The sequence below is a fragment of the Paenibacillus ilasis genome (assembly GCF_043195395.1).
Lineage (GTDB): Bacteria > Bacillota > Bacilli > Paenibacillales > Paenibacillaceae > Paenibacillus_AQ > Paenibacillus_AQ lautus.
The window spans coordinates 966,192-1,023,862 of the sequence record NZ_JBHDJG010000001.1 but is presented as its reverse complement, the minus strand read 5'-3'; the positions used below and the strand labels follow the sequence as shown (position 1 = coordinate 1,023,862).

50 protein-coding genes, 1 tRNA gene and 1 other RNA gene (1 of these 52 only partly in view) are annotated in these 57,671 nt (G+C 52.7%); 13 read left to right on the top strand and 39 right to left on the bottom strand.

Annotation, left to right across the window (positions count from 1 at the left end; all coding sequences use genetic code 11):
- Window positions 1-105 precede the first annotated feature (105 nt).
- Entirely contained in the window at window positions 106-2,346 is a 2,241-nt protein-coding gene (locus ACETK5_RS04905) for a methyl-accepting chemotaxis protein (protein WP_326113850.1), read from the top strand.
- A 182-nt stretch (window positions 2,347-2,528) separates the two neighbouring features.
- Here the strand turns inward: ACETK5_RS04905 and ACETK5_RS04900 are convergent, their stop codons facing one another.
- The 3 genes from ACETK5_RS04900 to ACETK5_RS04890 all read right to left on the bottom strand — a co-directional run bounded on the left by ACETK5_RS04900 (window position 2,529) and on the right by ACETK5_RS04890 (window position 4,193).
- The gene (locus ACETK5_RS04900) at window positions 2,529-3,416 is read right to left on the bottom strand and encodes a divergent polysaccharide deacetylase family protein (RefSeq protein WP_326113849.1); all 888 of its coding nucleotides are present in this window, start codon (window positions 3,414-3,416) and stop codon (window positions 2,529-2,531) included.
- A gap of 219 nt (window positions 3,417-3,635) precedes the next feature.
- Window positions 3,636-3,950: a DUF6944 family repetitive protein gene (locus ACETK5_RS04895; RefSeq protein ID WP_394054402.1), complete on the bottom strand. Its 315-nt coding sequence runs from the start codon at window positions 3,948-3,950 to the stop codon at window positions 3,636-3,638.
- A gap of 159 nt (window positions 3,951-4,109) precedes the next feature.
- A tRNA-Leu gene (locus ACETK5_RS04890) sits at window positions 4,110-4,193 on the bottom strand.
- Window positions 4,194-4,374: 181 nt separating this feature from the next.
- On the opposite strand from ACETK5_RS04890, the gene ACETK5_RS04885 reads away from it, so the two are divergent.
- Window positions 4,375-4,794 (top strand): hypothetical protein, encoded by a 420-nt coding sequence (locus ACETK5_RS04885; RefSeq protein ID WP_100538450.1) that lies wholly within the window; start codon window positions 4,375-4,377, stop codon window positions 4,792-4,794.
- Between the two features lie 80 nt (window positions 4,795-4,874).
- On the opposite strand, the gene ACETK5_RS04880 is transcribed toward ACETK5_RS04885, so the two are convergent.
- The 4 genes from ACETK5_RS04880 to ACETK5_RS04865 form a co-directional block, all read right to left on the bottom strand.
- A complete protein-coding gene (locus tag ACETK5_RS04880; RefSeq protein WP_100538451.1) occupies window positions 4,875-5,204 on the bottom strand; it encodes a carboxymuconolactone decarboxylase family protein in 330 nt (109 codons plus the stop codon).
- Window positions 5,205-5,273: 69 nt separating this feature from the next.
- Window positions 5,274-5,492, bottom strand: coding sequence for a hypothetical protein (locus tag ACETK5_RS04875; protein WP_076325776.1), 219 nt, complete (start codon window positions 5,490-5,492; stop codon window positions 5,274-5,276).
- Between the two features lie 119 nt (window positions 5,493-5,611).
- Window positions 5,612-5,941, bottom strand: coding sequence for a hypothetical protein (locus ACETK5_RS04870; protein ID WP_071221736.1), 330 nt, complete (start codon window positions 5,939-5,941; stop codon window positions 5,612-5,614).
- A 216-nt stretch (window positions 5,942-6,157) separates the two neighbouring features.
- Complete coding sequence (locus ACETK5_RS04865; RefSeq protein ID WP_127591468.1) at window positions 6,158-6,727, bottom strand: xanthine phosphoribosyltransferase; 570 nt, start codon at window positions 6,725-6,727, stop codon at window positions 6,158-6,160.
- A gap of 251 nt (window positions 6,728-6,978) precedes the next feature.
- On the opposite strand from ACETK5_RS04865, the gene ACETK5_RS04860 reads away from it, so the two are divergent.
- Window positions 6,979-8,025 (top strand): YkvI family membrane protein, encoded by a 1,047-nt coding sequence (locus ACETK5_RS04860; RefSeq protein ID WP_326119009.1) that lies wholly within the window; start codon window positions 6,979-6,981, stop codon window positions 8,023-8,025.
- Between the two features lie 48 nt (window positions 8,026-8,073).
- On the opposite strand, the gene ACETK5_RS04855 is transcribed toward ACETK5_RS04860, so the two are convergent.
- Genes ACETK5_RS04855 through ACETK5_RS04845 form a run of 3 tightly spaced genes read right to left on the bottom strand, consistent with a single transcriptional unit; the run spans window position 8,074 to window position 13,735 of the window.
- Entirely contained in the window at window positions 8,074-11,271 is a 3,198-nt protein-coding gene (locus ACETK5_RS04855) for an AAA family ATPase (protein WP_394054401.1), read from the bottom strand.
- A gap of 11 nt (window positions 11,272-11,282) precedes the next feature.
- On the bottom strand, window positions 11,283-12,572 hold the full coding sequence (locus ACETK5_RS04850; RefSeq protein WP_394054400.1) for a metallophosphoesterase family protein: 1,290 nt from the start codon (window positions 12,570-12,572) through the stop codon (window positions 11,283-11,285).
- 26 nt (window positions 12,573-12,598) lie between these two features.
- The gene (locus ACETK5_RS04845) at window positions 12,599-13,735 is read right to left on the bottom strand and encodes a glycosyltransferase family 4 protein (protein ID WP_326113842.1); all 1,137 of its coding nucleotides are present in this window, start codon (window positions 13,733-13,735) and stop codon (window positions 12,599-12,601) included.
- 108 nt (window positions 13,736-13,843) lie between these two features.
- Here ACETK5_RS04845 and ACETK5_RS04840 point away from each other — a divergent pair, with 108 nt between their 5' ends.
- Both ACETK5_RS04840 and ACETK5_RS04835 read left to right on the top strand, forming a co-directional pair.
- Window positions 13,844-15,007 (top strand): GGDEF domain-containing protein, encoded by a 1,164-nt coding sequence (locus ACETK5_RS04840; RefSeq protein WP_394054399.1) that lies wholly within the window; start codon window positions 13,844-13,846, stop codon window positions 15,005-15,007.
- Window positions 15,008-15,197: 190 nt separating this feature from the next.
- A complete protein-coding gene (locus tag ACETK5_RS04835) occupies window positions 15,198-16,586 on the top strand; it encodes an RsmF rRNA methyltransferase first C-terminal domain-containing protein (protein WP_394054398.1) in 1,389 nt (462 codons plus the stop codon).
- Window positions 16,587-16,863: 277 nt separating this feature from the next.
- Here the strand turns inward: ACETK5_RS04835 and ACETK5_RS04830 are convergent, their stop codons facing one another.
- The 13 genes from ACETK5_RS04830 to ACETK5_RS04770 all read right to left on the bottom strand — a co-directional run bounded on the left by ACETK5_RS04830 (window position 16,864) and on the right by ACETK5_RS04770 (window position 37,192).
- On the bottom strand, window positions 16,864-18,315 hold the full coding sequence (locus ACETK5_RS04830; RefSeq protein ID WP_326113839.1) for an MDR family MFS transporter: 1,452 nt from the start codon (window positions 18,313-18,315) through the stop codon (window positions 16,864-16,866).
- Window positions 18,312-18,539 carry an MbtH family protein gene (locus ACETK5_RS04825; protein WP_394054397.1) on the bottom strand — a complete coding sequence of 76 codons (228 nt, stop codon included), beginning with the start codon at window positions 18,537-18,539 and terminating at the stop codon, window positions 18,312-18,314. The genes ACETK5_RS04830 and ACETK5_RS04825 overlap by 4 nt, the downstream gene beginning before the upstream one ends.
- A complete protein-coding gene (locus ACETK5_RS04820; protein ID WP_394054396.1) occupies window positions 18,523-25,755 on the bottom strand; it encodes an amino acid adenylation domain-containing protein in 7,233 nt (2,410 codons plus the stop codon). Before ACETK5_RS04820 ends, ACETK5_RS04825 begins: the two co-directional genes overlap by 17 nt.
- 15 nt (window positions 25,756-25,770) lie before the next feature.
- Window positions 25,771-26,757, bottom strand: coding sequence for an isochorismatase family protein (locus ACETK5_RS04815; protein ID WP_100538462.1), 987 nt, complete (start codon window positions 26,755-26,757; stop codon window positions 25,771-25,773).
- Between the two features lie 21 nt (window positions 26,758-26,778).
- Window positions 26,779-28,431, bottom strand: a complete 1,653-nt coding sequence (locus ACETK5_RS04810; protein ID WP_394054395.1) for a (2,3-dihydroxybenzoyl)adenylate synthase — start codon at window positions 28,429-28,431, stop codon at window positions 26,779-26,781.
- A gap of 3 nt (window positions 28,432-28,434) precedes the next feature.
- Window positions 28,435-29,679, bottom strand: a complete 1,245-nt coding sequence (dhbC, locus tag ACETK5_RS04805; protein ID WP_394054394.1) for an isochorismate synthase DhbC — start codon at window positions 29,677-29,679, stop codon at window positions 28,435-28,437.
- Window positions 29,680-29,749: 70 nt separating this feature from the next.
- Window positions 29,750-30,535: a 2,3-dihydro-2,3-dihydroxybenzoate dehydrogenase gene (locus ACETK5_RS04800; protein WP_394054393.1), complete on the bottom strand. Its 786-nt coding sequence runs from the start codon at window positions 30,533-30,535 to the stop codon at window positions 29,750-29,752.
- Between the two features lie 13 nt (window positions 30,536-30,548).
- Window positions 30,549-31,391: an alpha/beta hydrolase gene (locus ACETK5_RS04795; RefSeq protein ID WP_100538466.1), complete on the bottom strand. Its 843-nt coding sequence runs from the start codon at window positions 31,389-31,391 to the stop codon at window positions 30,549-30,551.
- Window positions 31,392-31,402: 11 nt separating this feature from the next.
- On the bottom strand, window positions 31,403-32,473 hold the full coding sequence (locus ACETK5_RS04790) for an ABC transporter substrate-binding protein (RefSeq protein WP_394054392.1): 1,071 nt from the start codon (window positions 32,471-32,473) through the stop codon (window positions 31,403-31,405).
- 48 nt (window positions 32,474-32,521) lie between these two features.
- Complete coding sequence (locus ACETK5_RS04785) at window positions 32,522-33,736, bottom strand: helix-turn-helix domain-containing protein (protein WP_100538468.1); 1,215 nt, start codon at window positions 33,734-33,736, stop codon at window positions 32,522-32,524.
- A 260-nt stretch (window positions 33,737-33,996) separates the two neighbouring features.
- Complete coding sequence (locus ACETK5_RS04780) at window positions 33,997-34,797, bottom strand: Cof-type HAD-IIB family hydrolase (protein ID WP_394054391.1); 801 nt, start codon at window positions 34,795-34,797, stop codon at window positions 33,997-33,999.
- A gap of 38 nt (window positions 34,798-34,835) precedes the next feature.
- Window positions 34,836-35,591 carry a pseudouridine synthase gene (locus ACETK5_RS04775; RefSeq protein WP_326113829.1) on the bottom strand — a complete coding sequence of 252 codons (756 nt, stop codon included), beginning with the start codon at window positions 35,589-35,591 and terminating at the stop codon, window positions 34,836-34,838.
- A complete protein-coding gene (locus ACETK5_RS04770) occupies window positions 35,588-37,192 on the bottom strand; it encodes an RsmB/NOP family class I SAM-dependent RNA methyltransferase (RefSeq protein WP_394054390.1) in 1,605 nt (534 codons plus the stop codon). The genes ACETK5_RS04775 and ACETK5_RS04770 overlap by 4 nt, the downstream gene beginning before the upstream one ends.
- A 159-nt stretch (window positions 37,193-37,351) precedes the next feature.
- Here ACETK5_RS04770 and ACETK5_RS04765 point away from each other — a divergent pair, with 159 nt between their 5' ends.
- Both ACETK5_RS04765 and ACETK5_RS04760 read left to right on the top strand, forming a co-directional pair.
- Window positions 37,352-37,879 carry a thioredoxin family protein gene (locus ACETK5_RS04765; protein WP_326119024.1) on the top strand — a complete coding sequence of 176 codons (528 nt, stop codon included), beginning with the start codon at window positions 37,352-37,354 and terminating at the stop codon, window positions 37,877-37,879.
- Window positions 37,876-38,331, top strand: a complete 456-nt coding sequence (locus ACETK5_RS04760) for a PCYCGC motif-containing (lipo)protein (protein WP_127591497.1) — start codon at window positions 37,876-37,878, stop codon at window positions 38,329-38,331. The genes ACETK5_RS04765 and ACETK5_RS04760 overlap by 4 nt, the downstream gene beginning before the upstream one ends.
- Before the next feature lie 83 nt (window positions 38,332-38,414).
- On the opposite strand, the gene ACETK5_RS04755 is transcribed toward ACETK5_RS04760, so the two are convergent.
- The 3 genes from ACETK5_RS04755 to ACETK5_RS04745 are packed head-to-tail and all read right to left on the bottom strand — an operon-like array spanning window position 38,415 to window position 40,780.
- Window positions 38,415-38,858: a DUF309 domain-containing protein gene (locus tag ACETK5_RS04755; RefSeq protein WP_326113827.1), complete on the bottom strand. Its 444-nt coding sequence runs from the start codon at window positions 38,856-38,858 to the stop codon at window positions 38,415-38,417.
- Complete coding sequence (gene yjbM / locus ACETK5_RS04750) at window positions 38,848-39,660, bottom strand: GTP diphosphokinase (RefSeq protein ID WP_076325749.1); 813 nt, start codon at window positions 39,658-39,660, stop codon at window positions 38,848-38,850. Before yjbM ends, ACETK5_RS04755 begins: the two co-directional genes overlap by 11 nt.
- A gap of 25 nt (window positions 39,661-39,685) precedes the next feature.
- Window positions 39,686-40,780, bottom strand: coding sequence for a quinone-dependent dihydroorotate dehydrogenase (locus ACETK5_RS04745; protein ID WP_207797508.1), 1,095 nt, complete (start codon window positions 40,778-40,780; stop codon window positions 39,686-39,688).
- 198 nt (window positions 40,781-40,978) lie between these two features.
- On the opposite strand from ACETK5_RS04745, the gene ACETK5_RS04740 reads away from it, so the two are divergent.
- Window positions 40,979-41,116, top strand: coding sequence for a hypothetical protein (locus ACETK5_RS04740; protein ID WP_015736685.1), 138 nt, complete (start codon window positions 40,979-40,981; stop codon window positions 41,114-41,116).
- Here ACETK5_RS04740 and ACETK5_RS04735 read toward each other — a convergent pair.
- From ACETK5_RS04735 to ACETK5_RS04720, 4 genes are all read right to left on the bottom strand, one after another.
- The gene (locus tag ACETK5_RS04735; protein ID WP_394054389.1) at window positions 41,113-42,525 is read right to left on the bottom strand and encodes a L,D-transpeptidase; all 1,413 of its coding nucleotides are present in this window, start codon (window positions 42,523-42,525) and stop codon (window positions 41,113-41,115) included. The genes ACETK5_RS04740 and ACETK5_RS04735 overlap by 4 nt on opposite strands.
- Window positions 42,526-42,694: 169 nt before the next feature.
- Window positions 42,695-42,934, bottom strand: coding sequence for a ferredoxin (locus tag ACETK5_RS04730; RefSeq protein WP_009594795.1), 240 nt, complete (start codon window positions 42,932-42,934; stop codon window positions 42,695-42,697).
- 185 nt (window positions 42,935-43,119) lie between these two features.
- A complete protein-coding gene (locus tag ACETK5_RS04725) occupies window positions 43,120-44,451 on the bottom strand; it encodes a DNA polymerase IV (RefSeq protein ID WP_326113825.1) in 1,332 nt (443 codons plus the stop codon).
- 34 nt (window positions 44,452-44,485) lie between these two features.
- Window positions 44,486-45,322: an MBL fold metallo-hydrolase gene (locus tag ACETK5_RS04720; protein WP_326113823.1), complete on the bottom strand. Its 837-nt coding sequence runs from the start codon at window positions 45,320-45,322 to the stop codon at window positions 44,486-44,488.
- A gap of 253 nt (window positions 45,323-45,575) precedes the next feature.
- Here ACETK5_RS04720 and cimA point away from each other — a divergent pair, with 253 nt between their 5' ends.
- On the top strand, window positions 45,576-47,192 hold the full coding sequence (gene cimA / locus ACETK5_RS04715; RefSeq protein WP_100538479.1) for a citramalate synthase: 1,617 nt from the start codon (window positions 45,576-45,578) through the stop codon (window positions 47,190-47,192).
- 102 nt (window positions 47,193-47,294) lie between these two features.
- Here cimA and ACETK5_RS04710 read toward each other — a convergent pair whose 3' ends face one another.
- Window positions 47,295-47,846 (bottom strand): TlpA family protein disulfide reductase, encoded by a 552-nt coding sequence (locus ACETK5_RS04710; protein WP_100538480.1) that lies wholly within the window; start codon window positions 47,844-47,846, stop codon window positions 47,295-47,297.
- A gap of 480 nt (window positions 47,847-48,326) precedes the next feature.
- Between ACETK5_RS04710 and ACETK5_RS04705 the strand changes: the two genes are divergently transcribed.
- On the top strand, window positions 48,327-48,866 hold the full coding sequence (locus ACETK5_RS04705) for a M67 family metallopeptidase (RefSeq protein WP_394054388.1): 540 nt from the start codon (window positions 48,327-48,329) through the stop codon (window positions 48,864-48,866).
- Between the two features lie 33 nt (window positions 48,867-48,899).
- Here the strand turns inward: ACETK5_RS04705 and ACETK5_RS04700 are convergent, their stop codons facing one another.
- Genes ACETK5_RS04700 through ACETK5_RS04690 form a run of 3 tightly spaced genes read right to left on the bottom strand, consistent with a single transcriptional unit; the run spans window position 48,900 to window position 52,204 of the window.
- Entirely contained in the window at window positions 48,900-49,640 is a 741-nt protein-coding gene (locus ACETK5_RS04700) for a 3'-5' exonuclease (RefSeq protein WP_100538482.1), read from the bottom strand.
- Window positions 49,637-50,716, bottom strand: a complete 1,080-nt coding sequence (locus tag ACETK5_RS04695) for a DUF294 nucleotidyltransferase-like domain-containing protein (protein WP_394054387.1) — start codon at window positions 50,714-50,716, stop codon at window positions 49,637-49,639. The genes ACETK5_RS04700 and ACETK5_RS04695 overlap by 4 nt, the downstream gene beginning before the upstream one ends.
- Window positions 50,717-50,764: 48 nt before the next feature.
- On the bottom strand, window positions 50,765-52,204 hold the full coding sequence (locus ACETK5_RS04690; protein WP_100538484.1) for an ammonium transporter: 1,440 nt from the start codon (window positions 52,202-52,204) through the stop codon (window positions 50,765-50,767).
- 315 nt (window positions 52,205-52,519) lie between these two features.
- Here ACETK5_RS04690 and ACETK5_RS04685 point away from each other — a divergent pair, with 315 nt between their 5' ends.
- Together ACETK5_RS04685 and ACETK5_RS04680 are read left to right on the top strand one after the other, a co-directional pair.
- On the top strand, window positions 52,520-52,969 hold the full coding sequence (locus ACETK5_RS04685) for a MerR family transcriptional regulator (protein ID WP_100538485.1): 450 nt from the start codon (window positions 52,520-52,522) through the stop codon (window positions 52,967-52,969).
- A gap of 43 nt (window positions 52,970-53,012) precedes the next feature.
- Window positions 53,013-53,693 carry a zinc metallopeptidase gene (locus tag ACETK5_RS04680; RefSeq protein WP_009594846.1) on the top strand — a complete coding sequence of 227 codons (681 nt, stop codon included), beginning with the start codon at window positions 53,013-53,015 and terminating at the stop codon, window positions 53,691-53,693.
- 100 nt (window positions 53,694-53,793) lie between these two features.
- Here the strand turns inward: ACETK5_RS04680 and ACETK5_RS04675 are convergent, their stop codons facing one another.
- Window positions 53,794-54,729 (bottom strand): LysR family transcriptional regulator, encoded by a 936-nt coding sequence (locus tag ACETK5_RS04675; RefSeq protein WP_100538486.1) that lies wholly within the window; start codon window positions 54,727-54,729, stop codon window positions 53,794-53,796.
- Window positions 54,730-54,819: 90 nt separating this feature from the next.
- The gene (locus ACETK5_RS04670) at window positions 54,820-55,434 is read right to left on the bottom strand and encodes a rhomboid family intramembrane serine protease (protein WP_100538487.1); all 615 of its coding nucleotides are present in this window, start codon (window positions 55,432-55,434) and stop codon (window positions 54,820-54,822) included.
- 120 nt (window positions 55,435-55,554) lie between these two features.
- Here ACETK5_RS04670 and tpx point away from each other — a divergent pair, with 120 nt between their 5' ends.
- Complete coding sequence (tpx, locus tag ACETK5_RS04665) at window positions 55,555-56,073, top strand: thiol peroxidase (protein WP_071223106.1); 519 nt, start codon at window positions 55,555-55,557, stop codon at window positions 56,071-56,073.
- Window positions 56,074-56,145: 72 nt separating this feature from the next.
- Here tpx and ACETK5_RS04660 read toward each other — a convergent pair whose 3' ends face one another.
- The 3 genes from ACETK5_RS04660 to ACETK5_RS04650 form a co-directional block, all read right to left on the bottom strand.
- Entirely contained in the window at window positions 56,146-56,538 is a 393-nt protein-coding gene (locus tag ACETK5_RS04660; protein ID WP_006211699.1) for a DUF1499 domain-containing protein, read from the bottom strand.
- Window positions 56,539-56,683: 145 nt separating this feature from the next.
- Window positions 56,684-56,875, bottom strand: a non-coding RNA gene (gene ssrS, locus ACETK5_RS04655) — 6S RNA.
- 41 nt (window positions 56,876-56,916) lie between these two features.
- Window positions 56,917-57,671: the 3' portion of a YesL family protein gene (locus ACETK5_RS04650; RefSeq protein WP_326113820.1), read on the bottom strand. 52 nt of this gene lie beyond the right edge of the window; the window shows 755 of its 807 coding nt (coding positions 53-807); its start codon lies beyond the right edge, outside the window — the gene reads right to left on this strand; its stop codon occupies window positions 56,917-56,919.

The window sequence follows — 57,671 nt, the reverse complement described above, 5'->3', positions numbered from 1 at the left end:
TGTATCATTTTTTTTGAAATTATGATAGAAATTTCGGGATATTATGATAGTATAACTAACATATAGAAAGATAGATTACTCAAATAGGAATTGGGGGAGATCGCGATGTTGGACTGGCTTGGCTATCGCCAGGGACTTCCGCTCTGGATTTCATGGCGTCTGAATCGTAATTTGAAGAACGATGTTGAAGACATATTCGAAGGTATTGCCGAAACGCGTAAAGAACTGCTGTTCACTTGGAGTTATGAGTATTGGGGACATCTGGAACGACTGAAGGAGCAGCTGAACAAGGATAACCCCCATGATTCGCAAGTCGGCAGCGAACGTCCTCGCCCTTTGTCTTCAGACACCCGGTTGAATCAGGAACAGCTCTTCTCTGCCTTGTATTCGCGCGCTACCGACTTTACGGAATTATTCTTGTTGAACCCCTCTGGTGAAGTCACGTACTCTACATATGCTTCACACATTGGAGCCAGCTATAGCAACAGCAGCCCTCTGGGCCAAGCGATCACCTATCTTACCGGTTCAGACACCGGCAAATTGCTCTTTGGGCCATATGCCGACCCCATCACGTTGACCATTGGCCCGCGATCCTCTACCTTTCACGACAAAATGACGCTTCTGTTCATGAATGCCATCTACACGAACGGCACGTTTGCCGGCATCCTGTGCGGCCGTGTGCCGAATGACGTGATCGGAGATTTAATCCAGCGGGAATCCGGCCACGTTTACCCTGATTCCGGCGACAACTACATTTTCATGGCCAGGCCCGAAATGAATCATCACATCGCTCCCGGAACCGCTCTTTCCAGAAGCAGGTTTGAAGATCGAACCTTTACTCATGGCGAGAACCTGAAGGACGGTGTTACCACCGATTGGGGAACCGTTTCCGTTAAAGAGCATACCGAGCTTGAGCTTATCTTCACCGATCCGGCGACGGGTCAGCTGCACCCGGGAGTAGCCAATACCATTGCGAACGGAAGCAATCTGTTCGTGGTCTTTCCGGGATATTCCGATTACCGCCACATTTCCGTGATCGGCAAAGGCGTCACGTTCCGCTTGCCCCATTGTCCGGATGTTTGGGGAATGATGTGCGAAGGAGATTTGGAAGAGGTTTACCGCATTCGCAGCATTCGCTTTAGACACGCTAAGCTCCATGGCGGATCCACCCTTTTGTCCAGTATTCTGATCGCTCTCATTGTTTATGTTACTGCTGCTTATGGGTCACCCGCATTCGCCGCAATTGTAGGAGGATTCGCCTGCTTGGTCACTGGCCTTCTTACCTCTTCCCTGGTCGGCCGTAAAGAAATCGGGCGCTTCGCGGATCGTCTTCGCAGCCTCAGCCGGTTCATCCGCATGAATGCCGAAGGCAGCGGCGATTTGACGCAGCGGCTGGATATTCACCGATTCGATCAGGACGAAACGCGCGAATTAGCCAAATGGATCAATAATATGATCGACTCCCTGGAAAGCATCATGATGCAGGTGAAATTAACGGCAGGGGATGTTTCCGCCAGCCAACAGGTCATGAATGACACAACGGCCGTCACCGTTACTTCCGCACAGCGTGTCAGCGGCAACATTAGCGAGATGATTCGCAGCATGCGCAGCCAGCTGCAGGATATCGATGCGGTGAAGGAAAGCGCGGAACAGATGCGGGAGACCCTACGCCAGCTGGAACGGCAAGCGAATCAACAGATTGATGTAGCCAAGAATGAAGTGGTCCGTATCGGAGACAAGATGTCCCATATCTCCTCAAAAGTCGAGGAAACGAATCAGACGATCCGTAATTTCATGGGAACCGTTCAGGAGGTCACGGGCGTGCTGCACGCCATCGAGCAAATATCCTCCCAAACCCATTTACTGGCCCTGAATGCTTCGATTGAGGCGGCGCGGGTCGGAGAACACGGACAAGGATTTGCCGTGGTTGCTAGCGAAATCCGGAAGCTGTCCGAACTGACCAGACAGTCCACGGAAGAGGTCCATCAAATTATCAGCCATATCTATAAAGACGCCCAGCAAGCCGTGCTATCGATGAAGGAAGGAACCAAGGTCGTGCAAGAAGGGAATCTGCTGGTTTCCGCCGCCTCCGAACTGCTCGCCGCCGCTGCCGAGGATGATCTGCGAAAGCATCAGGCTGTTGATAAAGTGGTACAGCTCATGGAGAAAATTGCATCGGTCAGCAAGGAGAACCGGAAGATTTCCAAGGATGTGGAGAGCAAGGTACAGGAGCTTACACAGGAAATCGAAAGCGTAAGGTACACTTCCGGTAATGTTGAAGTTATTGCAAAATCCATGCAGCAGCTGGTAGGACAATTCAAGCTCACCGATTCCCGTATCCGATAAATTGAATGCACCTCAATATAAGTACAGCCTTCCATACAGGGATCCGAATCACCGGGGGCTTGTATGGAAGGCTATTGTTTTTTATGGCCGTGCAGGGAGTGGGCTGACCATTGTCCGATAACCTTTGTACCGTCCAGTTACTCACAAGATGCCATTACATTGCCATCGGTTCTGCTATTGCGCTAATGCGCACGAAGCGGATCAGGCCTCCAGCTTGAATGCTCTCTGACCAGATCGCTGATACCGACAAACTCCACCTTTGTCTGCAGTTTCGGAATGGTTCCTTTCAGTGCTTCTGCCGTTCGCGTTCCATATTTGCCGACATGGCCAATGGCAATGCAGGATGTTCTCTCTTCCGCATGCTGTGCCGCAGTCTGCAGCTGCTTACTCACGTGCTGAACGGTATGAACATCATCCAGGAATATGTCATTGGCGATGGACGGCATCCCCTTCTCCGCTGCCAATTTGCCAACCACGCTGCGGTAGTTTGTCTTGCTGTCGATAAAGAACAACCCTCTCTCCCTGCATACTTCGAGTACAATGGACATGACCCGCTCATCCCCGGTAACCTTGGAGCCCATATGATTATTAATCCCTACGGCGTAAGGGACCGAATCGATTGCCTCTTCCATGCGTTTACGAATCTCCTCATCGGTGAGCGAACTCAGAATGGCACCCGGTCCAAGCCAGGAAGATCGTCCTTGCTTAGGCTCCATGGGCATATGGATAATGACGTCATGGCCTTGACGATGCGCGGCTTCGGCGTCCTTCACGCTTGTCGACAAAAAAGGCATCACGGCGACCGTAATCTTGACAGGCAGATTGAGCATTTCCTGAGTCCCTTTCTGATCATTGCCAAAATCATCGATGATGACGGCTAACTTTTTAACTTTCGCTTCCTGACCATGCCTGCTGCTCCCGGATTCTTTGTGCATTTCTTTTGTTTCTTGATGATGAGGATCTGCCGCTGGGATCCTCATCACTCCCGCCCCATATCCGATCTGGCCTGCGTTTACGAGGATCCATATCACACACAGCAAGATAGCCGATTTTTTATATACGTTCCGCATGGTTACTCCCCTTTCCATTCATTTTCATGCTAATCACACCTAACCGTATTGTTTGAGAAAAGGTTTGCAAATATGTAAGCAAGGTGCATTCAGCATAGACACACAACCTTTTTACTAAGAAATAAAAACAAGACACTTCCCGTCGCCGGAAAACGTCTTGTTTCATATTCCTTATTGATTCGGTTCAGCTCCCCTTCAAAAAGTAAAAAGCATCGTCATTCAGGAATCCCCCGCTCCCGCAATGACCTGCAGCGCATTTCCGACGGATTGCAGAAGATTGCCGGCCACCGTCAGATCGTTGGCTTTCTTATTCGCAGCCGTGCCCCGCAGCTCCGCGGTAATTTTAGCCTGAGCGGCGTTGGCTATCGACTGCATCGCATTTCCAAGGATGGAGAGCCGTTGACCTTCATCCTGCTGCTTCCTTCTTTTGGACAGCATTTTCGTTTGACCAAGCGCGGCAATATTCGTCCCCAATGCTTGCAGCCAAGCATAGGCCGCGAGCTGCTCCTGAGGATCCAATGACTTAGCTGGCAAGGCAATCCCTTCTTTCAACTATCCATATATTTCATTATTTAATATAATACGCGCATCATTTATTTTGGTTAAAGTCTTACATCCCGCCCCTTCCAAATCTAAACACAAAAAAAGCTCGTAAACTGCTAAAAAGCAAGTTTACGAGCTTCTTCAGAAGAATGCGGTCGAGAGGACTCGAACCTCCACGGGGGTTAGCCCACACGGACCTGAACCGTGCGCGTCTGCCAATTCCGCCACGACCGCGTATCATGTTCATCGCTTATAGGAGACAAGTCCTTATCAGCGGCGACAAGATATATAATATCACGCCATGTGAATCGAGTCAACATTTTTTTTGAACTTGATTAAAAACCTGTTTTTCGGTTAAAATAAGAACATAAGTTCTCATTCAATAACCATTTTCTATATAAAGGCGGTGATGTTGATGGCCATACCGGCTGTTACGACGGAGGAACGAGCATTGATCAAAAGTTACCTGCTGCTGATGTTTATCCATAAGGTGTTTGAAAGGGATTGCCGAATCATTCAGGAGAGCGGTGTCTTCAAGAGCCCTCAATTGTATGTAGAGGTTGTGGGGAACGGAGCCAAGCGGGCTGCTGTGCTTCTTCGTGAGGTGAAGCAAGAATTTACCAAGCGGGCGATCAAGGTGTATGATATCGGGCAAAACCAGGAAGGAATCCAGGCGCGATATGCATGTCGTGGTTACATTGGTTCGATGAACATTCTATGGCCATCCTTCCGTGAGGAGATGATGGACCGCATGCGAGCCTATCTTGGACTGGTCTCGCCCGAGACCGAGTCCTCTATGCAAGCCCATCCTCCTGCCGCTGTTTCCGCCCGCTAAATCGCTGCCCCTTAAACAGAGAATAACCGTCTCCCCCTGAACAAGATTGCTCCGGTGAGACGGTTATTGGTGATCGCGAATCAATGAAGATTATGCTGCACGCGGGTCAGTCCCTGCGAGAGAGCATGTCCCGCGCTGGCGGCAGACGCCACGGCTACAGCCTCCATAATCTGCGCATCCGAGGCTCCCTTCGCACGAGCTTCCTCCATATGATAGAAGGTACACAGCTCATTATTGGCAAACAGTCCGATCCCCAGTGCGATCAGCTGCTTCGTTCGCTCATCCAGCTCGCCATCCTGAAAGCAAACGCCGGTGAACTGATGATACGCCTCTGCCATATCCGGCATGCTCTGCTTCAAATTCAGAATTTCATTCTTATAAGCCGAAACCTTGTCATTGGACATTTCCATAACCTAAAGCACCTCTTCCACAAAAATTTGATGCGAGGTTAAGTTGTCCGACGAGTGCGAGATCTATGCCTACTCTTCGATCGGGCTTACTCTTGGATCTTTTTTAAGCTGGTAGCTGTAGCGGCGGTCCAGTTTAACGACCCGCCGGTTTCTGCGGCGTATAATGACCTGTTCGGGGTCCCAGGCTACGACAAAGCCTATAATATCATTGGTCTCCAAGCCATCCCGCACAACCCGGACCAATTCGCCGGAGAGCCTAAGCTCATCAAGTCTTTCATCGCTAATCATCACCATACCTCCTTCATAAACTTACTGTGCAAAAAAAGACCTAAATGAGATCATTTAGGTCTTTTGAATGCGTTGCGATATCGACAAACATCCCGACTAAGAGATGTTCTATATACCCATTAACGCTGTGCCGGCTCGATACTGTCATTCTTCTCGTACCAAAAATCCAGAACGGTTGAAGACATGACGCGCTTTTCGATATATTCTACCTGCTGAGGCGTAAACTGTTCCTTCCACTCGAAGGAAACCTCCTCACACAATCCGGCAATCGTCAGCAGTTCTGACCAGGCAACATAGCGTTTGTACCAGAAAAACTGAGGATGTTCAATCATATAGGGATATAGATCATCAAACTCCGTATGTTTACAATCCAAAGCACGTTCAAAATGTACCTTTGCTTCATTCAGCTTCTCAATCAAAAACGGCTCGGTTACAGGTTGTTTCCCCATGGTGCTGCCTCCTCTCTCTTGCCTACCTCTTTATTATAAGCGAAAATCACGGAGGCGAAAAGATTTTGTTGTGATTTTAGGCTGAAATGCATTTAAATTCGTCTACGAATTTCCATGATTACGCACGCCAAAGGCCAGGGTACAAACGTTCATGACTTAAGGCCTACCTTTCAGCTCTATCCTGTCATGCCATAAGCGCTTGATATAATCCTGATCCTAGCTGAACGTAATCTTGCCGTCCTCAAGCGACGATATGGTGACAAGCGACTCCACATGAACATTCTGTTCGCGCAGCGTTCTCGCTCCGGCCTGGAAACTCTTTTCAATCACAACGCCAAGCCCGATTAATTCCGCCCCTGCCCGTTCAATGATCTTGATCAGGCCTCTTGCAGCGTCTCCGTTCGCGATAATGTCATCAATAAAGAGCAATTTATCCCCTTCACCGATAAACTGGCGCGATACCATAATGTCCGTGACAATGCCCTTGGTGAAAGACGGAACCCGCTCACATAAGGCGTCTGGATCGGCGAGCAGCGTTTTTTTGCGCCGGGCGAATACCATGGGGACTCCCAATTCAAGCGCCGCGGCAAATGCAACAGAAATGCCGGAGGATTCCAGCGTCACGACCTTGGTCACGCCGCTCTCTTTAAATCTCGCCGCAAATTCCCGGCCCATATCCATAATTAAAGCCGGGTCCACTTGATGCGTCAGCAGGGCATCCAGCTTCAGCACCTGATCCGACAACACGACACCTTCTTTGATGATCCGCTCCTTCAACCAATCCATCCCAAAGACCTCCCACGATTCCTTTGTCGTAAAAGTAACATATTCCTCCCTGTACGGCAAGTACAAACGGATACTCCGTCATTTAACTGTACGGTTTCCGTCATCATTCCTGACATTGATCTCCGCTGCCTGGCACTAATCATGGGTCATGCCTCCAGCCAAGGACCTGGGACAGGTAGGAGTCATGTCCCAGCTGAGCCAAGCATACCTTGTACTATGCAGACGATTAACTTTCAAGGGGGATGCGGGGCTTGCGTAATTCTATTCGTGTTTTACAGATCGCCTTTACATATATCGGAACCATCGTTGGCGCTGGCTTTGCTACCGGACGGGAAATCCTTCAATTCTTTACCCAATATGGTCACTGGGCTACCCTTACCATTCTGCTTACGACAGGACTATTCATTTGGCTCGGAACGAAAATCATGACGATATCCAGGCGGATCGGGGCCAAATCCTTTGAGGACTTGAACAAATTCCTGTTTGGAGAGAAAGCCGGCGTGTGGATCAGCCTCTTTATGTTTATCATTTTGCTTGGAGTCAACAGCATCATGCTTGCCGGCGCGGGCTCTGTTTTTGTGGAGCATCTAAATTTGAGTTACCAGACCGGGTTGTTTGTCACGATGATCGGAACCTATTTCATTCTCAGAAAAGGCATCCAGTCCATCATGACGATGAATAGTCTCGTTGTGCCCATGATGCTAACCTTATCGCTTGCGATTATTTCTCAGACGATTCAAACGCCGGGTGCCACCCGATTCTTAACCTTAACTACGGACCACAGCCTGCCTTCGGTTTGGCTTGCACCCCTGCTCTACACCGCCTTTAACCTGGTAATGGCGATGCCGGTGCTGGTCCCGCTCGGGAGCCAGACCGAAAGCGCCCGCACCGTAACCTGGGGAGGCATCATTGGAGGTACGGGTGTAGGCTTTATGCTGATGGCAGCACATTTTGCGATGTCCGCCCATATGCCCGGCATTGCCCAATTCGAAATCCCGATGGGCAGCATCGCCAACCAGCTGGGCTGGCTGGTGCAGATCATCTATCTCATTCTGATCTTCCTTGAAATTTTCAGCACCTTCGTGGCGAATATCTACGGCATTACCCTACAGGTTCAGCAGCGAACCTCGCTCTCCCCCAGAGTGATTACCCTTGGTATCATGGTGTTCTGTTATTTTTTCAGCCAGTTCGGATTCAGTTCCTTGCTCTCTCTCCTCTACCCGATGTTCGGGGGATTGTGTCTGCTCTGGGTGCTCCGACTGACTTTGTTCGGAATCCCCGAAATCAGGGGGAAATAAAGGGGCTTTCCCAAAGGATGGTAAATCTGCCTTTGGGAAGCCCCCTTCTTATGTCTGCATCGTGATGAATTGTGCATTGGGTATGCGTTCCATGGTTTGCTCCGCAACATGTCGATGACACGTCATCATGACGATTTGCCGGTCTTGCGACAATTCCGCGAGAAGCTCGAGCGCATGTCCGAGCCGTTCCCCGTCAAAATTAACAAACAGATCATCAAGCAATAACGGCAACCCCGCCGCATGCGGCATCGATTGGATCAAACCGAGCCGCATCGCCAAATATAACTGCTCCGCCGTGCCGCGGCTTAGCTTGCTGCTCTCCACCCATTCACCAGTCGGGCGTTCTGCCAGCAGGCTCTGATCCCCCATCCGCATGACAATCCGGCTGTACATGCCGCCGGACAGTATGGAGAAGTACCGGGATGCCAGCTGCAGCACCTGCGGCTGTTTCTCTTCCTCGTACATGCGGCGCGTGCGTTTGATAAATTCGGAGGCCATCGAACGCACCGCATATTGCGAGACTAATTCCCGCAGGGCCGATCGCTGCTCCTCCAGCTGCTGCAGGGCGGAATCCTGATTTCCCGCTGCTTCCAGTGACTCTCTCTCCTGAAGCAGCCGCCCCCGCCGTTCCTGGAGCTCGTCCCGCAGGCGGAGCGCGGCGGATACGGCTTCCTCCTTCTTGATGCATTGTGCTTCAAGTTCCGCACCATCCGTCAGCTCCAACAGCTGTTCAAGCTGCCGGCGACCCGCATCATCCCATCCGCTGAACATGGTAATTTCGTGATGGCGGATCGTGCGAACAAGTTCCTCACGGCGCTTCGCAGCAGCTCCCATACGAAGAAAGATTTCTTCGTCTGCCGATTGGGACGATGCAATCAGAGCCGCTTTGCGCAGCTGCAGCCCTTCCCGCTCCTCTGCAATCGCAGCCCCCTCTTTGCGCAGCTCTTGTATTCGCTCTGCAAGAGCCTTCCTCTGTCTTGAGTCCTCTTGATAGGTCTTCCATCTGGAATGGACGTTGCCGAGCTCAGCGACGGCTGGGATTCGGCTGCCGTTAGCGTCTCCTTGGGGATCCGCCGCAAAGATCTCATTGCATTGGATGATGTAATCCTCCGCCTCTTTTAACAGCACGTCCATTTTCACTCCAAGCGATTTCTGCTGCCGGGTCAGCTCCTGCCCCTGCTCCACTTTGACGAATACGTCCAGCATCACGTCAGGCGACAGACTCTGCGGGAGTGATCGGGACATAAGCCAATCCTCCCACTGCCGTTCCAGCTCCAAATATCGCTTCTCTTCCTGATCAATGGCGCCCTGAACCGTTTGTAGTTCAGCCGCTTGCAGCGCAGCCTTCTCCTCAGCCGCCGCACAATCGGACGTCAAACGATCAAGCCGCTGCCTCCATGCTTGCCAGCCCTCCATCACGGATCGAAGCTCGCGCATCTGCGCCTCCACCATGAAGGGGTCGCGAGCGAGAGCTGCGTTTTTGTCCCTTCGACTGCCCGGAATCGTGCTTGCTGCAGCCGCCGCGTAAGGAGCAGAGACGAGCCTGGAATAGAGATGATCTACATGCTCCGTTCCCTGCCCGTCTTGAACCTGGGTCTCATTCGAAGCCGCACCATAAACCTCCCGGCTGCGTTGACCGCTCCAGAAAACATAACCCATACCAATCAGCATCACGATACCTGAGACCACGGCGGCTTCCGTGGTTGCCGTCCATAACAATACGGCTACCAGTAGGAATGTCATAACAGCCATTCCCGCCAACAGACCCGCGTACATCTGAGGGAATCTGTCCCTCGACGACTGACGCGTGGAAGCAGGCTCAGGCTGAGTCCGGGTCAATCGCCGTTCACGCCAACGCTCGATCTCCAGCTGCAGCTGATTCCACAGTGCGGCGGTCTCCTGGGGCGCTGCCGGCTTAATCATGGCAAAAGCCTCTTGTCCCCGGTCCATCTCCTCGCGCAGCTGCCGCCTGGCTTCTCGCAGCGCCGATTCGGCTGCCGCTGCAGAACGCTGGGCCCCGCGCTGTTCAATGAACAGCGCCTCCATCCGGCGATCATACCCGGCAAAGGCCGTACTGATTCGCCGTACCTCCTCGCGCTCCGAGGTGGATAAAGGCAGAGCCAGCAGCTCTTGCCGGGTCCATGCCGGATCAATTTCCCGAAGCAGCTGTTCCAGCCGAATCTCTTGAGATTTATATTCGGCCGTAAGTTCGGCAAGCTCCCGGTTTCCGGCTTCGTGCAGACTTCGTTTCGCCCACAGCTCCTCAATCCAATCGCCATACTGTTCCATGAAACCATTCAAGGGGAGAGCGCTCAGCTTATGCTCCGCATCCTCGATCGCCCGCTCGGTGCGAATCAACTGGGCGAGGAGAAGGCGCTCCTCCTCCTGTATCTTTTCGTAGCGGGTGATTCCATCCGGAGGAAAGTTGTCACTGTCCATCAGTTCCTTCAATTCCAACCTGGCCTCACGCCATTCCAGCCAAGCCGGACGAATCTCCTGCGCTTTTCGAAGCAGCGACAAATCCTCGGCGTCCCGGGTACGATCCTGCTCCAGCAGGCTCAACCGTTCCTGTATTTCCAGAATGGATGTAACGGTCTCGTTATAGCGGGGAACGAAAGTCCGGCTCTCCGAAACCTGGGTTCTTAAATGCTCGATGGACTGCAGCAGCTTAGCGGTATGCTGAACCTTTCCGCGCGGCTTATACAGCTTGTCCATCTCCTGGGACAACTTGCGTTCGGCCTCCAGTATATTGCCCCCGCCGCCGATTCCGGCATGGAACAGGTAACCGCTCATCTCGGCAGATTGCAGACTGCGGATTTCCTGCAGCTCGCTTAACGAAATGGCAAACAGCTGACGAAACATATCCCTGGACACGCCGCCCAAGGCATATTGTTCCAGCTCCTGTTGTCCAAGCTCGATTACGATCCCGTTATCCGCTAGTTTATGAATATGTACGCGCTCGCCTCTGCCGGTGGCTGAATGTCCTTCTCTGGAACGGCTGTAGCGCCGGATCACCCAAGGCACTCCCTCCTTATCCAGTAAACGCAGCTCGCCGCCGTGAACGCCTTCCCCCGAAGGTTCGCCGCGTTCTGCCGGCGAGCCCTTGCCCGGAAATCCGTACAGCATGGCTCTGATAAAATACAGGACGCTGCTCTTTCCCGCTTCATTCGGCCCATACAGCACGGTTACAGGAGCATCGATCGCAAGGCTCTTGTCCCGGACGGCTCCGAAGCCTTGAATGTTCATCCGCTCTAGTCTCATATACCGGCACCTTCCCCTTGCGAACGGTCGCGGAGCAATAACCCTAAGGTCAGTTCCTCTGCTCTACTTACCCAATCCAGCATTTCCTCGGGACTGATCTCGTCCAGCAAAGAACGGATTTCCGCGTGCTCGAGCAGAGGCTCCAGGCTCTTGGCAACAACCCCGTCAGGATCTTGAACCCGTCCCTGTTCTCCTCGAACAAGACGAAGCAAGTCCCCTGCAAAGCTGTCTTCCGCAAGCAGCCTCTGCCTGTCGATCGCGTCCCCGGAATGAAGGGAGAAGCTCTCGATCCAGACGCATCCCCGATAGCCGCATGTCTGCCCCTTCGCGGCCTCTCTTCTCCGCAGATCGGTCAGCAGCTCATCGAGCACATATCCGCCTTCAAGCTGACGATGAACCGGACCTCGTCCGGTAATCCGAACACGGATCATGCTCAGTCCATCCGCGTACGCTGTGGCTATTTCGTTCAGAATGGATTCCAGCGAGCGTCTCCATTCATCGACATCCTGACAGGAATCTAGTGGCGCTTCAACGATGTTCCAGCGCATGGAATCGAGCTCATGGAAGCTCAGCTTTGAGTTGAAGTCCCCATCCACATCGACGATATAACATCCCTTGGGCCCCGTCTCCCGAACATGACGTCCCTGGATATTGCCCGGATACACAATATAAGGAGATTCCTGCAAGGTTCGACGGGAGTGAATATGTCCGAGCGCCCAATAATGAAATCCGGCCTGGATCAGCTCCCTTTTTGTACAGGGTGCATAGGTTTCGTGCTGGGGATCCCCATCCACATTCGCATGCAGAAGTCCGATATGGTAGAGCCCGGATGACGGGGCAGGATAGCGTACCGCAATATTATCCGTGACCTTCGAGGTCGGGTACGACATGCCGGCGATGACCGCCACTTCTTGACGATCCGATCGGCGAACAGCCGTTACGCTTGCAGGTTCGGCCCCAAACACATGGACATGGGAGGGGAGCGTCATGGACAGCTTGGTGCTGTCCAGCGGATCATGATTGCCATGGATCGCATATACCGCAATCCCTTCCATTCCCAGACGGTTAAGGGAATCCAGGAAGCGAAGCTGCGAGCGCAGCGAAATGTTGGAGCTGTCGTAGATGTCCCCGCTGATGACGATAAAATCAACCTGCTCGTCGATGGCGAGTTTAACGAGGCGCTCCAGCGCCCTGAACGTAGATTCCTGTACGAACGACCGCAGCTTGTCATCGAGTCCGCTTATGCCGATAAACGGACTGTCCAGATGTAAATCTGCAGCATGCATAAATCGAAAAGAAGTCATAACGATCCCTAACTCTCTATCTTAGGTTGAAATTTCAAATACATTTTTTTCAGTTCATTCACGGATCTGGACAGGGAGTATTGATTCTTCGCCTTATCCGAAGCGGTCCGGGCGAGCTCGTAACGATAGAGCGGATCGCTGATGACCTTCTCAAGGGCAACGCTGAGTGCCATCGGATCCTCCGGCGGTACCAGCAGGCCGTTTACCCCATCCTCAATCTGCTCGGCGATGCCGCCGACATCGGTGCCTACCAGGGCAAGACAGCTGAGTGCCGCTTCTGCGAACACCGAGCCGAACGCCTCCGCTCTTGAAGGCAGTACAAAGATATCAAAGAACGGCATGAACTCTTCAGGATGCAGCGTATATCCGTAAAAAATCGTCTCCTGGTAGATGCCGAGTGTTTTGGCCATCTCCTCGAGCTCCTGACGGGAAGGTCCGTCGCCGATAATATGAAGGACGTAATCATATCCTTTGCGTTTCAGTTCGGCGCAGGCTTGGAGCAGAATGTCCAACCCTTTTGCAGGTACCAGACGGCATACTGTAATCAACTGCGGAACCGCATTTTCATGAGGCACCGGTTTAAATCGTTTATCATCAAATCCGTTATGGATGACCCCGATCGATTCGGGCGTATTCACGTACGGAGCCATGTAATCCTTGAAGGAGTTCGACACCGTCAGCAGACGGTCGCTGATATGCTCAAGCTCCTTATATAAAGAGACCAGAAATCTGTGCTCCAGCCCTCCTTCTTTGATTCTTCCGTTCAGGATGAGCTCGCGCTCGTAACTGGAATGCACGGTTTGGATGAGCGGAACCTCAGGGAATACGGCTTTCATCGACATGCCTGCAATCGGATGATGGCTATGGATAAGATCATAAGGCTTTTGAAGACGCAGACGTGTCCACCACAGGTAATCCCGGTAGGTCTGAAGGTATTTGGCTACGATCGGACTGTCTTCGAACTCTTTCCAATCAAAGGTGTGGAATATCGGATCCTCCTGGCCTTTGTTGCGGATCCGCTTGGGCAGCCAGAACATCTCCATCTCCCAACGGGAGGAATGAAAACGCTCCTGCAAATAAGGAATCATGGACGAGACGCCGCCCGGCTGTTCAGGAGGGAAGAATAATGCTTGAAGAAGTTTCATGGGGATCCCCCTTTCTCTAAATCTCTTTTCAGATTCTTTTTCGATATGATATATTAGAACATATGTTTCATGCAAAGGAAACCTATCCCTACTCAGGAGTGAATCGATTTGTCCTATGAATTGAGCTACTGGTCCACTTCTCCACTACCCACCATATTTGCTGTATGCGGAGCTTATATCGCGCTCATGATGCTGATCATGTGTCTCTTTATGTACAGCAAGCAGCGCAAGAATGCTTACATATATATGGCGGCAGCCTTCTTCTTCATTATGACATACGAGGGTATGAACATCCATTCAGCTTGGACGGGAAAACCTGTTTTTTCACCGGAATCGGACGTCCTCCGTTTCATTCAGCTTTTTTCGTTTGTCCTGCTGAACGTCTCGGTTGTCATGCTGTACCGTAAAATCAAGACCATGCATTATTGGCTTCCCTTGTTGTCAGCCCTACTTCTTATGCTTCCGCTCATTCTTCCCTCATTTCTTCCTTACACCCTGGACCCGATATGGCAAAGCATATATTTTGATGGTTTTCAGCTCGTTTCGTTCTACCTGGCTTATACCCAAGTCACCCCGCGAATCGGACAGCCGATCAAGTATGCGATTGGACTTGCCGTTTACGCTTTCTCGGCTATTCTGCAAGCCATACATACCTATTCCGGCAGTCTGTCGCCCGTTCTTCAGGGACTGGCACTCGCGCTGCCAGTGCTCTTCTACAGCATCGTGTTCTTTATCCTGTTCAGACGCATTGTCGAGCTGATGCAGTCCATCTACCGGTCCGCCATAACGGACGGATTAACAGGGCTCTACAACCGCAGGCATTTCATGAAGTATCTGGACCATTACGCGTCTCAGGAATTGAAGATATCCGCGATCTTCTGCGACATCGACAATTTCAAGAAGCTGAATGATACCCAGGGCCATGCCAGAGCCGATGAAGTGCTGAAGCAGGTCGCCGCCATTATGGAGGAAGAGCTTGAAGGTATCGGAATTACCGGCCGGTATGGCGGTGAGGAATTGGTCGCCCTGGTGGTTGACCGTAAAGTCAAACCCGCCCAGGTCGCCGAAAACATCCGTGCCAGGGTGGCAAGCGAGAGCATCGTGACCATCAGTATCGGCTACAGCATACTGCGCAAAGGCGTTCGCGGCGATGAACTCATGAAGCAGGCCGACAAAGCGATGTATCATTCCAAAACGACCGGCAAAAACAAGGTGTCCGATTACCGGTCATTAAAAACCTCATCAACCGAACCAACGGAATCCGCCGGATAACACAGGCGCAGGCTGCCCACTATATGAAGTGGGCGGTCTTTTTTTTGCTTGACATTTCTTTACTACGCCTGCGGCAACGTGATAAACTAATGACCGATTCCTTAATGCCAGAGAAAAAAAGAACTCTGAACTGGGTTTTTTGCCTTAACTACAGCATGTACCTTATTCTAAAGAAGGAGCAATATAACGAATGAGAAAGGAACTATTGCCTGTTGGCTTTGTCGCCAGCATGAATGATATTCTCGGGGATGCCTCGTGCGATTTTTGGGACAGCTACGATTTGCCCCGCACCCACGGGCTGCGTCTTAACCAGCTGAAAGCGGTTCATGCCGCAGACAGCGTAAAAAACCTCATCCGGCAATTCCAGCTGACGCCGGTTCCCTGGTGTGACACCGGATACTATTATGATGAAAGCCTGCGTCCAGGCAAACATCCCTATCATGCTGCTGGACTATATTATATTCAAGAGCCCTCGGCAATGTCCGCGGTCGAGCTGTTGAACCCTCAGCCCGGAGAGACCGTCCTGGATCTTGCGGCAGCTCCTGGCGGCAAGACAAGCCATATTGCCTCCAAGATGATGGGCAGGGGACTGCTTGTCTCCAATGAGATCCATCCCGAACGGGCTCGGATTCTGGCCGAGAACGTGGAACGTATGGGAATTATGAATACCGTCGTTACGAGTGCGGCACCGGATCAGCTATCCCGCCGTTTCGTTGCCTGCTTTGACCGGATCATGCTTGATGCGCCATGCTCCGGTGAAGGCATGTTTCGAAAGGATGCCGCTGCGATTGAGGAATGGTCTCCTGAACATGTGGATCTGTGCGTTGCCCGGCAGTGGGACATTGTCCAGGAGGCGTACCGGATGCTCAAACCGGGAGGAACCCTGGCTTATTCCACCTGTACGTTCAACACGGCGGAGAATGAAGAGATGATTGAGCGCATTCTTTCGCAGTATCCCGATATGGAGCTGCGTGAAATGAAGCGCTTGTGGCCCCACTTGGAGCGGGGGGAGGGGCATTTTGTTGCTATCTTGGTCAAATCGGCGGCTCCCGAAGCTTTAAATGAAGACCTCGGTTACTCTGCGGTCAGCAGTAAATCCCCGGCTAAATCAAACCGAGGCAGCAAACACACGCCTGCGCTTTCCGCCCTGACTGCATTTCAAGATTGGGCGAAGCAGGACATCCCAGGATTTGAGCTTAACGGCGGTACTCCGATATTGTTCGGTGAGGAACTGTACTGGCTTCCGGTCAGTGAGAGCTTGGCATGGAATGACAAGCAGCTAAAAGGATTGAAGATGCCGCGTGCAGGTCTGCATCTGGCTCATCTGAAGAAGAACCGAATCGAACCGGCACATGCCCTCGCCATGTCCTTGCATCCTGGCCCAGCTGCCCGCAGCTGGGATCTGCCTTCAGATTCAGCCGAGGTAGCTGCTTATTTGCGGGGAGAGGTGCTCTCCATTCCTTCCGAATACCGGGGATGGACGTTGGTGACCACGGATGGATTACCTCTGGGTTGGGGCAAAGCCAGCGGCGGACAGCTCAAGAATCACCTGCCCAAAGGCTTGCGAAATCCCAAGTAACCCTTCCGAACCGAATACCGATGGAACATAACCATGTATAACATACGTTCAAACGCGTAAAAAAGGGCTGTCTCTCTGCATAAACAAACAGAGAGACAGCCTTCACTATATCCACCTAACCAAACCGAACGCTTTTTTACTCATCATAGGCTGCATCCTTAACTTCTAAACAGCAGCAGCTTTTTCCGGTAGGTCCGATTCTCCTCACATGACATGCTTTTTTTCGCTCAATGCTTAAATCCCAAACTCCTCATTCATATCTTGCAATCCCTTACGTTCAGCTCTCGACCGGGGCCGTCCGTTCCTTCGCTGGATTCGAGGCGGATGGTCTACGAAACGTAGACGCCGCATCGGCATCCCGAATCCATAACGCCGCTCCAGCACCGATGAGCAGGAAGCCTGCAGCCCCGAGCAATGCTGCTCGATATGCCATCAGATTCGGCTCCACCTCCCCTGTCGCGCTCATAGTCCCCGTACCAACGGCAGCCAAGATGCCTGACAGAACGGCCAGCCCTATCGCAGGACCAAGCCTGTTCTGCACCGTGAACCAGGTCGAAGCGCGTCCCATCGAAGCAGGCGGGATGGTGGCAAAGGCCGCAATCTGAACAGCTCCCACCGTTTGCCCGAGGAAAATTCCCACGCCAAACAGCAGCACCCGTATAAACCACGGATTCGTCCCGGCATCTACCAAGCTTAGCATGATGAAGATAAACGCGGTGGCCACCAATCCCATCATGATCACCCGTCTTGGACCGAGTCTTGGATACGTCCAGGGTACGAGCTGCGAGGCAACCATAAGTCCGATGGCTTCGGGAAACGTCGTCAGCCCCGTATCCAGCGCGGACACATGCAGGGCGTTCTGATACATCAAAGGGAATACGTACAGCATACCCAGCAACCCTGCCGAAGCGCACATCGCGATGAAACCCGTCGTCCGAAACAAGCGATTCCCTAGCAGCCGCAAATCCAACAGCGGTTTTGGAGTTCTTAGCTCTACCCTCACCAGCGCAGCAAGGAGCAGGATGCCAGCCAAGCCGGCGCTCCATACTTGCGGGGCGTTCCACCCATGCAGCGGACCCTGGCTCAGGGCATACATGACCAGCGCAAGACCCGGCGCGGACAGCAGCAAACCCGGCACATCCAGTTTGCCGGCATCCGGCTCTCGATGTTCCTTCAGCCAGAATAGACCGAACACTATCGCGGGAAAACCAATCGGCAAGCTCACGTAGAAGATCCACCGCCAGGTCAAATACTCAAGGAGCAGACCGCTCACAATCGGTCCGACTGCAGGCGCAATCGCAATGGGCAGGATGAGAGCCCGGGAGATTTTCGCGCGTTCCTCCGGCGGGAACATGCGGAACAACATCGCCATGCCGACGGGGGTCAGCAAGCCGCCGCCGATGCCTTGGATCACGCGAAACAGGGTCAGCGTTGCCAAGCTGTCAGCAAAGCTGCACAATACAGATGCACCCGTGAAAAGAGACAGGGCCAAGAGGAACGTTCGCTTGGTTCCCCATGTATCGCCAAGCCAGCCCGCCATCGGCAGAACGATGGCTAAACTGACCAAATAACCGACATTCAGAACCCCGGATGCCGCAGGCGGCACTTCAAGCTCCCGGCTGATCGTCTGAAGAGCCACGTTCAGCACGGTGGCGTCCATAGCAACCACAAACATCGCTGCCACATAAACGATGCATAATACCTTTTTCGGATTCAGCCCATGGCTCATGACCTAGATTCCGGTGTTGACCCGGCGTCGGCATACAGGCTCCGCGGCCGTAAATCGACCCAGCTCTCGTTGATATAGGCGACGCATTCCTCCCGTGTGGTAAGTCCCAGAACCTGATTCCAGCCGGCCGGAATAGCCGCGAAACCCGGCCAGAGCGAATATTGGCCCTCATGGTTCATCAGTACAAGCAACTTGCCGTCGGCTTGCTCAAAAGGATTGGTCATGGATGAGTTCCCTCCTGTCCGTCGTTGTCACTGTTTTAGGTGCCATTTCCTCAAGCTTGCTTAGAATGCACTTGCCGATATAATCCAGTGGACCCGGCTGGCATAAATCCTTATGCCGGCATTCGATGTCGTGCCGCTCGATGTTGCCGCCCACATAAGGCTCCCACATCTCCGGTTCAATGGGGTCGAACCAATCGGGGATGATGGTGGAGTGGAAGAATAACATGTCTCCCTCAAACCGCTTCGGAACGTAAGCCTTTAACAATTGAACCGAATTTTCATAGGTTGTCTTCAAATTCATGATCGTCTCTTCCTCAAGGGACGAGAGCGCGCTGCTCTCGTTACGCAGCAATTCAAGGGCGGCCGCTATCGTTAACGGCGCGTCCCCAAGACCCGCTTCAATGCTTTCCCTGTCAAAGCCTCCAAGCGCCAGCAGCGCGGTCAAAGCCTCATCTTCATCGGGTTTATCCTTGATCGGCAAATAATGACTTGGATAAGCATCCAGTATGGCTAGCAATTCAATGTCTTCATCCGCTTCCTGCAGCTGTACCGCAATCGACTGAGCGACATTGCCGCCCAAAGACCAGCCGAGCAGTCGATATGGCCCCGTTGGCTGAAGGGAACGGATATGATTGATGTAATCTGCCGTCATCTCTTCCAGTGATTCCGGCAGCTCCTCCGCCTGGGCAATTCCCCTTGCCTGCAGGCCGTATATCGGATAATCCATGCCGAGATGCTTCATTAAACCGGCGTAGCACCAGCTTAATCCTCCTGCCGGATGCACGCAGAACAGCGGAATTTGATCTCCATGCGACCGAAGCGGAAGCACGACCTGCAGCGCACTGTTGCCGCCGCCCATCTCAAGCTTGTCGACAAGTCCCGCTACGGTAGGCGCTTCGAATAAAGCTGCTATGCTTAATTCTTTGCCAAGGGCTTCGCGAACCCGGCTGATGAGCCGGACCGCCAACAAAGAGTGACCGCCGAGCTCGAAGAAGCTGTCATCGATGCCGACCCGCTTGGCGCCGAGTATTTCGGCAAACAGCTCGCATAACACTTCCTCCTGCGGCGTTCGCGGATTGCGCCCATCCGCATCCGGCGCCATATCATCGGGAGCCGGCAGCGCTTTGCGATCAAGCTTTCCGTTAGGCGTAAGCGGCAGCTTGTCCATACATACGAATGCCCATGGAACCATGTAATCAGGAAGCAGCGAGGCGACATAACGGCGCAGCTCCGTACCCGAAAGCGACTCACCGGGCTTGCCGACAACATAAGCTGCAAGCCGCTGGTCTCCGGGCCGATCCTCACGCACCATGACGGCCGCCTGCGAGAGAGCCACATGACGGATGAGAACCGATTCGATCTCGCCAAGCTCGATCCGGAAGCCGCGTATTTTCACCTGGTGATCGGACCGTCCCAAAAAATCCAGGGTGCCGTCAGTAAACCGTCTTGCCAAGTCGCCGGTCCGGTACATTCTTGTCCCCGGCGGACCGTATGGATCCGCCACAAACCGGTCGGCAGTAAGGTCGGGTCGACCCCAGTACCCGCGTGCCAGTCCTGCGCCGGCAACATACATTTCCCCGATGACGCCATACGGAACGGGCTGAAGCCTGGCATCGAGCACGTATACCCGCAGATCCGGGATCGCTTCACCGATCAGGCTGCCTGCTCCCGGCAGCGCAAGGCTTTGATTCAATTCCTTATAGCTGACATGCACGGTGGTTTCCGTAATACCGTACATGTTGATCAGACGCGGGGCATCGTCGGCATGACGCCGATACCAATCCGTGAGCCGTCCAAGCTCCAAGGCTTCACCGCCGAACACAACATACCTCAGTGACAGTTTCTGCCCTATCCCCGCCTGCTCCCGATCCGCCTGAATCAATGGATAGAACGCCGACGGAGTCTGATTCAGCACAGTCACGCCTTCCCGGATCAGCAAGCTTAACATTTCTTCAGGCGATCTGCTGACCGTATGCGGAACAACGACGAGCCGACCGCCGTACAAGAGCGGCCCCCATATTTCCCATACCGAGAAATCGAAGGCATACGAATGGAATAAAGTCCATACATCGGTCTCATCAAATTGAAACCAATGCCGGGTAGAGTCGAATAGCCGGATGACATTCTGATGCGGCACGAGCACGCCCTTCGGTTTGCCGGTGGAACCGGAAGTATAAATGATATAAGCGGCATTCTGCGGCATAAGCAGCCCGAGGCGCTCGCGGTCGCTTGGATTCTCCTTGGAATAACCCTGCAATCGCAAAGCTTGTTCAGGCTCATCGACGACAACACACATGAATCGTGCGTAACTCGGCAGCTGGTTTATCACGTGAATGCTCGTAATAACGCATACCGGACAAGCATTCTCCATCATGTAAGCCAATCGATCCTCCGGGTACTCCGGATCCAGAGGAAGGTAAGCGGCTCCCGCTTTAAGCACGGCCAGAATGCCGATGACCATATCCACCGAACGCGGCAGGGCAAGAGCTACGATCTGCTCCGTGCCGACGCCTGATGCAATCAGCAAGTGAGCCAGCCGATTGGCGCGCTCGTTCAGCTCTTCATAACTCAGAGACTGGCCGTCATGGATAATCGCAATCGATTGAGGCGAGCGGCTGACCTGCGCTTCAAACCGCTGAGGCAAGGTTGCCTGCTCGGTGACCGGCAGCGGAGCACTCCATTGTCGCCGGATTTCTTCCCGTTCATGAGCGGTTAAAACATCCAGTTTGCTGATGGTTTTACTCGGTTCAATGACAGCACTTTCCAATATGCGCACGTATCGTTCCGCCATCGCTTCCGCCGTGCTGCGCTCGAACAAATCCGAGCTGAATTCAATGAAGCCGTCCACTCCGTCCGGTTCGCCGTTCCTATCACGCCGCTCGGTCAGTTCGAAGGTTAAATCGAACTTCGCCGTGCCCACGCTTTGCAGCTGCAGCCTTGAGGTGATTCCCGGAAGCTCAAGCGAAGTTTCCGGCGTGTTCTGCAGCACGAGCATTACTTGGAAGAGTGGATGTCTCGCCCGGGAACGCGGCGGGTTCAGTGTCTCGACAAGCCGCTCGAACGGCACATCCTGATGCTCGAAGGCTGCCAGGCTCTTTTCCCGAACCCGTTGCAGCAGCTCATCGAACGGCGGGTCTTCCGACGTGTCCACACGAAACACAAGAGTATTGATAAAGAAACCGATTAAATGATCCAGATGGTCGTCATTCCGACCCGAGACGGGACTACCGATCGGAATGTCCGTCCCTGCGCCCAGCTTCGTAAACAGCGCAGCCATCGCAGACTGAAACACCATAAACAAAGTCGCCCTGTTGTTCTGCGCGAGCGCATTCAACTGCTGATGCAGCTCACGGGATATCGGAAACGGTACGCTTCCGCCCTGATAGCTGGCCACGGCGGGCCTCGGATAGTCGGTAGGCAGCTCCAATTGCTCCGGCAAGTCGGAAAGCGCTCCGGTCCAATATTCCAGCTGGCGGGCAATCAGGCTGTTCTCATCGCCCGAGCTGCCAAGCAGCTTCTCCTGCCAAATGGCATAATCCGCATATTGTACCGGTAACGGAGTCCATGTCGGTTCACTCCCCAGGCACCGTGCTGCGTAGGCATCCGATAGATCCCGCGTCAACGGGGTAAGCGACCAGCCGTCTCCCGCTATATGATGCAGCAGCAACAGCAGTACAAATTCTTGATCGCCCAGCTGGAACAATTCAGCCCGCAGGGAAGTTTCGGCTGCAAGCTCGAAACGGTACCTAACGGCTTCGGCCAATCGATCCGCAAGCTCTGCTTCGCTGATCTCGGTCACCATCAGCACCGGTCGTGTCCCCTCGCCATCCAAAATGTGCTGATACGAGGCCCCATCATTTTCAGGGTACACCGTGCGCAGCGACTCATGACGAGCCACCACATCACCCAGTGCCATTCGCAGCGCTGCCAGATCGAGTTCACCTGACAAGCGGGCCACAAGGGGAATATTGTAGGTCGGGCTCGGACCCTCCAACCGGTATAAAAACCATAACCGCTGCTGGGCAAACGACAACGGCAAGCGCTCGCCCCTTGCCGCAGGACGCACAGCCTGTCTTGCCGCTTGCGCATGATCGAGCCGCTTGACGAGACTCGCCGCCGTTGACGCTTCAAACAGGCTGCCAATGCTGAGCTCTACGCCGAAAGCTTCCCGGATACGGACCATGACCCGGCCGGCTAACAGAGAATGACCGCCAAGCTCGAAGAAATCATCGTCGATGGTAACCCTCGGCAAGCCCAGCACCTCACCAAAAATCGTACAAAGCATCTCCTCTTGCGGCGTTCGCGGCATACGCCCGGCCGCCAACCGAACATCAGGCACGGGCAGCGCTTTGCGATCCACCTTCTTGTTCGGCGTGAGCGGCAGCGCTTCAAGGGCAACGATCACAGAAGGCACCATATACTCGGCCAGTTTCTCTGCGGTGTAATTCCGTAAATCTGCGGTATCGATGGGGTCTGTCCCTGCTGACGACGGGACGATATAAGCCACTAGCCGGCGATCACCGATCCGATCCTCGCGAATCATGACAAAGGCCTGCTCCACTGCCGGATGAGTGACTAGCACGGACTCAATCTCCCCCGTCTCGATCCGGAAGCCGCGCAGCTTGATCTGATGATCGGCACGTCCCAAATAATCGATCCAGCCGTTCTCCAGCCAGCGGGCAAGGTCGCCGGTCCGGTACATCCTGGACCCGGGAGGACCGAAGGGATCCGCGACAAACCGTTCCGCCGTCAAGTCGGATCTTCCCAAATAGCCCCGGCCAAGCCCAGTGCCCGCAATGTACAGCTCGCCCGTTACCCCTGGTGGAACCGGGGAAAGTGAAGAATCGAGCACATACAGTCTCGTATTCCATACCGGTCCCCCGATGGATGGCTTTTCCCGTTCATGATCGAGTTTGGCCGCCGTCGAATAAATCGTTGTCTCCGTCGGACCATATTGATTGTTCACTTCGCAGTTCAGGTCTTGAAGCGCAAGCTTAAGACCGACCGGCAGCGCCTCGCCCCCGGTAATGACTTTGAGCCGTTCAAATTTTCCTGGACGGCAAGCGACAATCGACTGCCATAACGTCGGGGTCGCCTGCATGACGGTGGTCCCCGTCTCCCGCATTCGGCGTATGAGCGCCGATGCGTCGAGAATGGTATCCCGCATCACGATGTCGAGCGTCGAACCGCATGCCAGCGGCAGCAGCACCTCCATGACCGAGATATCGAATGACATCGTGGTGACCGACAGCCAGCGGTCCCGCTCCCCGATTCCCAAACGCCCGCGCATATCCGACAGCAGATTAGCAAGACCTTCGAACGTGAGCATGACCCCCTTTGGCCGACCGGTTGATCCGGAGGTATAGATCACGTAAGACGGGTGAAGCGGCAGCAGCGGACGTATGCGATCAGTATCGACAGGATTATGAAACGCCTGCTGCTCCAATCGCTGGAGAGTAGTCGGAGCATCCAGCTCGACCACGTTCTTGTCTTCCATGACAGCTGCGAAACTTCCAGCCAGTTCCTGTGTTGTTATCAAGCATGCCGGCTTCGCATCTTCAAGCATATAAGCGATACGTTCGTCCGGATAATCCGGATCTAACGGTAAGTAAGCCGCCCCAGCCTTGTGCACGGCGAGGATGGCAACAATCATATCCACTGACCGCGGAAGCGAGAGTGCCACGATCCGCTCTGGCCCTACATCACGGGCAATAAGCAAACGGGCCAGGCGATTCGCTCGCCTATTTAACTCCTCGTAACGAAGGGATAACCCTTCGCATATGACCGCCTCCGCCTGAGGAGTACGTGCAGCCTGCTCTTCAAATAATTGCGGTACGCTTAGCTGCGGCAAGGAACGGGTCGTATCGTTCCACTGAAAAAGCACCTTCTCGCGTTCTTCCGGCAAAATCAAGGCCAAGCTCCCGACGGGATCCATCAGCTCCGCTTCGGCCAAGCTGTCCAGCAAATACAAATAGCGATGTAAATGGGATTCTAACTCCTCTGCGCTATAGATCAGCGGATTGGCATCCATATCGATTCTCAGCCCGTTCCCGCCCAATCCGCCATACACGTTCATCGTCAAATCATCCACGGGACCGGACGCAAGATTGCGGACGCTGCCGCCGAAACCGCCAAAATTCAATTCCTCTGCAAAAGGCATCACATTCACGAGCGGTCCAAATAACCTGCGGTTGTCCGCAAGCAGCTTGAGATCGCGCCGGATGTCCTGATGCCGGTAGCGCTGATGCCGCTTGATCTCGCGATTCTCCCGTGCGACCTCCTGCAGCAGGTCGATCAGGCTCATATCGGGCCTAACGCGCACCCGGAGCGGCAGTAAATTCATGACCATGCCCGGAATGCGGATGGATGACGAACCTAAGCGGCACATCACCGGCAATCCAAGCACAACCTCCTCAGCGCCTGTTATACGATGTACATACAGGGCTGCTGCAGCCGCAATCACATCCGGCCAGCTTGTCCTTGCAGCTTGCGCAGCCGCCTGCCAGCGAAGCGTCGAAGAGGTCGGAAGCTGAGCCGAACGGCGCAAGAAGCTCCGTGCCGGACGCTGTGCCTGTCCCCCTAAGCTGACCACCTCCGGCTCATCGGCAAAGCGCTGCAACCAGAATTGGCGATCCGAGTCGAGCTGCTGCGACATGCGGTATGACGTATCTTCTTCCAGGATCGTCCGGAACCTGCCGAACGCTCCAATGCCGGAAGATACTCCGCCTGTTAATTCCGTGTAGAATTGGGAGACTTTTTGCAACAGAAGCGATACGCCGAATCCATCAATCACGATATGATGAATGCGTTGGTACCAATAGTAGCGATCGGCGGCGATCTTGAACAGCGCCTCCGTAAACAGCGGTCCTCGGCATAGGTCGATGGCTTGGGCAAGGTCATGCTCCATCCAGCTTTGGGCAGCAAGATGAGGATCCTCTTTCCCGCTCACATCCATCACATAAAGAGGCCAGTCAGGAGATGGATCGATCGACTGCCAAGGACCGTCTTCATCTTCGCCGAAGCGGGCATGCAAGGCTTCAGCCTCCCCCACCACTTGACGCAAAGCCTTCTCGAATAGAACCGGATCTACAGGTCCTCGAATCTCAACGCATTCCGCCGTGTTAAATATCGGATTGTCCGGGTCCAGCTGCTGGGCATACCAAATCCCCAGCTGCGCGCCGGACAGCGACCAGCGCTCCCTCTTCTGCTCAAGCATATCCATTCCCTCCTTTTACACCGTATAGTAATCATAATTGGGCGGTGACACGCACACGTTCTGCTTATCCGACAGCAATCCCCACCAGCCTGCCAGTGTCGGCTGCTCGGCCAACTCCACAAAGCTGATATCCAAGCCTTCACGCCGGAATCGCTCGGCCAAACTCATGATGCGAATGGAATCCAGCCCCCAGTATTCAATCAAATGGTCATCCTCACCGATGCTCAAGGGCTGTTCCTGCAGCAATTCCGCTACGTTCTCCCGCAAGGTTTGCAGCGTCAGCAGCGATTGCCCCTTCGCAGCATCCACGGTATTTGCCTCCCCGCTTGGAGCTTTAGAATGCTCCGAGACAAAACGCTGCTCTTGCGTTATTAACGAAGCAACCAAGCGTTCCGTGGTCAGCGTAACGGCACAGCGTTCGGCAGCATAAACAAGTGCCAGACGGTGCTTCTCTTCCGAGAAATCCGCAAGGGCATCCGCAATGAAGAACGGCTGGATGTCTTTCATAAAAGCTTCGCTGGCGGTCAGCAGACAGCCGATGTGAGCGTATATCCCGCAGATCATCAGCTGGTCGCGGCCTTGCTCGCGCATGATGTCATGCAAATTGGTTTTCTGGAAGGCGCTGTACCTCCATTTGGTTAACAGCATATCCTGTTCCGACGGCGCGACCGCATCCACGAACTTTTTCTGGTAGGGACCGTCGTTGATGCCGGATCCCCAGAAATCCTGCAGCAGACCGCGCTGCTCCGGTGCCTGGCCCCCGGGCTGCGCCGAATAGATCACGGGAATGCCAAGCTCTGCGCAGCAGGAACGCAGCTTCTGAATATGGGTGAGCAGCTCCACGACAGGCGATTGATCAGGCGTAAACGCGTCGATGAAATATTGCTGCATATCATGGATGAGCAGCACGGCACGATTCGGATCCGCCGTCCATGCCACCTTGTTCTTGGGCAGGTCTGCCTCCCCTGGCATTGGATAAGGTAAAATCTTCGGAAGTGCCATTAATATCTCCTCATTTCTATGTTATTTTGAAATATTCACCCGTGCGTCCTGATTCTGCGCCGCAAGCTCCCGCAGCTTCTTTTTGCTTACTTTTCCGACACCTGTGTGGGGGAAGGAATCCATAAATTCCACCCGATCCGGGATTTTGTACGCAGCGAGCCCTCTATTTCTGAGAAACACCTTCAGCTCATTGCCGCTAACCTTACCGTTATGAACGATAACGAATGCACAGGTCCGCTCGCCCAGATACTCGTCCGGCATGGCGACCACGGCGGCATCGTGCACGCTCGGATGGGCTAGCAGATGGTTCTCGACCTCCTCGGCCGCGACCTTGTCGCCACCGCGGTTAATTTGGTCCTTGGAACGACCTTCGATCACCAGATATCCTGAGGGTGTCATGCTCGCCAGATCACCCGTTCGATAGAAACCGTCTGATGTAAAAGCCTTCTCGTTATGCTTGTCCGTCTTATAGTAGCCGCGAATCGTATAAGGTCCCCGTGTCAGCAATTCCCCGACTTCACCGGGAGCTACCTGGGCGTCATCCTCATCGACCAGCCTCACTTCATCGTACGGGGACATGGGGCGCCCTTGCGTATGCACCGTTATGTCTTCGGGGTCATCCAGCCGGGTATAGTTCACCAAGCCTTCCGCCATCCCGTACACTTGCTGCAGCCTACATCCCAGCACCGTTTTCACGCGGTTGGCCGCCTCTGCACTGAATTTGGCCCCGCCTACCTGCAGCACCTGCAGATTGGACAGGTCTTCGGAGCGGGATGGTGCCGCTTCAAGCCAGATTAAGGCCAGGGGCGGGACGACCGCCGCGATCGTGACGCCCTCGGAGGCGATCAGCGGAAAGGCCGCATCCGGACTCGCTGACCGGGCGAGAACCACCCTTCCCCCGGCATACAGCGTCCCCAGCACGCCCGGCGAGCTGAGCGGGAAGTTATGCGCGACGGGCAGCACCGCCAAATAAACGCATTCCTTATCCAGCCAGCAGATTTCGGCGCTCATGCGCAAGCTGTAAATATAATCGTCATGCGTGCGCGGAATCAGCTTCGGCAGTCCGGTCGTCCCGCCGGACAGCTGCAGGAACGCAACATCGCCAGAATCTGGACCTTCCTCGTCTAATCCGCGTGGAGGACTGCCCGAATCATCAAGATACAGGTCATCCAGGGATAGAAATGACCCGGAGCCCGGGTCGCCTGCAACGATGACATGGCGCAGCGAAGGAACCGATGCCTGAACCTGAGCTGCCAAGTCACGGTAATCGAATCCCGAATCCTGATCCGAAATAATATAAGCGGCAGCTTCGCTGAAGCCGCATAGATATACGATTTCGCTCCGGCGGTGGACAGGCAGAGCGAAAACCGGAATTGCCCCGATGCGGAACAGCGCAAAGATCGTATCGAAAAATGAAGCGATATTCGGCAGCTGAATAATAACCCGTTCCTGTGCTTTAATTCCGAGCTTAAGAAATCCCGCTGCCAAGCGGTCCACCCGGTTGTCCAGCTCAGCGTAGCTTATGCGCTGATCGCCGCTCACGATCGCAATCCGCTCCCCGTGCGCTGCCGCCCGCTTCCGCAGGAGCTCTCCGAAGGTTTCGCCCTGCCAGCAGCCTGCCTCCCGGTAGCGGGCGGCAAACTCCTCCGGCCAAGCCTTACAACCTGTCAACATCCCTCATTCCTCCTCCAACATCGTGGTTTGTTGTTCATTCAAGCCCATGGCAGCCAGAATCGTGCGGAATTTGGCTGACGTCTCGGCTAGTTCGGCTTCCGCCATGGAGCCTGTCACGATTCCGGCCCCAGCGAACACCCGCAATAAGGTTCCTTCCGTTTCCGCGCAGCGAATCGTCACGGCCCACTCGCCGTCCCCGTTGGCATCCGACCAACCAACGGCTCCCGAATAGAAGCCGCGATCGAACGGCTCGATCTCTTGTATGACCTCCCTGGCCGAAGCGGTCGGCGTGCCGCAGATTGCCGGCGTCGGATGCATCGCCAGGGCAAGCTCCAATGACGTTATCGATTCATCCTTCAGGACGCCGTTGATTTCGGTAGACAGATGCCACATGGCTTTTGTCTGTACGAGCGAAGGTTCGGCGGGAACCTCCAGCTTGCTGCAATAAGGCTGCAAGGCCGATGCTACGGCATCGATTACGATGGCATGCTCATATCGGTCTTTGGCGGATGACAGCAGGGCTGCCGCCCGCCGCTGATCTTCAACGGGATCGGCACTCCGCGCCGCAGAGCCCGCCAACGGATTTCCTTTGATCCGCAGCCCCTTCTTCGTAACGAGCAGCTCCGGGCTTGCGCCAAACAGCGTCCTGGTGGATGCAACGGCATCCGGACTTGAAGTGTGGGACAACTCGGGTGCCAATGGTACGGCAAACGTATAGCCATGGGAGTGATGGTACGCTAAATGATTCAATAGGTGAGGAATGGACAAGGCATGGGGAAGCGTGATATCCAGCGTTCGGGAAAGCACCGCTTTATGGAGTTTCTTTTGACGAATGAGCTCCAGCAGCCGGTTCACGCCTTCCTTGAACGCCTCCGGCTCCGGAACGGAAAGGACCTTGTAACTGGAAATTCGGGGCATTTCCGGGGCCTTGCCTGCAGAGAATAGAAGGGAATCATGCCACTGGGACGTTAGCGGAATAAACAGACTGGCCGGTTTTTGAATGTCAAAAGGTATGGCGCCTACAACAACGGCATCCGGCCGGCCCGCTTGCTTCGCACATTCCAGCAGTTCCACGATGCGCTCCGGCAGTGATCTGTGATCGGTCCCCGCGGGAACCGGCAACCTTGAATACTCTCCATGCGTTAACAACGTCTTGCGCGGGGATGAGAAGAAGAAAGACGAACCGACCCGGTATTGTTCCATAAGTTGCGCAGCCTCGGCTGCGGTTGGAGCATCATAGTGTACCATTTCAGTCTCCTCTCTGCTTATGAGCCTACCTAGTATATTGAAGTTAGAAAATCATGAGATCCGCGAATGCTCAGCATCCTAGCGTCGCGCCGCCATCCACGCATACGTCCTGCATGGTCAGGTGCCCGGCCCGATCGGATACGAGGAATACGACCGCATCCGCAATGTCGGAAGGAAGGGCGATTTTACCAAGCGGTATGCCGACGCGGAAGGAATCCGGCGCCCCCTCGATAATGGGAACTGCACCTTGATCATCCTTCCATAACAAACGCTGCATTTCGGTATCCGTAGAGCCGGGGGAAACCACGTTACAACGGATATGATAACGGGCATATTCGAGCCCCAAGCATTTCGTAAACATCGTGGACGCCGCCTTGGAAGCAGCATAAGCCGACATCTGGGCCCGCGGAACTTTGGATGCATTCGAGCTCACGGTCACGATAGCTCCTGAATTACGGCTCGCCATCCGCCTTACGACCGAGCGTGACGTGTAGAATACGCCGTGGGTGTTGACGTTGAAATGCGCCTGCCAATCCTCGTCGCGAAGCGACTCAACCCCACCGATTCGCAGCACTCCGGCAACGTTAACGAGAATCTCGATTGGACCGAGTTCCTCCTCAATCCGCTCGACCATCACTTCAACCTCGGCACTGCAGCTGACATCCGTCCTGTAAGCCGCTGCCTGTACGCCTGAGCTGCATAGATCGGCCGTAAGGCGGATCAACTCGGCCTCCTTCCGGTCGCAAGCCGCGACAACGGCTCCTTGCCGGGCAAGGGCTCGTGCCACCGCTTCGCCAATCCCTTGGGCGGCACCGGTCACGAGGGCTACTTTCCCTCTAATACCTGTACTCTCCATGGTGATCATCTCCTTATTCTTGAGGATGGAGGGCAAACCGTAACGCTCTGCTGATGAGGACAGGCAGCACGGACAAATGCCCTTCACCTTCAAATTCCTTGAATTCGGCATGCATGCCATACCCGGACTGAAGAGCCAGGCGTTCAGCGAGTTGGGATGCGCTGATGCAATTGCCGGTGACATGGGACCTCTCGAACTCTCCTGCGCCAAGCAGCAACCGTACAGGATATGGCTCTTCCTTGACGCGTTCGACAAAGCGCTGCTCCAGCTCTTGTAAATATTCCTGATTCCAGTGAATAGAAGGGCTGCCCGCGATATAACACGAGAATGCCTGCGGTTTAGCGAACATGGCGTAGAGCGTGAACAGCCCGCCTAGGGAATGACCGAATATCGTCTGGCGACGGCGGTCGATGTTAAACTCGCCCTCGATCTGCGGTTTCAGTTCCTCCTCGATGAATTGCAGGAACTCAGCCGCTCCTCCCTGTTCCGGTACGGAACCCCCATCCAGCTTGTTCTTGAACTTCATGTTGGGGTAGGGCGTGTAATCATAGAACCGATTCGGGGCATACTGCCCCTCCGTCTCGTAACCGATACCGACTACGACCGCCGGCAATATCCCAGTTTTGTCCGGCCTATGGCACTGCAGGCGCAGTGTTTCGACCATCGTGTGAAACACGCTGTTGCCGTCCAGTAAATAGATGACCGGATATCCAGACGGCGGGGCCGGTCCCATCGGCTGTGCCGCAATGATTCGGTAGCGGCGCTGCCCTACCCTCGAGCGCATCACCCAATGCTCCGCATGGGGCAGCTCCACGCTGCGCCGCATCATATCAACGTAAGGCGTATGGTTGCTCATGCAGTGCCTCCCTATTGACCCGTGATGGAGCGAACGACATCATCCACGATTTTCTCGTAGGCAATAAGGCCGCTTCCCAGCCAGTATTCGTTATTCGCTTCATACACCTGCCCATTCTTGACCGCCGGCATGCCCTTCCAGATCGGGCTTTCCGTCATTTCCTTTAAGCGTTCCGTTCCCTGATCGTAGGCGTTAATGACAAAAATATAGTCCGCATCCAGCTGTGGCAGTATCTCCAGCGAGATGTTAGCTGCATTCTCGTTCTCGACCAGCTTGGACTTGCCCAGTCCCAGATCCTGATGAATCACATATCCGCAGAGATAATTTCCGCCCATCAAACTGACGCCTCTAGGTGCAAAACGAATGATGGCAACGTTCTTGTCCCCCACCACGGAATGAAGCTTCGCCTTCGCTTCGCTTGCTTTTTGCTGATAATTTTTCAAGGCAGTCTCGGCCTCCGAAGCTTTCCCAAGCAGTTCCCCCAAGGTGGTCAGCGATTTCTCAACATGACCGGAAGCATTTTTAAACACATACGTTGGCGCGATTTTGGCATATTTCTCATATGTACCGTCCGCGGCATAGGTTTCGGTATGAAGCACGATGAGATCCGGTTCATAGGACATCAGGGCTTCTGGTGAAGGTAAGCCTCCTGAAAAATCAATCAGCGGGACGCCGTCCAGCTCCTGCTGCAAATAGGTGTGTCCCATCTTGCCGTTGGCCCATTGCGCCACAGGCTTCACGCCGAGCTTCAGCAAAGAATCCTCCATGTTCGGTGCAAACACTTTGTTCACCTCCGCCGGAATCTTCACTTCATGCCCGAGTTCATCCGTTACCGTGCGCTCCTCCTTGGGTGACGTCTCCTCACTGTTCGTCCCTGTTTCTTCCGTCGACGTTTGGCTGCCCTCCACCTTACTGGACGTCTCAACCGCACCCTTCTTCGCTGCAGGCTGATCGCCGCCCGCTGCTTCGGAATCCGCCTTGCCCCCACAGCCTGACAACAAGCCTATGACGATAACACAGCACACAAGTGCTGATGTTTTGATCCTCCAACTTCTTTTTCCACGGTTAAAACGTTCTGCCACAATGTATCTCCTCCTGTGATAATGATTCTCAATTAAGTCGAGTATATATTACGTAGCAAACGATTCACCATGGCTTTTATCCAGAACTCCGTTTGGACTATCTCCTGTAAACAGCAGCAATGCCTCGTCCAGCATTCTCGTCACGGCAAGAGCCGAATATTCGAACCAGGGATCGGACGAGATCATATAGACGCTGCCTCGAGCGACAGCTCGGAGTGTATGCCATTTCGCAGAATGCAAAAGTGCAAGCCAATAGCGGCGTGATGTGGCTTCAGGGCATACCGCAATCAGGATCCGGTCCGGATTGATCTGGAGCAAATCATCCAGCGTGATCTGTTGATTACGCATGGTATCCAGTCCGCAGGCTTCCTGGAGCTGCAAATCCTGATACAGCACCTCCTCAAGCCCCCGGTTACCGTATATATAGAGGCTTTGCCCATATATCCGCAGCGCGGCAACACGCTCATTTCCTACCACTTGCTGCATTCGTGAGCGGGCATGCACCACTTTCCGTTCATACTGCTCGATCCAGGAGTGTGCCTGTTCTTCTTTGTTCAGAAATGTTGCGATCGTCTCCAGCTGCTTCCTCCACCCTGCATGGGACGGAACAATTAAGGTGGGGGCAATAGGCTCCAGCTTGGCGATTTCCTCTTGACCGAGATGATCCATACCGATAATGGCGTCAGGTTTGGCCCGGAATAGCTGCTCGATATTTTCCTCAAAGCGGCTGTCCGGATAAGGGTTCGTCAATTTCAAGCGGGACTTGATCTCCGAGTTGTAGGCATTGTAGTAAAATGGGGTCCACTTCGCGTCAAGCGGCGCCGCGGCAGGAATGACATTTAACGCCACAAGCTGCCCGATGATCGAAGAGGAACAGGCCGCGATAAGCTGCCTCGAATTTCGGGCATATTCCGACGGCGAAATGCCCACCTTCTTTTTAAAGATACGGCTGAAGTAGAACTCATCCTTATAACCGACTCGCTGTGCAATATCCCGAAGCCGATCGTCCGATTCAGCCAAGTAACGCTTGGCGTGATTCATGCGGACATGCGTCAGGTAATCAATCGTGGTCTGACCGAATGTCTTCTTGAACAGGTCCACGAAATACTTTGGACAAATATTAGCCATTCCGGCCAGTTGGCCAATGGTTAACGCCTCGTTATAATGACAATCGATAAACTCCTTAATCTCAACCAGGCTGGTTCTTCCGCTACGATCCAAATCCAATGCGCTATCTATGTTCAGCTCTTCTTCCGTACGCATGAGTTGCCTCCTTTTTACGATAAAACGATTTGCAGGCTATGCAGGCATGTTTACCAGCTTTAATAATTGATAATGATTATCATTTTCACTGATAAAAATAGCATGCCATTTGCAGCGTGTCAATCCAAATTTGGAAGGAAATGCTTGTCCCCATGCTCTGAGTGAAACCTGTTAACAGGCTCCAAACCACGCAAAAAACCCGTCATCAGGCACTTTGTTCAAGTGTCCTGTGGCGGGTTCTCATTCATAATACAGTCGATTTACGACAAGCAGTATTTCACCAGTGCCTCGTGTACGCCGTCCTCATTGTTCGAAGTTGTCACCCCATTGGCTGCAGCCTTGACCTCGACCGGAGAGTTATCCATCGCAATCCCCATCCCTGCGTAGGTCAGCATCGTAATATCGTTGAAATAATTGCCGATGGCAAGCACCTCGTCCGGCTCATAACCTCTTCTTGCTGCCAGCTGCTGAAGCGCGCTTCCCTTGGATGCTTGACGATGCATCAGATCGATGAAGTACTCTCCGCTTCGCAGCATGTTGAAGGGAAGCGTCCACTGGCTCCAATCCGCGTAAACGCGGTCAATATCGGCGGATTCACCAAAGGTGGTAAATTTGACGACCGGGTCTGACAGCTCTTCCCATGACGGTAAGTTGCTTGGCAGCATCAAGTAGTTCTCGTACATCGAACGCACCGGGCCGGCAAGCTCCTCCACTTGGTCCACATACATCTCGAATGCGGTGTTTACGTCAAAATGCACCCCGTGCTCACGGCAGTATTTCATGAAGGGTTCAAGCTGAAGCGGGTCCATACCGAACTGATGAACGATGTTATGGGTCTCCACTTCTACCGTTGCCGCACCGTTATGACTGATGACATAACCGCCAAGACCCATGCTTTTCATAAAAGGAATCGAATTCAGCGGTCCTCTGCCTGTGCACAGTACAATTTCCACTCCTTGTTTTGCGGCTTCCATCACGGTGTTCCGCGTTTTCTCCGTGATTTCATGATCATCATTCAGCAGCGTTCCATCCACATCAAGTGCTACCAATTTGTATGCCATTCTCCATCCATCCTTTAGTCTCTATTTCTCTATCGTGATCATGCCCTTCCGAGCAAAGACAGTTCTTGTTCGGTCAGCTCCCGGTACGTCCCGATTTCAAGATTTTCATCCAATCGAAGCTCGCCCATGCTGACTCTTTTGAGATAAATGACTTTTTTGCCTACTGCTTCAAACATCCGCTTGACCTGATGAAATTTGCCTTCATGGATCGTCAGCGAGATGCGGGACAGCTGGACACCGTCGCCTCGTTCCTCATGGGAATGGATCACCAGCTCTCCGGGCAAGGTCACGTATCCGTCATCTAAGGTAACACCCGCAGCAAACAACCGCACATCCTCATCGTCCACCCAGCCCTCTACAATCGCTTCATAGGTTTTCGGAATATGCTTCCGGGGCGATAACAGCTCATGAGCTAATTTACCATCATTCGTAAGCAGTAGCAGTCCTTCCGTGTCCTTATCCAATCTGCCCACCGGAAACGGCTCGAAGATCAGGTATTCCTCATCCAGAAGATCCAGCACCGTACGGTCACGAAGATCCTCGGTCGCCGAAATGACGCCCGGAGGTTTGTGCAGCATGAGATACACGAATTCCCGATATTGCACGGTCTCTCCCTCAAACTCAATGATATCCGTATAAGGATCAACATGTTTACCGGGGTCCTTCATTACCGTTCCGTTGACCACGATGCTCCCTTGTTTGGCCTTTTTCTTCAATTCGGCCCGCGAGCCGAATCCAAGATTGGATAACACCTTGTCCAATCTTTGCGTTGTTTTTTTGCCTTTAGCACTCATACCGATGTCCACCTCCACCCTGCCGGATACTCATTCTTCAATATTCCTGCCTGCCATTTGCCCCAACCGGCTGAGTATCCGTCTATACACACTAACACATAACCCTTCGCTTCAGCACCCGATCGACAAATCACGCGCTCTTCCGGAATCGACAAGGTTTCCCCTTTCAAATACCGGACCGCTTCTCCGTCCTCGGAGGACAGGCTGACATATCTGACAGCCTCATCCGCTTGAAGCGCTGTAGCCAAGGGATGTCCAGGTATAAACCGTTCATTCTTCAACTGTCCCATATACCATCCGGGACGAATCACTTTAAGCTGCTTCAGCCGGTCTTCCGGCAGGGGTGAGACATATACATGGTTCCCGTAGATTACGGGATAGCCAGTCAGCTTCATATCCAGCTGCTCGCGGATAAAGGCTTGGAACAGATTGATCGCAATCGAACCCGATGGAGAATCTGCTCCGCTCCGGCGGGATCCCTGTTGGCGCGCTGCACCTTTACCGTATTTCCCTGCTTTACCCGGGCGCTCCTCCCGAAGGGCTGCTTTTCCTTTACGCTCACGGGCGTGCTCTGTGCGGGAAGTTACAGCAAGCGCCCCATTGACCAAGGCGTCTGGCTTGAATAGTGGAGTTTGTTCCCGTTCAGCCTCATGCATGTCCGGCTCGCCTTCCCGCTGAAGCACAGCCATGAAATGCCCTTCGCCTCTGACCTTATGCGGCCACAGTCTTGCGGTCCCGGAAAGCTGCTTCAGCACGTCCTCCTTCACATCTTCCTGTCCCGTCATCCAGTTCGTTTCCCCCGGAGAAAAAGATTCCGAATGATCCACCGGGATCACGTAAAAATCCGGCTGCTCATTCAGAAACTCCGCAATCATCCCTTCATTCTCCTCCGGCGAGAAGGTACAGGTAGAATACACCAGCCGACCTCCCGGTCGGAGCATGGCAGCAGCCGATTTCAGGATGTCCCGCTGCATCTCCGCAAACTTGAGCGGAGACGATTCTTCCCAGTACTTCAGCATGGATTCGTCTTTGCGGAACATCCCTTCGCCGGAGCAGGGGGCATCGATCAATATTTTGGAGAAAAATCCGGGGAATGCACCTGCGATCCGCTCCGGATCCTCATTGAGCACCACGGCGTTCCGTACGCCGTACATCTCCAAGTTTTTGGCAAGCGCTTTGGTGCGGTCCGGATGAAGATCATTGCTGACCAATACCCCCTGCCCATTCAGCTTTGCCGCAATCTGCGTAGATTTGCCGCCGGGAGCCGCGCACAGATCCAGCACCCGATCTCCCGGCGTTACGCCAAGCAGTTCGACCGGAGCCATGGCGCTTGGCTCCTGGATATAATATAACCCCGCATGATAGTAAGGATGCCGTCCCGGACGTTCACCAGCCTGAGTATAATAACCGGTTGAACTCCAGGGGATGGGCGCAAGATCAAAGGGGGACAACTTCATGAATTCCTCTCTGCTGATCTTCAGGGTATTCACCCGAATGCCCGCATTCGGGGCTTGTTCATAAGACTTCATAAAATTGTCATAGTTTTCGCCGAGCAGCGATTTCATCTTCGCCAGAAACGGCGAGGGCAGTCGTAATGCCATACATAGTACCTACCTGTTCTGTATCGTATCGTCTGAAGTATATTTTCACCGTGCTGAAGCAAACATTCGCATGTTCCGCTCCGACTTTTAATATTGTATAATAAACTACATTAAAAAGGACAAGTCCTTATTTATTATTAATCATTAGGGGGTGGATCCATGAACCGCAAAAAAAAGAATAAATACACCGCACTATACGCCTTCGGCGGAGTCTTCGTCTTATTGATTGCTGCACTCATTTTCTTGAACGGTCAAGGAGAAGCAAGCGAATTGTACGGCGGCAAGAAGGTCTCCAGCCTGAACCCGGCTACGCAAGAGCTCCTTAATGATCCGAACTACCAGCAAATTATATTGCCGGATCAGCTGAAGAGCAAGGTCGACAACAAAGAGAACTTCTTTGTGTACTTCTTTGCATCCGACTGTCCGCACTGCCGTGCGACGACCCCGGAACTGATGCCTTTGGCGGATGATGCCGGCATTACGATGCACCAGTACAATCTTCGCGAGTATCAGGAAGGCTGGAGAGAGTACAACATCGAGTTTACCCCGACGCTGGTCTACTTCGAGAACGGTGCAGAGAAAGAACGCATGGTCGGCGGATTGAAACCGGAAGGTTCCAGTGAAGGCTACGCCATCGATGATTTCAAGCAATTCCTGGATAAGTATAAAGGGAGCGTGACGAAATGAACCGCACTCGCGCCATCCTCTTTACCTTCGTCATTTCGGGCATGCTGCTGACCGCATGCGGCGGTAAAGAATCCGCTGCCGGGCATCAGCACGGCGCCGATTCGGAACGATATGAGACAACGGCCAGCTTGACGGTTATGCCGGAGTTCTTGTCGAGTTATACCGACAATACGCAGGCAACCTATGCCACGGTCGGCGAACTAGAGGACATCATCAAGGAAATCAAATGTTATTGCGGCTGCATGGATGAGGAGAACGGCTACCATGATTCCCTCCACCGCTGCTTCATTGCCGAGAACAAGGACGGCGAAGTCAAATGGACGGACCATGGCGCCCAATGCGGCATCTGCCTGACCGAGCTGCAGGATGCCAAACGGCTCCATGACGAAGGAAAATCCGTCGAGGAAATCAAACAGTTCATCGATGACAAATATAAAGGTACCGAATCCTGATTCTGCACGGTCATACAAAAAAGAGCTGCCCAAAAGTAGATCCCTCTACAGACGGGCAGCTCTTTTTTCACTTGTTCCTAGGGTTACTTGGAATGTGCCCGCTCCGGCTTTCGCCGCTGCGGAATGTTCGGCTGGATGCGCTCCGATGCCAACTGAACTGCCTGCTTAAGCTCAGTATCCCCAATTTCGATCGTCAAATCCCTATAGGGGAATGGATGAACGCTATACGACGACAGCTGTTTGGCGTATTCCCGCACTTCGCTCACCAGCTTCCCCATCGAGATCCCCAGCTCATCGCCGGGATAACCCTCGAGGCGGGATACAGCGCTTGTGAACATTTTGTATGCTCCTCTTACGTTGTTGTTCCGGAAATGAAAAAGCCCGACAGCCACCTGCAAAAGCCCCTTATACCTGGGATCCCGCTCCCGCGCGAGCCACAGTTCCTCAAGCACCTCATGGCATTCGAAGTAGTCTTGATCCCGGTTAAAGTAGACGAGGTAAGCGACATACAGCGGTTCATAACTCATGTTCGTTTACTTTCTTCTTGGCTTCGGCCAGCAGCTCCTTCACCTCGTCCAGAAGCACCTTCATCGCATCCATGTCATGATCCTGAAATATCGCATTAAACCGGCTCTGAAAAGCAATCGCCTCGTTGACCAGGTGGAAGAAATACAGCTTGTGTATCGCGTTCAGCACCTGTGTCGTAATATTGGAATCGTCCTCGAACTGCCGCTGCGCCTCCAATATATCCTCCCGGATGCTCGACATTTCCGTATCCAGCGTATTCGCCGCTTCTCCGGCTTTCTTCAGCCGTGCCCGAATGTCATCCGGCAGACTTTCCCGGTACTTGTAGCTAAGCGAGTGCTCAATCGTCGCCCAGAAATTCATGGCCAGCGTACGGATCTGAATTTCGGCAAGCACTTTCTTTTGCCCCAGAGCCGTCTGCACCGGATACTCGATAATCATATGAAAGCTCCGATAGCCGCTCTCTTTGAAATTGGTAATGTAATCTTTCTCATATAATACGGTCAGGTCTTTCCGTGCCCGGATATATTCGGCTACCCGCCGGATATCCTCCACGAACTGACACATAATCCGAATGCCTGCGATATCCTCAATCCCGGTTTCCAACTCGTCCATCGGCACATCGAGGCGTTTCGCCTTGTCCAGTATGCTCGAGATCCGTTTGACCCGACCCGTTACGAATTCGATAGGTGCGTATTCCTCCCGCTTTTTCAGTTCGGAACGCATCGTCTTGAATTTAACCTTCAATTCCTCAACGGTCTGCTCATACGGAAGCAAAAATGTCCCCCAGTCTCTAACGTCCATCGCCTTGCCTCCTGTCTTTACCCCTTTACCGATGATTAGCCCCGACGGCTTCGGAAATATGGCTGAAGCCATCCCGTGCAAGCAGCTCCCGGAGACCGGAATGAAGCTTGCGGTTCACCTCAGGCCCTTCATAGATAAGTGCTGTATAAATTTCCACCAGGCTTGCGCCCGCGCGTATTTTGTCATAAGCATCACTTGCCGTAAAAATTCCGCCAGACCCGATAATTGGAAGCGCACCGCCGGTCTGCTTATATATCCGGGATACAATCTCCGTTGACCGGTTACGCAGCGGTTTCCCGCTAAGGCCGCCGGTTTCTTTGGCGTTACTGTGCGTCAGGCCCTTCCGCGAAAGCGTCGTATTCGTGGCGATGATGCCGGAAACCCCGCTTGCACGAATCGTATCTACCATGAATTCCAGTTCCTCATCGCTTACATCCGGCGCAATCTTCACCAGGACGGCCTTCTCGCCTCCATGAATCTTGGCTTGGCGGGACATTTCGTTCTTTACGGCCTCCAGCAAGGATGACAATTCGCTCCCATGCTGAAGGCTGCGCAAATCCGGCGTGTTCGGTGAACTGATGTTGACAACAAAAAAGTCGCCATACGGAAATAAAGCTTGAATGCAAGCTTCGTAATCACCGTTGGCTTTCTCGTTCGGGGTCGCCTTGTTCTTCCCGATGTTGACGGCAACCGGAATACGGCGTTCCTTGAGTCCAGACAGCCTTTTTGCCATCGCCTCGGCCCCTTCGTTATTGAAGCCCATCCGGTTGATGAGTGCCTCGTCCGGAGGAAGGCGGAACAAGCGCGGCTGTTCGTTGCCCGGTTGTCCCTTCGGGGTCACCGTGCCTACTTCCATAAATCCGAAGCCGATGGAGGAGAATCCTTTGACGGCCTGAGCATTTTTATCCAATCCGGCGGCAAGTCCGACCGGTGTCGGGAAATGAAGACCGAACAGGTCCACTGCCAAATCCGGTGTTTCGCTAACACCGTACATCCCTCGCATGACAGCGTCTGCGCCAACCACGCCGGAGGCACGTCCAAGGCCGCCAACCACAAGGTGGTGGGCTTTTTCGGGGTCGAGTTTAAAAAATATAGGTTTGCCTATGTTGCGGTACAGCACATCCACTCTTCCTCTCATCCAGTTATTTCTCTATCCTTCAGTTTATCCGTTTCTGTCTCAAAAAGAAAGTTCTTCAGCGTAAACCGGGGCGTTCGTCCTGGCGAGAAAGCGATATGGCAATTTCGGGACAAACCCCTTACAATAAAGGAAGATTGTACAAATCATATTTAACGATCATGAGAGAAAGAGGGGAAAGACATGTCAGCCAAACGTAAGCCTCCAACCTTGCAGCAGAAAAAAGAAGAGGTTAATAAGAAGGCCATACTATGGATTAGCTCCGGCATTGCTCTTCTTATTATCCTGATTATCGTTCTGATTGTGATCGCCCAGCCTTAATCCAGCCAGTGATACACCTTGCCCGGGTTGGTCTGCCCCTGGGCATGCTTGAGCTTAAAACGCTCTTTCGGCGTCCACAGGCTCTCGGGCAGAACCCCTTCCCGAATTTTCACGACGGTTCCCATCGGAACCAGATCAAACAGCTCCTCTACATCCTCCTTAAGCATACGAATGCAGCCCTCAGATTCATTTGCTCCGATGCTGTCCACATCCAGCGTACCATGTATCGCGTACAACGTATCGGACAGCTGCATTCCCCGCGTCCCATAGGGGCCCTTTGTGGTCCCGTTCGGATTAACAACCTTGTCATTGATATGAAAATCACCCAGCGGCGTTTTCACTCCTCCGAGCCCGACCGCATAATTGCGCAGCATGACGGTGCCGCTCACGACGGCCAGCCGATGACGTTTCCGGTCAATGATGACCTGAAGCGGCTGCTCAAAAAAAGGATCCCCGTTCGGCGAAGTCCCCCAATATCCAGGCTCTTCCGGTTCGTTCCCAGGCGACTGCTGTCCCGGTTGGTCCTCTGGGCCGTCAGTTCCTTGGGCTTGCTGCTTCATTAAAGCTCCAAACATCTCCTCCATCGCTTTCGAACGGCCGGACAGCCAATTGTTCGGATACGGGCGTGTCAGTTCATTCAAGCTTTTAGGCAGGCGTCCATGCCGAGCCTTATACTGGCTGACCGCTTCCTGCAGCACGGCCGTCTCGACTTGCAGATCCGCCCATTGCCCCGCGCTCCGCTTAAGCTGCGAACTATCCGCAGGCTCGCAATCACACTCCAATGCAGCTCCTTCATATGGCTGGATCGCAATAGCGCCCTTAGCATCCCGATGCAATCCGTATAAACGTTCCATGTCCTTGCTCCATAACAGCCACTTGCCCGATGGCTTCATCCCAAGCGCAACCGACCAATTCGGCAATGCCTGCGGATGCCGGAGCAATAAGGACAGGGCTCCGGCGGAATCCTTTCCCTGGCCGGAAGCAACGGCGGTGTACAGCGGTTCTTTAAGCGAATCCCGCTTCTCTTTGTTAACGGGCGAGGCGGATACCGGCTCATTCGGCGGGAACACATCCGATGCCACATCCCCGGGAACGGAACCCGGCGCCTGGGCCGGAGGAATAAATACGAGCAGCAATAACACCAGCGCAGCAAGCAAACGCCGGGTTCTTTTTCGCCTGCGGTCCTTGTCCTTCTCCATCTCCAATAAGCGCTGTTCGTAATTTTTCCATATATCGGACGGGACCTGGCTAAGCTCGAAAGCTTCATAGACCCCCTCGGCCTTGTTATAGCAGTAATTTGCCTTGCCTTGTTCACCGGCCTGCTCATACTCCTTGCCCAGCAGGTACCAGGCCATTTTATTATCAGGATGCGTCTCCACATACCTTTTGAGGTACAGCGAATTGTTCATTCGGGAGCCTCCTTTTATGACATTTTTACCTCTATTATCCTGTATATCGGTATCATTGCTCCAATTATGTATGAATTGTAAGGTTACGAAAAAACGCCCCCTGCCTTTGTCGGGCAGAGGGCGTCGGTATAAGTTCAAGATGGAATATCAGGGCTTAAAGCGGTACTGGTTATTCTGCGTTAAACGGCTCGTCTGCAATCCGAATTGAATCTGTTGGGCAGCCGTCGCAGGCATCCAGCATATCGTCATGCATATCTTCCGGAATTTCGGTTACCCCGCGGTTGTTGTCTCCGTCAAAAATGACTTCTGCCAGGCCTTCGTCGTCGTAATCGTAAATATCGGGTGCCGTTGCGCCGCATGCGCCGCATGCGATGCAGGTATCTTTATCTACCCAAGTAAACTTCGCCATAGTCTCTCTTCCTCCTGTATATCTATAAACATCTCTATAAACATAGTATAAGCTGACGGTATCCCGCCACCATCTACATATATTAATACAATTTTTTTAGGAATACAAATAAATTTCCTAACATTTTCCGACAAAAATCAGTTGTGCTCTAAGGAATGGAAGGAGCTTCAACTATCAAAAAACGGCTAATCCTTGTCCGGGTCCTTCGAGGTTGGCTGGACGGCATTTTTATTATCGTTCCCCAGATCCCTTGCAAAATCCATCTGTAAAGATGTTCCTCTCCGCTTATGGTTGCGGATTAAAGACGACGGATCATCTCCCAGCATGCCGGCGGTCAGTACCGCACTCTCACCGAATTTATTGCGCAGCTCGTCCATAACCCGGGTGAGCGATTCTTTCTTCGGCTGTTTCTCGTAATCGAACAAATCCAGCTGAATGGCGGATTCCTCCTTCGCGATAAGCTGCTGCAGCGTAACGCCTAGAAGACGGAGGGGCTTATCCTGCTTCCAATGCCGGTGGTACAGCTCGCACGCTTCCCGGTAGATATCCTCGGTATTTTCCGTCGGAATGGCCAGATGCCTCGACCTGGTAATGGTCTTCATATCCGGTGTGCGCAGCGTAATCTGGATGCCGCTGGTCATCAGACCCTGCCTGCGGAGCCGGCGCGCTACCTGATCGCTCAGATTCAGGAGCACTCTTTTTGCCTCCTCCGCCGATGTAACATCCTGCGGGAGCGTGGTCGTGTGTCCGATCGATTTGCTCTGTTCCCGCTCCGCATTGACAGGAGCATGGTCGATGCCGCTGGCTGCCCGTTTCATCCATGACCCCATCACGCCAAATGTCGAGGTCAGCAGGCCTTCATCGGCAGCGGCAAGCTGTCCGATGGTCTGGATGTTCAGCTTACGCAGCTTATCTGCGGTCTTGCTCCCGATGCCGAACAGCTCTGCACAGGGTCTGTTCCAGAGCACCTGCGGGACATCCCGTATCCGCAGCACGGACAGCCCGTTGGGCTTTTTCATGTCCGAGGCCATCTTGGCCAGCAGTTTATTGGGAGCAATGCCGACGGAGCAAGGCAGCGACAGCTCCTCGCGTATGCGCTCCTGGATCTCCCGGGCGATATCCAGGGGGGTGCCGAACTGCTTCGATCCCGTTATATCCAGGTAACATTCGTCAATCGAAGTCGCTTCCAGCAGCGGCGTATATGCATAAGCTATATTCATGAATGCATTGGAATACTTGCGGTACAGATGAAAATTCGGTTGGATGATCATCAGGTCAGGGTAAATCCGCAGCGCCTGTCTCACGTTCATTCCAGTGCGGATCCCGAGCGACCGTGCCGCATAGGAGCAGGTAACAATGACGCCTTTTCGCAGCTCGATGCTGCCTGCAACAGCCGTGGGTTTGCCCCGGTAGCGCTCCGGCTCCTCCGCTTCGTGTACAGAACAATAGAATGCATTCATATCCACATGAAGTATAACGCGGCCGCTGGCCGGATAATAATTGTCGATATGTCCCACGCAGAATTCCTTCTTTCTTTTGGTACGGTTCTTCCTATTCTAAATTGCCGGCCTCTTTTTCGAGTTCGGTTTGAATGATTCTTACGTTTTCTTTATGACATGCCGCTGTAAATTCGGATCCGAATCCGTGCTCCTGCTGCAGCCGGTCAAGCGCCGCATCATCGCCATGCATAACCGCCTGTCGCAGACGTTCCAGGTGGCTCCGGGCCGTCTCCACTCTCCGCTCCATGTCGGAACGACTTGTCGCATGCCGGCCATGCCCGGGAATCAGCAGGGATACCGGATGTTTCTTCAGAATCCATGAAGCTTTGCGAATCGTTTCATCGTAGTCCAGTGCGCTGTCGTAAATAAAGGGAAGCTCAAAATCGGATAAATAGTCACCCGCAGCAAATACGCCAACGGAGTCAACCAAGGTAAACAGGCCGTCTTTCGTGTGTCCGGGCGCTCTGTAGAACGTCAAGGTTGCAGAGCCGAGGATAAGCTGCTGCCCATCTTCCTCGATAACGAAGTCAAGCATGGGGAATTCTATGGGGTAATCGCGAGTAATATAATAGGAAGCATCAAACTCACGAATTAATTTCAATTTCTTCTCTTTCTCCGGGTGATCCCTGAGTCCCGCGCTTCCGATCGTCTTGGCGTCCGGAAACGCCTTGTAGCCGATAATGTGGTCATAGTCCCCATGCGTGAAGATCAGATATATTTCTCGGTTTCCCCGGACTGCCTTAACATGCTCCTGAATCTCACGGATTTCGTGCGGCAGCCAGTTCGGGTCCATGATAATGATACAATCATCCAGCTCGATGACCGTTGAAGTTGTTTGGAATAATGCACTCTGAAAAACCGTCACCTTGTCATTAGAATATTGAATCATCGCATAAGCCCCATTCCATTATAACTTGTTTAGACATTAAGAGTGCCTCTAACGTCTTGTTCGTAGGATTATGTTGAACGCATGACTACCAGCCAGCCTAACGCCTCCAGCATACCGTTCCCCATAACAGGGGTCAAGAATAAGCCCCTATCGGTCGTTTGTTTTTTTACTCTGTTACTTTCCCGCAAAGAAATGCTATAATACAAAATTATAAACAATGCGGTCCAATCCCGGACACCCAAAGGAGGACATCATGTCTAAGTCCATTTCCATCTTTGATACGACACTTCGCGACGGAACCCAAGGCGAAGGAATCAGCTTGTCGGCGGACGACAAGGTCAAAATCGCCAAGAAACTCGATGCTCTTGGTGTTCATTATATTGAAGGCGGTATCCCGGGAAGCAACAGCAAGGACATCGAATTTTTCAAAAGAGTCCAGGATCTCGGTCTAACCTCAAAAGTAACCGCGTTTGGCAGCACGCGCCGCAAAGGCTCCATTGCCGACCAGGATGCCAATCTGCTTCGAATTCTGGAATCCGGCGTTTCTGCGGCCACTTTGGTCGGGAAGTCATGGGATTTCCACGTCCATACCGCGCTTCAGACAACACTCGAAGAGAATCTGGCCATGATCTATGATTCCATCGCCTTCCTGAAGCAAAAAGGCCTCGAAGTGATTTTTGATGCCGAGCACTTTTTTGACGGCTATAAGAACAATCCCGAGTATGCTGTTGCCGTATTGTCCAAAGCACGGGAGGCAGGTGCGGATTGGCTTGTCATGTGCGATACGAACGGCGGCAGTCTCCCGCATGAGATCTCGAGCATTGTGTCATCTTTAACGGGTCCATTGCCCGGCGCCCCGCTCGGCATTCATACCCACAACGATTGCGAGCTTGCCGTTGCCAACACCCTGAGTGCCGTGCAGGCTGGTGTCCAGCATGTACAGGGAACGATGAACGGTTACGGGGAGCGTTGCGGTAATGCGAACCTGTGCTCCATCATCCCGAATCTGCAGCTGAAGCTGGGTTACGAGTGCATCGGAGACGATAACCTCCGCACGCTGACGAATACCGCAAGGTATATCAGTGAAATCGCCAACGTCAACATGCCTGTCAACCAGCCGTATGTCGGCAACGCCGCCTTCGCCCATAAGGGTGGCATCCACGTTTCGGCGATCCTGCGCGATTCCAGAACGTACGAGCATATCGAACCGGAGAAGGTCGGAAACAAGCAGCGCGTGCTGGTCTCCGAGCTCGCGGGGCAGAGCAATATCGTATCGAAGGCGCAGGACATGGGTCTTGACTTTGACCCGGCTAGTGAACAATCCAAGCATATTATCGGAAAGATCAAGGATCTTGAGCATGAAGGGTATCAATTCGAGGGCGCAGATGCCTCCCTGGAGCTGCTTCTTCGGGAAGCGAACGGAGAGCTCAAGGAATTGTTTACCTTTGAATCCTTCAAAATGCTGGTAGAGAAATCAGCCGGCCAGCCCGTCGTTTCCGAAGCCTTCGTCAAAGTCAACGTTGCCGGCGAGAGCATCTACACCGCGGCAGAAGGCAACGGTCCGGTCAATGCGCTTGACAACGCGCTGCGTAAAGCGCTGGTCCAATACTTCCCGACACTTAAGGAAATGCATCTTGCTGACTATAAGGTAAGGGTGCTGGATGACAAGGATGCGACGGCAGCCAAAGTACGGGTGCTGATCGAATCCAAGAACTTTGAGAATTCCTGGAACACCGTCGGGGTCTCCAGCAACGTCATTGAGGCGAGCTGGGAAGCGCTGGTGGACAGTATGCGCTATGCGCTCCTCGGCCAAATCTCACCGGAACAGGTGCATGAGTCCGCGGCAAGGCAAGGGTTGGTTAATCACTAAGGCTGCGTTCAATATAAAAAGCGCGTATCCGCCATGTCATGAACATGGTGGCCGCGCTTTTTTTGGTGTTTCCGGGAGTTTCCGCCGCTTGTCGCTTCACAATTAATTCAACAGCTTGGCTACCTTTTTGCGAAGATCCTTGGGATCCGGAGCGCCAAGAATGATTTCCTGGATCACGCCGTTCCGATCAATCAGCACATTCGTCGGGAAGACCTGGCCTTTATACAACTCCTCGAACACTTCTCCTTTGGGATCGAGAAGGATCGGATACCGGAGTTCAAAATCCTTAACGAATTGACGCGCTTTTTTCTCATTGTCATACTTGGACACGTTCACGCCGTAGATTTCCAGCTCATCTGCATATTCCGCTGCCAACTTATCAAGCTCCGGGGCTTCTTGCTTGCACGGTTCACACCATGATGCCCAGAAATTGACGACCATCGCTTTATCGCGCGCTCCGCCGCCGGAATATGTCTTGTCGTCCATCCCCTTTAACGTGAAGGTAGGGGCAAGCAGCCCGGCCTTGGCACCTGTCTCCGTCGGGAGCGGCTTCTCCTGCATGAAGACGGCCTGGATATTGTCGCCTGCTTGATTATAGATTACAGCGCCTGCCGCGACAACAAGCAGGACGATAATGATGATATTTCGTTTCATAGGTATAGGTTCCTTTGCTAAACTTAGTTATAGAGGTTGTTCAAAAAGTCCGCTTTTGATAAGAAAACCTCTATCGAGGCCACTTCAAGGATGAGCGACCGCGATGCATAGGTAGGTTTTCTTGCGATATAGAATTTCATCAGTTCCACTGATAACTCATAAATTCTATATCTAACACGAAGCGAATCAGCAAGCAGCTCGGCATCGAATCTTGAATTCAGCCGGGCCTAAGCGGATGCTTACGAAGTCATGTTTCCTGCGGAAACATCTTAGGTGCTCACGTACCCAAAACGTACGCTCCGCTCCTCACTCCCTAGCTTCATCCAACTGAAGCGTTTTGAAAAAACGCACATCGGAAGCATAAGCTTCGGTGCTGAAAATCGACCTTTTTGAACACGCACTTATAGTCCCTATTGTACCCTGAAACCCTGATCTTTCAAACACGCGATCAACTTCAATTATAGCCCGGGAGGGAAAAAGATGAACCCGTCTGACACGGCCCTGGAGCAGCTTCTGCTGCACGCGGCGGTACAACAGCATATATCGGACTATACGTATCATTGTCTGCCAGAGGAGGCTTGTGGTGTCCTTATCGGGCACTCCAGCGCAACAAGCCGATCGGTAACCGTTACACAATTTATTCCCGTAAAAAATACAGCGGAGTTTCCGCTGCATTCTTTTCATCTGGATCCTGTTCAATGGACCCGCTTGGTTTTGACTGAAAAACGAATCGTCGGTTTGTTTCACAGTCACCCGCACACATCCCCTGAGCCGTCCGAAGAGGATCTGCTGCAGCTTCCATCCTTCGGCGGACTGCTTCAGGTATATGCCATCGGATCTCCTGCAGCTTCAACTTCATATGCTCCAGGCTTGAAACCACTGCAGCTTCATGCCTACAAAATTATTCAGGGAACAGAAGCCTCAGAATTAACCAGCGATCTGCCATCCAATTCCTGGGGGCATTCGGGATCGAAATGCTACTCCCTCGCCCCGATTCCTTGCAAAATCCAAAGCGAATAATGAGCTATCGCGTGCAGCCATCATGCTCGGGGTTTACGCCTCGCTTAAATAGACATACAAATCTCCAAGCGTGGTTGCATGGCCGCGCGCCTGAATTTCTTGCATATAATCCGCCCACAGCCGGGCGGTCATGCGCGCGTCGGACAGAGCATGATGTCTGCCCTCCACCGGAATGCCGCTGCTTCGCAGCAGCTCATCCAGACTGTAGTCCTTCTGCTCAGGATATAATCTCTGCGCAAGCATCATCGTATCAAGGAGCCGGTGGGTTAATCGAACCTTCGATGTCTTCCACAAGGCTGCGTTCAGGAATCCGCGGTCATGCGCAGCGGCATGGGCAACAAGCACCCTGCCTCCTATAAAAGCCATGAAATCATGCAGCCCCTCCATTAAAGGCGGGGCTGCATCAACCATATGCTGCGTAATGCCTGTCAGCTCAGCAATGAATGGAGGAACAGGAGCACCGCTGTTAACGATCATATGAAAGGTTTCGTTCTCAATCACTTGCTCCCCGATGACCTTGGTTGCACCGAATGACAAAATCTCATCACCGTGCTGGTGATTAAACCCCGTCGTCTCGAGATCAAATACGACAACCTCCAGCTCGTCCAGCGGGGTACCCAGCACCTCCGGCCTCCGGTTATCCTTCATCTGGGATCGGATGAAGGCCAGCTGCTGCGCCGTCTGCGCCCCGCGCATGGAAGCGATGGCGGAATTAAAGTTACCCGAACGGAGCGATCTCCAGAAGCCCCCGTTCGATTGTCCCGGTTCAGTCATGGGTTCCTCCTCTCCGCAAAACGGTGCTCTCGCTGCAATGACCGATGTATCCGTCTGACAACGCCAAGCGTATCGCGAAGCTCGTACTGCATGGTTTTGTTTTTGAGCTGCTCCTGCGAAATATACCCGCTGCTGGTGATCAGCCCGTTCTCCACCCGATGGGGCGTGTTATTCCTCAATCGAAGAGCCGTCAAGAAAGCACGCTGTACGCTTTCCAGCAGCAAATTGCCGCCCTCAAGCAGCATGACCTTCTCCATCCGCTTTTGCGTCGAGGTTTCGGTGATGCCTCTTTGCAGCGCCATCGTGCGGATGCTGTTCACAAGGGGAATGTAGACGCCATACTTTACGTCAAATTCACCGGCATGCTCACCAAACCGCTCCGTCACAATTCGCCCCATTACATTAAGCGTTGCCTTGTGCTTGACCGTGTTTCGCAGTACGGCATAGCCGATGTTCGGATGCAGCTCGACCGAGCTCCGGAAATGGTCGGTCCAAGCCTCCGATAGCTCGCCATCTCCCGCTATATGACGCAGATCCGAAGCGATGATGAAATTGCGAATCGGCTCCCACTGCTGATCTCCACACCACTCGCTAATCTGATTTTTCCAATCGCCAAGCTTTTTGCTCCATAAGGGTTCGGAACACATCACCTTTCCCGAACATTTGGGATAGCCTGCATACTCCAGCAGATTCACCAGCCGAAGGCCATATTCCCGAAAAAAGGGAAGCTGATCCTCCTCCAGCTCATCGCCAATGATCAAACCGTTGTCCTGATCGCTCCACAGCGTCGCTTCCTGCCTTCCGCTGCTGCCAAAAGCAACAAACGCATAACGCGCAGGAGGCCGGCCCAAGCCAGCCTCACACATGTCCTGCTCACAGATTGCCGCGGCACGCTGTCCAATCAGATCGTGCATCGTATTGACGGATGCGATCCACTCTCTCAGCTCCATGTCATGACGCATCTCGATCAGATGGTTCTGACAAACGATCCGTTCATCTCGTAATTGCTGGGCTGTTGCTGCTGTCTGAATTTCCGAGAATACCGGAAACAGATTGACGGATTTCAGAGGTTTCATGCCGCGGCCTCCTTATTACATATTCATGAACCATCTAGAATTTAGTACTTATAAAGCCGTGTCGCTTCCAGGTACCGCTTTGCCCCCGGAACGAAACTCAGGGGACTTCCCTTCCGATTCCGCCAGAAGTTTCATTTGCTCCGGATATCCGTAAGTTCCGTGTTCACTGATATCAAGACCCACCAATTCTTCTTCCTCCGTTACGCGGATACCCATCGTAACTTTCATGATATACAGAATGATGAATGAGATCACGAGAACGAATGCAAACGTGCCGACCAGGCCCAAAAGCTGAACGCCAAGCTGACCGAAGCCCCCGCCGTAGAACAAGCCTTCTTTGCCTACGCCTGTAATTTCAACAAGTCTCGGTGCTGCGAACAAACCGGTGGATACGGCACCCCACATCCCGGCAATACCATGTACGGAGAATGCATATACAGGATCATCAATGCCTTTGCGGTCAAACCACTGAGCCGTAAAGAAGGTAATCGTACCGGCAACCGCACCGATAACGACAGCCGCCCAAGGTTCCACGAATGCACAAGCCCCCGTGATCGCAACGAATGCGGCGAGAATACCGTTCAGCATGCTGGGAATGTCCGCTTTGCCCAGAACCGCCCAAGAGATCAGCAACGCCGCAAGCGCACCTGCCGCAGCTGCGATATTCGTGTTTAATGCCACAAAACCGAAGAAGCCGTCCGTGAGTGCGGAGATGGTGCTGCCTGGATTAAATCCGAACCAGCCGATCCAGATGATGAAAACGCCGAGTACCGATAAAACCTGGTTGTGACCCGGAATGCTGTTAGGCTTCCCGTCCTTATTATATTTGCCAAGTCGAGGCTTCAGAAGAACGGTAGCCACCAACGCAGCTGTAGCGCCTGTCAAGTGAACGACCGTCGATCCGGCAAAGTCCTGCATACCCAGAGCCCCGAGCCAGCCGCCGCCCCATACCCAGTGAGCAACAATCGGGTAAATCACGATGGTGAACAGCAATCCGAACACGATATAAACGCTGAGTTTCGCCCGTTCGGCCATACCTCCGCAAGCGATAGCCAAGGATACGGCTGCAAAGGATAAATGGAACAGAAACATAATGGTTGTTGGCACATCGTAAGCGGACAGGGAATCAAAAGAGCCGGCCGCATTGTCACCGCTTAAGAAAAAACCTTCAAATCCGAAAAAGCTGTTCCCGTTACCAAATGCCAGGCCAAACCCTAGCGCCCAGAAGGCGACGATTGAAATGCCGAAGGTCAGGAAGGTTTTACCTGCAACGTGGCCTGCATTCTTCATACGAACCGATCCGGCTTCCAGCAATGCGAACCCTGCTTGCATGAAGAATACGAGCAATGCTGCCAAGAATACGAACACGGAGTTCAAGCCAGCCGTTAATTCAACATTCGTGGCTCCCCCATCAGCGGCGAACGCGCTCGCCGGGAATGCAAGCAATGCGATTACTCCCGCCATTAAACCTAGCCATCTTTTTTTCATGTTTTACACTCCCTTTAATGTAAACTAATATAACATCACCTTGAATTCATATTGTCATTATAGGGGGGAGAATGAAAATCCGCAACGGTTTTTTTCAAAATAAACTTCACTTATGTAATATAATCTAACATTAAGTGCATACAGTGCAAATCGTCTAACATCCTGTATAGTTAAGTAAAGACTAAGCTTCAAGGTTTTTTGTCACAACTATGACGTTTGACTGTATGGTTCATGATCATGTATCATATTTCTATTAAAATGAAAATATAAATGCATTCATTAATGTCCATTCAATGAAAGCTTGTGAGGTGATGAATGATGGGGATCACGAGAGGAAACCTTTTCCGGATCGGTGAGCTGGCCAAGGTTGCCGGAATCAGCGAAAGAACCATTGACTACTATACGAAGCTGGGTTTGATCTCCCCTGAGAAACGGACGTTAAAAAACTACCGGTTGTACAGTTCTGAAACCTTAAGCACTCTCGAACGTATTAATCAGTTAAAGCAAGAGAAATATACTCTCGATGAGATTAAGGAGAGGCTGGATCGCTGGAAGTCGGTTCCCGATGATTCCGAAATGACGGAGAAGCTAACTAAGCTCGAAATACAGATGAAACAGCTGGAACGGGATGTGAAGGAACTCAACCCGCTTCTAAGTGAATTAAAGCCAAGTCAAGCCCGGGAGGTACTCGCTAACATTCTTCCTAAAGGGGCTGCTTGCATCGAGTCGCTACAAATCTTGCTGAACCAGTTCACTTCGATGTAAATGGTGAAGAACCAAATAACAACTTTGTATGGGGGTATGATACATGTATTCTGACTGGATGTTTATTCTCATTATTATCGCTTTTATATTCTCGCTCTGGGCTCAGTTCCGGGTTAAAGGCACATTTAACAAATGGGCCAAGGTTGAGAACAGCACCGGCATGACCGGATACGATGCGGCCCGGCATATGCTGGATGCCAACGGACTCCACGACGTGCCGATTGAACCGGTGCCAGGCACGCTCTCCGACCACTATGATCCGACCAAACGCGTTGTGCGCTTGTCAGAGCCCGTTTATTATGAACGTACCATCTCGGCCGTTTCGGTTGCTTGTCACGAGGTCGGCCATGCAATCCAGCATGCCGAGCACTATCCGATGCTTGTAGCCCGTCACAAGATGTTCCCGGTCGTTAACTTCGCATCGGGTATCGCTCCGTTTCTCTTGATTGCCGGATTCCTGTTCCAAGCCATGAACCTGGTCGGTCTCGGCATTATCTTCTTCTCTTGCGCCGTTGCCTTCCAGCTTGTCACCCTGCCGGTCGAGTTTAACGCAAGTAACCGTGCCCGTCAGCTGATGGTTCAAGAAGGCTATATCGCCAATGACGAAGAACGCGGAGTTGCTAAAGTATTGAACGCCGCGGCCCTGACCTACGTCGCTGCAGCCTTGATCTCTCTGCTCGAGTTGATCCGGTATATCATGATCTTTACGAGCAACCGGGAATAAACCAATACGCACAACAACAAAGGGCTTTCCTCTCTACCATGGATGGGTGGAGAAGGAAAGCCCTCTTTTTTATATGTTATTTTTGATTAATGAAGCCAGGTTAGGGAGTTGATGCGTCAGTCCCCGCACCTTCCTTTTTCGGCGACGGATCAATGCCAAAATATTGAAGCAAAAACGCACGGAAGGCTTGCGCAACCGGTGGCAGCTTCTCGTCCGCGCGGTGAATCAGACCGATGGAACGCGTTACCTTCGGCTCCGAGATCCGGACGCGTGCTGGCTGCAGCGGATTCGTCTGGAACAGCGCCATTTCAGGAAGCAGGCTGACCCCCATGCCGGCCGCAACCAGCCCGCGGATCGTATCCGTCTCCTCGCCTTCAAAAGCAATTTTCGGCGTGAACCCGGCTTCCAGGCAGGCATGCCATACGATCGGGCGCAAGGAGTAGCCTTTGCTGAACAGCACAAAGCGCTCCTCCTTCAATTGCTCCAGCTTGATGGTCTGCTCCCCCGCAAGCGGGTGATTCGGCGGCAGGATCGCAAACAGCTCCTCTGTCAAGACGATATCTCCGTCCACTTGATCATGGCGATCCGGAAACGGAGACACAAATGCCAAGTCCACTTCAGCCCCGACCACGTCCCGGATCAGTGTCGGGAACATCCCCTGCTTGAACCGGAACTTCACGTTCGGGTACTTCTTCCGGAATTCAGCCACAATGGACGGAATCAAATGGATGCCCAGGCTGTGAGGGAATCCGATGCGGATTTCCCCCTGCTCCGGGTCCAGAAATTCATGTATCTCGACGACCGCACGGTCCAAATCCTTCATAATGCTCTCCACCCGTTTGCAAAAAAGCTGACCTACCGGGGTTAACTGCAGATTCCGGCCTTTTTGCATGAACAAATTAACACCAAGCTCTTCTTCCAGCTGATGTATTTGACGGCTGACGGCTGATTGAGCCACATGAAGCTCTTCTGCCGCTTGGGTAACGTGTTCCTTTTGCGCAACCTTTACAAAGTATTGCAACTGTCGTAATTCCACGCCTTTTATCGCTCCATTCTTATTCCCTAGAAGACTTGAAGACTTTATCAAATCATCCAATTCTATTATAACAGACCCTCTAAGGTCCGATTATGTTCGACGTTTAAATAATCGAATCATGAGACCGTAGAGGAAAAATCCGCCTACCAATCCGCCGACATGTGCTACAAGGCTGACCCCTGGTGTAAACGAGAACAGTATCCCCAGAATAAGCAGGGTGAACAGCGTCTTGCGGGACGACTCATCCATGACATGCCGCTGGAACAGGGCGATGTACAGATAAGCGCCATAAGCTCCGTATATGGCTCCTGAGGCGCCTACAAGGAAGGTATAGTCCTCCATGCGCTCATAATAAGCCAATCCGATTACATTACCGAGAACACCGCTGAGCAGATACAGAATGGCAAATTTCCAGCTCCCCATGATTCTCTCCAGCGGGGGAACAAATACCAGCAGTGCGAAGCTGTTGAACAAAAAGTGGTCAAATCCGTTATGGAGGAACATCGCCGTAAAGTATCTCCATGCCTGATCAACGAACTGCGGCAAATCCGATAAAGCTCCATATTTCAGCAGCGTAACCGGGTTTCTGGAACCGCCGTCAAAGGATGTAATTACAAACATCACCAGGTTGATCACAAGCAGCAGCGATGTAACGGGATAATAACGCAAATAACTTTTCCAATTTTCATAACGTACGAATATCATAGCATCCTCCTCATCCTAAACCAGGCAGGGGTGCCCATAGTGGACATTCCCTTTTTAAAAAGATTATAATGTACCATGAACCTGATCACCAAACTTTGATATCCAAGGAGGAGATTTCTCATGGCTCAAGAACGTTCAGGAGCTGCCACTTTTAAAGGCAATCCTATTACACTCATCGGACCACAGCTCAAGGCTGGTGATGCCGCGCCGGATTTTACAGTGAGCAAAAACCTGCTCGAAGACGTATCTCTTAAAGATTATGCCGGTAAAATCAAGCTGATCAGTGTCGTTCCTTCCCTCGACACCGGGGTATGCGATGCTCAGACGCGCCGTTTCAATGAAGAAGCAGCTGGTCTAGGCGATGATGTGGTGATCCTTACGATCAGTGCCGACCTTCCGTTCGCCCAAGCCCGTTGGTGCGGAGCTGCAGGCGTTGACCGGGTCATAACGCTATCCGACTATAAATCGCGTTCTTTCGGTGAAGCGTACGGCGTGCTTATCAAGGAATTCCAGCTCGACATGCGTTCGATCTTCGTCGTGGATACTAACGATACCATCACCTATGTAGAATACCTTGGTGAAATGACGGAGCACCCGAATTACGAAGCCGCGATCGATGCAGTAAAATCTTTGCGGTAATACGCCAAAGGCTACATACACTGCACACTTTTAAAAAGCGGGAGAGCAGCTCTCCCGCTTTTTCTTATTCTACTAAGCATCCACTTTATACTTGCTCAGTTTTTTATCCAGAACAGCGTACAGGTTCAAGATAACCCGGTAGTTCGCGCCCAGATCCCCTAGGGAACCGCGGGACGCCGAATACATATCAACTGCGCTGCGAACCGGACTGATGCCGAGCACGGATACGGTAATGTCCAGTGTACGTCCAAACGAGGTTCTTTTCTCGAGCGTGATTTCTCCCACGGATTTAACCTCATGCAGAACTTTGTAACCCGGAATTTTTTTCAGTGTCGAGGAAACCTCTTCAAAACACTTTTCTTTTGAAAGATTGTAATAACGCGTCTTCAGCTTGGGATCTTTAGCACGGTCGCTTGTGCCGTCATAGCTGCGCACGATACCAATTAGAACTCGTTTTAATGACAAAGACCGTTCCTCCTTTATAAATGACCGTTCCTTTCCATACTCTAGTTTAACATTGTTTATGCTTTCAGCAAACCTTTATATATAGCAAAAAGACACCTCTTTCACTTCGAATTCGAAATAAAAGAGGTGCCCATTCATTGGTTAAACGAAACCCGCCTATGCCGTCCGGTAAACATTGTCTTCGAACCTGCATTAGCAGGTGGGTGACCGCAGAACCGCTTATGAATTCCCCTTGTCATATAGACAGGGCATTTCAGCCACGATTACGTATAGATCTCCCTAGACATCGTCATTGGTTCAAAACAACGGAAAACCGAAACGAACATCGCAGGATGTAGTCTTATTATAGGGGGTTTTGCCTGAAAAGTAAACCTCGCATTATTTAAGGTTCGATCCGTTCTCTCCCTTTTTGGCAGAATCCATGCTTTCCAGAAGGGCTTGTTCGGTTTCGGACTCCTCTTCCTCGGCTTTCTTCATCTTCTCCTGCTGTTCCTGCATTTTGGTGAAGGTGGCATAGAAGTTAAAGAACGCGAACAATGCCATCAGGCAGAACAGGAAGAACACGAACAGCACCGGCATCTGCGTGCCGATATACGCCAAGACAGCGCTTCCGATCAAAGTCGAAAATACGCGGAACGGACGAATCAATGTCAGCAGCACCGCATTTTTCAACAGCTGCGTCGTTTTCATCTCATAATGAACGGCCATGGAGAAGAAATTGAACAGGGAGACAAACAGCACGATAAGCAGCACGAGCATCACAATGCCGACAAGCTGGAAACCATCAAGCTGCGTCATATAAACCGTGTAATCCACGTACATAATCACGAACAGCAGCGTATAAAAAATACCGCCGATCATGCTCTGCTTGTAATTTTCCTTATAACCCTTGAAAAATGTTTTAAATACGGACACATCCGGATTGCCCATCACCCATTTGCGTACAACGGTAAATAAAGCCGCCGTAGCCGGAAACAAAACAAACGGTGATAATATTCCCAGAACCCAGTTGGACAGCAGCTGCTCATTATGCGCCTCCGGTGTCTGAACGGCCATCAGGAATTTGGTTAGAACGATAAACAGGAAAGGCGATGTACAAATAACCCACAAGATGTTCGAAAAAGCAATTCGGG

What these genes read in the sequence shown, in the direction of transcription:
- ACETK5_RS04905 (WP_326113850.1), top strand. Translation starts at nt 106, where the DNA reads ATGTTGGACTGGCTTGGCTATCGCCAGGGACTTCCGCTCTGGATTTCA.
- ACETK5_RS04900 (WP_326113849.1), bottom strand. Translation starts at nt 3,416, where the DNA reads ATGCGGAACGTATATAAAAAATCGGCTATCTTGCTGTGTGTGATATGG.
- ACETK5_RS04885 (WP_100538450.1), top strand. Translation starts at nt 4,375, where the DNA reads ATGGCCATACCGGCTGTTACGACGGAGGAACGAGCATTGATCAAAAGT.
- ACETK5_RS04880 (WP_100538451.1), bottom strand. Translation starts at nt 5,204, where the DNA reads ATGGAAATGTCCAATGACAAGGTTTCGGCTTATAAGAATGAAATTCTG.
- ACETK5_RS04875 (WP_076325776.1), bottom strand. Translation starts at nt 5,492, where the DNA reads ATGATTAGCGATGAAAGACTTGATGAGCTTAGGCTCTCCGGCGAATTG.
- ACETK5_RS04870 (WP_071221736.1), bottom strand. Translation starts at nt 5,941, where the DNA reads ATGGGGAAACAACCTGTAACCGAGCCGTTTTTGATTGAGAAGCTGAAT.
- ACETK5_RS04865 (WP_127591468.1), bottom strand. Translation starts at nt 6,727, where the DNA reads ATGGATTGGTTGAAGGAGCGGATCATCAAAGAAGGTGTCGTGTTGTCG.
- ACETK5_RS04855 (WP_394054401.1), bottom strand. Translation starts at nt 11,271, where the DNA reads ATGAACATTCAAGGCTTCGGAGCCGTCCGGGACAAGAGCCTTGCGATC.
- ACETK5_RS04850 (WP_394054400.1), bottom strand. Translation starts at nt 12,572, where the DNA reads ATGCATGCTGCAGATTTACATCTGGACAGTCCGTTTATCGGCATAAGC.
- ACETK5_RS04845 (WP_326113842.1), bottom strand. Translation starts at nt 13,735, where the DNA reads ATGAAACTTCTTCAAGCATTATTCTTCCCTCCTGAACAGCCGGGCGGC.
- ACETK5_RS04835 (WP_394054398.1), top strand. Translation starts at nt 15,198, where the DNA reads ATGAGAAAGGAACTATTGCCTGTTGGCTTTGTCGCCAGCATGAATGAT.
- ACETK5_RS04830 (WP_326113839.1), bottom strand. Translation starts at nt 18,315, where the DNA reads ATGAGCCATGGGCTGAATCCGAAAAAGGTATTATGCATCGTTTATGTG.
- ACETK5_RS04825 (WP_394054397.1), bottom strand. Translation starts at nt 18,539, where the DNA reads ATGACCAATCCTTTTGAGCAAGCCGACGGCAAGTTGCTTGTACTGATG.
- ACETK5_RS04820 (WP_394054396.1), bottom strand. Translation starts at nt 25,755, where the DNA reads ATGCTTGAGCAGAAGAGGGAGCGCTGGTCGCTGTCCGGCGCGCAGCTG.
- ACETK5_RS04815 (WP_100538462.1), bottom strand. Translation starts at nt 26,757, where the DNA reads ATGGCACTTCCGAAGATTTTACCTTATCCAATGCCAGGGGAGGCAGAC.
- ACETK5_RS04810 (WP_394054395.1), bottom strand. Translation starts at nt 28,431, where the DNA reads ATGTTGACAGGTTGTAAGGCTTGGCCGGAGGAGTTTGCCGCCCGCTAC.
- dhbC (WP_394054394.1), bottom strand. Translation starts at nt 29,679, where the DNA reads ATGGTACACTATGATGCTCCAACCGCAGCCGAGGCTGCGCAACTTATG.
- ACETK5_RS04800 (WP_394054393.1), bottom strand. Translation starts at nt 30,535, where the DNA reads ATGGAGAGTACAGGTATTAGAGGGAAAGTAGCCCTCGTGACCGGTGCC.
- ACETK5_RS04795 (WP_100538466.1), bottom strand. Translation starts at nt 31,391, where the DNA reads ATGAGCAACCATACGCCTTACGTTGATATGATGCGGCGCAGCGTGGAG.
- ACETK5_RS04785 (WP_100538468.1), bottom strand. Translation starts at nt 33,736, where the DNA reads ATGCGTACGGAAGAAGAGCTGAACATAGATAGCGCATTGGATTTGGAT.
- ACETK5_RS04780 (WP_394054391.1), bottom strand. Translation starts at nt 34,797, where the DNA reads ATGGCATACAAATTGGTAGCACTTGATGTGGATGGAACGCTGCTGAAT.
- ACETK5_RS04775 (WP_326113829.1), bottom strand. Translation starts at nt 35,591, where the DNA reads ATGAGTGCTAAAGGCAAAAAAACAACGCAAAGATTGGACAAGGTGTTA.
- ACETK5_RS04770 (WP_394054390.1), bottom strand. Translation starts at nt 37,192, where the DNA reads ATGGCATTACGACTGCCCTCGCCGTTTCTGGCGAAGATGAAATCGCTG.
- ACETK5_RS04765 (WP_326119024.1), top strand. Translation starts at nt 37,352, where the DNA reads ATGAACCGCAAAAAAAAGAATAAATACACCGCACTATACGCCTTCGGC.
- ACETK5_RS04760 (WP_127591497.1), top strand. Translation starts at nt 37,876, where the DNA reads ATGAACCGCACTCGCGCCATCCTCTTTACCTTCGTCATTTCGGGCATG.
- ACETK5_RS04755 (WP_326113827.1), bottom strand. Translation starts at nt 38,858, where the DNA reads ATGAGTTATGAACCGCTGTATGTCGCTTACCTCGTCTACTTTAACCGG.
- yjbM (WP_076325749.1), bottom strand. Translation starts at nt 39,660, where the DNA reads ATGGACGTTAGAGACTGGGGGACATTTTTGCTTCCGTATGAGCAGACC.
- ACETK5_RS04740 (WP_015736685.1), top strand. Translation starts at nt 40,979, where the DNA reads ATGTCAGCCAAACGTAAGCCTCCAACCTTGCAGCAGAAAAAAGAAGAG.
- ACETK5_RS04735 (WP_394054389.1), bottom strand. Translation starts at nt 42,525, where the DNA reads ATGAACAATTCGCTGTACCTCAAAAGGTATGTGGAGACGCATCCTGAT.
- ACETK5_RS04730 (WP_009594795.1), bottom strand. Translation starts at nt 42,934, where the DNA reads ATGGCGAAGTTTACTTGGGTAGATAAAGATACCTGCATCGCATGCGGC.
- ACETK5_RS04720 (WP_326113823.1), bottom strand. Translation starts at nt 45,322, where the DNA reads ATGATTCAATATTCTAATGACAAGGTGACGGTTTTTCAGAGTGCATTA.
- cimA (WP_100538479.1), top strand. Translation starts at nt 45,576, where the DNA reads ATGTCTAAGTCCATTTCCATCTTTGATACGACACTTCGCGACGGAACC.
- ACETK5_RS04710 (WP_100538480.1), bottom strand. Translation starts at nt 47,846, where the DNA reads ATGAAACGAAATATCATCATTATCGTCCTGCTTGTTGTCGCGGCAGGC.
- ACETK5_RS04705 (WP_394054388.1), top strand. Translation starts at nt 48,327, where the DNA reads ATGAACCCGTCTGACACGGCCCTGGAGCAGCTTCTGCTGCACGCGGCG.
- ACETK5_RS04700 (WP_100538482.1), bottom strand. Translation starts at nt 49,640, where the DNA reads ATGACTGAACCGGGACAATCGAACGGGGGCTTCTGGAGATCGCTCCGT.
- ACETK5_RS04695 (WP_394054387.1), bottom strand. Translation starts at nt 50,716, where the DNA reads ATGAAACCTCTGAAATCCGTCAATCTGTTTCCGGTATTCTCGGAAATT.
- ACETK5_RS04690 (WP_100538484.1), bottom strand. Translation starts at nt 52,204, where the DNA reads ATGAAAAAAAGATGGCTAGGTTTAATGGCGGGAGTAATCGCATTGCTT.
- ACETK5_RS04685 (WP_100538485.1), top strand. Translation starts at nt 52,520, where the DNA reads ATGATGGGGATCACGAGAGGAAACCTTTTCCGGATCGGTGAGCTGGCC.
- ACETK5_RS04680 (WP_009594846.1), top strand. Translation starts at nt 53,013, where the DNA reads ATGTATTCTGACTGGATGTTTATTCTCATTATTATCGCTTTTATATTC.
- ACETK5_RS04670 (WP_100538487.1), bottom strand. Translation starts at nt 55,434, where the DNA reads ATGATATTCGTACGTTATGAAAATTGGAAAAGTTATTTGCGTTATTAT.
- tpx (WP_071223106.1), top strand. Translation starts at nt 55,555, where the DNA reads ATGGCTCAAGAACGTTCAGGAGCTGCCACTTTTAAAGGCAATCCTATT.